Annotated in this window: 51 protein-coding genes (2 of these 51 running past the window's edge); 2 read left to right on the plus strand and 49 right to left on the minus strand. The window is 38.6% G+C overall.

What is annotated here, in order from left to right; all coding sequences use genetic code 11:
• The 23 genes from EO112_RS00835 to EO112_RS00945 all read right to left on the minus strand — a co-directional run.
• Window positions 1-672, minus strand: the start of a protein-coding gene (locus EO112_RS00835) for an efflux RND transporter permease subunit (RefSeq protein ID WP_126940251.1). It extends 2,493 nt beyond the left edge of the window; 672 of the gene's 3,165 nt are visible here — the first part of the coding sequence; its start codon is at window positions 670-672; its stop codon lies off the left edge, out of view.
• A 9-nt stretch (window positions 673-681) separates the two neighbouring features.
• Window positions 682-1,848, minus strand: a complete 1,167-nt coding sequence (locus tag EO112_RS00840; RefSeq protein ID WP_127162494.1) for an efflux RND transporter periplasmic adaptor subunit — start codon at window positions 1,846-1,848, stop codon at window positions 682-684.
• Window positions 1,829-2,080 carry a hypothetical protein gene (locus EO112_RS00845; protein WP_062402931.1) on the minus strand — a complete coding sequence of 84 codons (252 nt, stop codon included), beginning with the start codon at window positions 2,078-2,080 and terminating at the stop codon, window positions 1,829-1,831. Before EO112_RS00845 ends, EO112_RS00840 begins: the two co-directional genes overlap by 20 nt.
• Window positions 2,081-2,113: 33 nt before the next feature.
• Entirely contained in the window at window positions 2,114-2,416 is a 303-nt protein-coding gene (locus tag EO112_RS00850) for a TetR/AcrR family transcriptional regulator (RefSeq protein ID WP_126940250.1), read from the minus strand.
• 270 nt (window positions 2,417-2,686) lie between these two features.
• Window positions 2,687-3,673 (minus strand): deoxyguanosinetriphosphate triphosphohydrolase, encoded by a 987-nt coding sequence (locus tag EO112_RS00855; RefSeq protein WP_127010366.1) that lies wholly within the window; start codon window positions 3,671-3,673, stop codon window positions 2,687-2,689.
• Between the two features lie 15 nt (window positions 3,674-3,688).
• Window positions 3,689-4,507, minus strand: coding sequence for a pyruvate, water dikinase regulatory protein (locus tag EO112_RS00860; RefSeq protein WP_062402939.1), 819 nt, complete (start codon window positions 4,505-4,507; stop codon window positions 3,689-3,691).
• An 8-nt stretch (window positions 4,508-4,515) separates the two neighbouring features.
• Window positions 4,516-5,145, minus strand: coding sequence for a CBS domain-containing protein (locus EO112_RS00865; RefSeq protein ID WP_009354020.1), 630 nt, complete (start codon window positions 5,143-5,145; stop codon window positions 4,516-4,518).
• 51 nt (window positions 5,146-5,196) lie between these two features.
• Complete coding sequence (ppsA, locus tag EO112_RS00870) at window positions 5,197-7,569, minus strand: phosphoenolpyruvate synthase (protein WP_127010364.1); 2,373 nt, start codon at window positions 7,567-7,569, stop codon at window positions 5,197-5,199.
• Window positions 7,570-8,421: 852 nt separating this feature from the next.
• Entirely contained in the window at window positions 8,422-9,630 is a 1,209-nt protein-coding gene (gene tyrS, locus EO112_RS00875) for a tyrosine--tRNA ligase (protein ID WP_127162496.1), read from the minus strand.
• A 14-nt stretch (window positions 9,631-9,644) separates the two neighbouring features.
• On the minus strand, window positions 9,645-11,735 hold the full coding sequence (locus tag EO112_RS00880) for a penicillin-binding protein 1A (protein WP_126940247.1): 2,091 nt from the start codon (window positions 11,733-11,735) through the stop codon (window positions 9,645-9,647).
• A 97-nt stretch (window positions 11,736-11,832) separates the two neighbouring features.
• The gene (locus EO112_RS00885) at window positions 11,833-14,208 is read right to left on the minus strand and encodes an endonuclease MutS2 (protein ID WP_127162498.1); all 2,376 of its coding nucleotides are present in this window, start codon (window positions 14,206-14,208) and stop codon (window positions 11,833-11,835) included.
• Window positions 14,208-16,661, minus strand: coding sequence for a DUF3656 domain-containing protein (locus EO112_RS00890; RefSeq protein WP_127162500.1), 2,454 nt, complete (start codon window positions 16,659-16,661; stop codon window positions 14,208-14,210). The genes EO112_RS00885 and EO112_RS00890 overlap by 1 nt, the downstream gene beginning before the upstream one ends.
• A 73-nt stretch (window positions 16,662-16,734) precedes the next feature.
• On the minus strand, window positions 16,735-19,179 hold the full coding sequence (gene pheT / locus EO112_RS00895; protein ID WP_127162502.1) for a phenylalanine--tRNA ligase subunit beta: 2,445 nt from the start codon (window positions 19,177-19,179) through the stop codon (window positions 16,735-16,737).
• 9 nt (window positions 19,180-19,188) lie between these two features.
• The gene (gene pheS, locus EO112_RS00900; RefSeq protein ID WP_126940243.1) at window positions 19,189-20,211 is read right to left on the minus strand and encodes a phenylalanine--tRNA ligase subunit alpha; all 1,023 of its coding nucleotides are present in this window, start codon (window positions 20,209-20,211) and stop codon (window positions 19,189-19,191) included.
• Between the two features lie 17 nt (window positions 20,212-20,228).
• A complete protein-coding gene (locus EO112_RS00905; protein ID WP_127162504.1) occupies window positions 20,229-20,681 on the minus strand; it encodes a PaaI family thioesterase in 453 nt (150 codons plus the stop codon).
• A gap of 67 nt (window positions 20,682-20,748) precedes the next feature.
• Window positions 20,749-22,737, minus strand: a complete 1,989-nt coding sequence (ligA, locus tag EO112_RS00910) for an NAD-dependent DNA ligase LigA (RefSeq protein WP_127162506.1) — start codon at window positions 22,735-22,737, stop codon at window positions 20,749-20,751.
• Window positions 22,738-22,749: 12 nt separating this feature from the next.
• On the minus strand, window positions 22,750-24,933 hold the full coding sequence (gene pcrA / locus EO112_RS00915; protein WP_127162508.1) for a DNA helicase PcrA: 2,184 nt from the start codon (window positions 24,931-24,933) through the stop codon (window positions 22,750-22,752).
• Window positions 24,934-24,997: 64 nt separating this feature from the next.
• Window positions 24,998-26,284, minus strand: a complete 1,287-nt coding sequence (locus EO112_RS00920) for a manganese-dependent inorganic pyrophosphatase (protein ID WP_127162511.1) — start codon at window positions 26,282-26,284, stop codon at window positions 24,998-25,000.
• A gap of 130 nt (window positions 26,285-26,414) precedes the next feature.
• Window positions 26,415-26,594: a 50S ribosomal protein L32 gene (gene rpmF, locus EO112_RS00925; RefSeq protein ID WP_009354192.1), complete on the minus strand. Its 180-nt coding sequence runs from the start codon at window positions 26,592-26,594 to the stop codon at window positions 26,415-26,417.
• Window positions 26,595-26,626: 32 nt separating this feature from the next.
• Window positions 26,627-27,139, minus strand: a complete 513-nt coding sequence (locus EO112_RS00930) for a DUF177 domain-containing protein (protein ID WP_009354204.1) — start codon at window positions 27,137-27,139, stop codon at window positions 26,627-26,629.
• 177 nt (window positions 27,140-27,316) lie between these two features.
• Window positions 27,317-27,454 (minus strand): rubredoxin, encoded by a 138-nt coding sequence (locus EO112_RS00935; RefSeq protein ID WP_009354175.1) that lies wholly within the window; start codon window positions 27,452-27,454, stop codon window positions 27,317-27,319.
• A 190-nt stretch (window positions 27,455-27,644) separates the two neighbouring features.
• On the minus strand, window positions 27,645-28,415 hold the full coding sequence (locus EO112_RS00940; protein ID WP_127162513.1) for a YgcG family protein: 771 nt from the start codon (window positions 28,413-28,415) through the stop codon (window positions 27,645-27,647).
• A gap of 93 nt (window positions 28,416-28,508) precedes the next feature.
• Window positions 28,509-29,063 carry a LemA family protein gene (locus EO112_RS00945; RefSeq protein ID WP_009354181.1) on the minus strand — a complete coding sequence of 185 codons (555 nt, stop codon included), beginning with the start codon at window positions 29,061-29,063 and terminating at the stop codon, window positions 28,509-28,511.
• 330 nt (window positions 29,064-29,393) lie between these two features.
• On the opposite strand from EO112_RS00945, the gene EO112_RS00950 reads away from it, so the two are divergent.
• On the plus strand, window positions 29,394-30,332 hold the full coding sequence (locus EO112_RS00950; RefSeq protein ID WP_009354199.1) for a nitronate monooxygenase: 939 nt from the start codon (window positions 29,394-29,396) through the stop codon (window positions 30,330-30,332).
• 121 nt (window positions 30,333-30,453) lie between these two features.
• Window positions 30,454-31,002, plus strand: coding sequence for a gamma carbonic anhydrase family protein (locus tag EO112_RS00955; RefSeq protein ID WP_009354177.1), 549 nt, complete (start codon window positions 30,454-30,456; stop codon window positions 31,000-31,002).
• 267 nt (window positions 31,003-31,269) lie between these two features.
• On the opposite strand, the gene nrdG is transcribed toward EO112_RS00955, so the two are convergent.
• The 26 genes from nrdG to EO112_RS01085 all read right to left on the minus strand — a co-directional run.
• Window positions 31,270-31,767 (minus strand): anaerobic ribonucleoside-triphosphate reductase activating protein, encoded by a 498-nt coding sequence (nrdG, locus tag EO112_RS00960; RefSeq protein ID WP_127162731.1) that lies wholly within the window; start codon window positions 31,765-31,767, stop codon window positions 31,270-31,272.
• Window positions 31,768-31,792: 25 nt separating this feature from the next.
• Entirely contained in the window at window positions 31,793-33,943 is a 2,151-nt protein-coding gene (gene nrdD, locus EO112_RS00965; protein WP_126940234.1) for an anaerobic ribonucleoside-triphosphate reductase, read from the minus strand.
• A gap of 584 nt (window positions 33,944-34,527) precedes the next feature.
• Window positions 34,528-35,058: a biotin transporter BioY gene (locus EO112_RS00970; protein WP_127162515.1), complete on the minus strand. Its 531-nt coding sequence runs from the start codon at window positions 35,056-35,058 to the stop codon at window positions 34,528-34,530.
• A complete protein-coding gene (locus tag EO112_RS00975; RefSeq protein WP_127162517.1) occupies window positions 35,045-35,653 on the minus strand; it encodes a hypothetical protein in 609 nt (202 codons plus the stop codon). The genes EO112_RS00970 and EO112_RS00975 overlap by 14 nt, the downstream gene beginning before the upstream one ends.
• Before the next feature lie 257 nt (window positions 35,654-35,910).
• Entirely contained in the window at window positions 35,911-36,486 is a 576-nt protein-coding gene (locus EO112_RS00980) for an outer membrane beta-barrel protein (RefSeq protein ID WP_009354179.1), read from the minus strand.
• Between the two features lie 23 nt (window positions 36,487-36,509).
• Window positions 36,510-37,526 (minus strand): cell division protein FtsZ, encoded by a 1,017-nt coding sequence (ftsZ, locus tag EO112_RS00985; RefSeq protein ID WP_062402999.1) that lies wholly within the window; start codon window positions 37,524-37,526, stop codon window positions 36,510-36,512.
• Window positions 37,527-37,676: 150 nt separating this feature from the next.
• Window positions 37,677-38,024: a small basic family protein gene (locus tag EO112_RS00990; RefSeq protein WP_127162519.1), complete on the minus strand. Its 348-nt coding sequence runs from the start codon at window positions 38,022-38,024 to the stop codon at window positions 37,677-37,679.
• Window positions 38,024-38,704 (minus strand): DUF881 domain-containing protein, encoded by a 681-nt coding sequence (locus tag EO112_RS00995; RefSeq protein ID WP_127061919.1) that lies wholly within the window; start codon window positions 38,702-38,704, stop codon window positions 38,024-38,026. Before EO112_RS00995 ends, EO112_RS00990 begins: the two co-directional genes overlap by 1 nt.
• Before the next feature lie 12 nt (window positions 38,705-38,716).
• Window positions 38,717-39,592, minus strand: coding sequence for a cell division protein FtsQ/DivIB (locus tag EO112_RS01000; RefSeq protein ID WP_127162521.1), 876 nt, complete (start codon window positions 39,590-39,592; stop codon window positions 38,717-38,719).
• Window positions 39,593-39,600: 8 nt separating this feature from the next.
• Window positions 39,601-40,533 (minus strand): D-alanine--D-alanine ligase, encoded by a 933-nt coding sequence (locus EO112_RS01005; protein WP_126940229.1) that lies wholly within the window; start codon window positions 40,531-40,533, stop codon window positions 39,601-39,603.
• Between the two features lies 1 nt (window position 40,534).
• Complete coding sequence (murC, locus tag EO112_RS01010; RefSeq protein WP_127162523.1) at window positions 40,535-41,908, minus strand: UDP-N-acetylmuramate--L-alanine ligase; 1,374 nt, start codon at window positions 41,906-41,908, stop codon at window positions 40,535-40,537.
• A gap of 14 nt (window positions 41,909-41,922) precedes the next feature.
• On the minus strand, window positions 41,923-43,029 hold the full coding sequence (gene murG / locus EO112_RS01015) for an undecaprenyldiphospho-muramoylpentapeptide beta-N-acetylglucosaminyltransferase (RefSeq protein WP_127162525.1): 1,107 nt from the start codon (window positions 43,027-43,029) through the stop codon (window positions 41,923-41,925).
• Window positions 43,030-43,039: 10 nt separating this feature from the next.
• Window positions 43,040-44,392 carry a UDP-N-acetylmuramoyl-L-alanine--D-glutamate ligase gene (murD, locus tag EO112_RS01020; protein ID WP_127162527.1) on the minus strand — a complete coding sequence of 451 codons (1,353 nt, stop codon included), beginning with the start codon at window positions 44,390-44,392 and terminating at the stop codon, window positions 43,040-43,042.
• 61 nt (window positions 44,393-44,453) lie between these two features.
• Window positions 44,454-45,416, minus strand: a complete 963-nt coding sequence (gene mraY, locus EO112_RS01025) for a phospho-N-acetylmuramoyl-pentapeptide-transferase (RefSeq protein WP_126940225.1) — start codon at window positions 45,414-45,416, stop codon at window positions 44,454-44,456.
• Window positions 45,417-45,433: 17 nt separating this feature from the next.
• The gene (murF, locus tag EO112_RS01030) at window positions 45,434-46,798 is read right to left on the minus strand and encodes a UDP-N-acetylmuramoyl-tripeptide--D-alanyl-D-alanine ligase (RefSeq protein ID WP_126940224.1); all 1,365 of its coding nucleotides are present in this window, start codon (window positions 46,796-46,798) and stop codon (window positions 45,434-45,436) included.
• 1 nt (window position 46,799) lies between these two features.
• Window positions 46,800-48,284 (minus strand): UDP-N-acetylmuramoyl-L-alanyl-D-glutamate--2,6-diaminopimelate ligase, encoded by a 1,485-nt coding sequence (locus EO112_RS01035; protein ID WP_127162529.1) that lies wholly within the window; start codon window positions 48,282-48,284, stop codon window positions 46,800-46,802.
• 48 nt (window positions 48,285-48,332) lie between these two features.
• Entirely contained in the window at window positions 48,333-48,740 is a 408-nt protein-coding gene (locus tag EO112_RS01040) for a cell division protein FtsL (protein ID WP_009354187.1), read from the minus strand.
• Between the two features lie 15 nt (window positions 48,741-48,755).
• On the minus strand, window positions 48,756-49,688 hold the full coding sequence (gene rsmH, locus EO112_RS01045; protein ID WP_126940222.1) for a 16S rRNA (cytosine(1402)-N(4))-methyltransferase RsmH: 933 nt from the start codon (window positions 49,686-49,688) through the stop codon (window positions 48,756-48,758).
• 10 nt (window positions 49,689-49,698) lie between these two features.
• The gene (gene mraZ, locus EO112_RS01050; RefSeq protein ID WP_009353022.1) at window positions 49,699-50,136 is read right to left on the minus strand and encodes a division/cell wall cluster transcriptional repressor MraZ; all 438 of its coding nucleotides are present in this window, start codon (window positions 50,134-50,136) and stop codon (window positions 49,699-49,701) included.
• A gap of 411 nt (window positions 50,137-50,547) precedes the next feature.
• Entirely contained in the window at window positions 50,548-51,792 is a 1,245-nt protein-coding gene (locus EO112_RS01055) for an aminotransferase class I/II-fold pyridoxal phosphate-dependent enzyme (RefSeq protein WP_009353018.1), read from the minus strand.
• Window positions 51,793-52,069: 277 nt separating this feature from the next.
• On the minus strand, window positions 52,070-52,780 hold the full coding sequence (locus EO112_RS01060) for an ABC transporter ATP-binding protein (protein WP_127162532.1): 711 nt from the start codon (window positions 52,778-52,780) through the stop codon (window positions 52,070-52,072).
• 1 nt (window position 52,781) lies between these two features.
• Window positions 52,782-53,540 carry an ABC transporter ATP-binding protein gene (locus EO112_RS01065; RefSeq protein WP_009353016.1) on the minus strand — a complete coding sequence of 253 codons (759 nt, stop codon included), beginning with the start codon at window positions 53,538-53,540 and terminating at the stop codon, window positions 52,782-52,784.
• Window positions 53,541-53,549: 9 nt separating this feature from the next.
• On the minus strand, window positions 53,550-54,563 hold the full coding sequence (locus tag EO112_RS01070) for a branched-chain amino acid ABC transporter permease (protein ID WP_127162533.1): 1,014 nt from the start codon (window positions 54,561-54,563) through the stop codon (window positions 53,550-53,552).
• Window positions 54,560-55,441 (minus strand): branched-chain amino acid ABC transporter permease, encoded by an 882-nt coding sequence (locus EO112_RS01075; RefSeq protein ID WP_009353024.1) that lies wholly within the window; start codon window positions 55,439-55,441, stop codon window positions 54,560-54,562. The genes EO112_RS01070 and EO112_RS01075 overlap by 4 nt, the downstream gene beginning before the upstream one ends.
• 10 nt (window positions 55,442-55,451) lie before the next feature.
• The gene (locus tag EO112_RS01080) at window positions 55,452-56,600 is read right to left on the minus strand and encodes an ABC transporter substrate-binding protein (RefSeq protein WP_127162534.1); all 1,149 of its coding nucleotides are present in this window, start codon (window positions 56,598-56,600) and stop codon (window positions 55,452-55,454) included.
• Window positions 56,601-57,022: 422 nt separating this feature from the next.
• Window positions 57,023-57,671 carry the 3' portion of an adenosylhomocysteinase gene (locus tag EO112_RS01085; RefSeq protein WP_127162535.1) on the minus strand. Its footprint extends 596 nt past the window's final position, so only the last 649 of its 1,245 coding nucleotides appear in the window; its start codon lies off the right edge, out of view — the gene reads right to left on this strand; its stop codon occupies window positions 57,023-57,025.

Below are 57,671 nucleotides of genomic sequence, written 5' to 3' on the forward strand. Positions count from 1 at the left end.
AATTGGATCGGAACCTAACGCACCTGCTGCAGCCTGTTTGTTTTGACTGCGAATCGCATTGCTTACATCTGTTATGGTAACGCCATACTTAGACATTTTTGTAGGGTCTAGCCAAATGCGCATAGCATAGTCAGCACCGAACTCCTGCACTGTACCCACACCATTCACAGATTGGATGGCATCCATCATGTAGTTAGTGGCATAGTTTTTCAAGAAAGTTCTATCATAACTACCATTTGGCGATACCAAGGAGAATACCATGGCCATATCACCAGAAGATTTCGTAGTGGTCACGCCCACCGTTTGTACTTCGGATGGCAAGGATGCCAAGGCACGGGCTACACGGTTTTGTACGTTTACCGTATCCATATCGGCATCAGTTCCTTGCTCAAATTGAACTGTCAAGTTATAGGAACCATCCCCTGTACTCGTGGATTGCATATAATCCATATTTTGGACGCCAACGATTTGTTTTTCGATGACTGCCGCTACCGATTCGCTTACAACCTCAGCATTGGCCCCCATGTAGGCAGTACGTACCTGTACTTGCGGTGGAGAAATCTGTGGATATCTGTCGATCGGCAGTTTTGATAAGGAAATCAACCCTAGCAATGTAATGATAATAGAGATTACGATGGCAAAGATAGGGCGATTAATAAAGAATTTTGACACAATATCACCCTAATTACCTTTCTCAATATCTTCTTTGCTTAATAAAGTTGCTTTTACTTCTGCGCCATTTTTCGCTTTTGTTAAGCCATCTACAACGATTTCATCGCCTACTGTTAAACCTTTACCATCTTTGGAAGGACGAATGATGGTGTATTTACCACTGGTACCACTTGTTGTGACAGGCACTTGTTCTACTTTACCATCTCGGATGACCATCACAAATGTTTTATCCAATACTTGTAATAAAGCACGAGATGGCACTAAGATAGCGCCTTGAATAGTTTCACCGCTAGTAATAACGGATGCATACATATTTGGTAACAACATATAATTTGGATTTGGGAATGCTGCTTTTAAAATCAGCTGACCTGTACCGCTATCTAAGTTTTTGGCAGCTTCCACAATGCGACCTTTAATTGTGCTTACAATTTTGTGATTATCATCATAGGTACCATAGATTTCACCATTGGACAATTTCAATTCTACTTCGCCATCTACAGAACGATGTGCTTTTTTATATTCTAAGTACTCTGCTTCACTCATACTAAATTGTACATATACTGGATCGGTAGAGTTCAATGTGACAAGTGCTGTTTGTCCAGCTGTAACGAATGTACCTAAATCTACATCATCCATTTCCAATGTACCATCAAATGGCGCATATACAACCGTATCTTGTAAATTATTTTCCGCTAAGCGGATTTGTGCTTCCATAGCTTCTAAGGCTGCGCGATTTTGTGCAGCCACACTAGCTTGTGTATCCAGTGTTTGGCGGGCAATGGCATCTTCATTTGCTAATGTTTGATAGCGCTGTAAATCGACTTGAGAGTTTTGGTACGCTGCGCTAGATCGTGCTGCATTGGCTTGTGCACTAGCTAGGTTCGCTTCGTATTGACGTCCATCGAGACGATACAATGCTTGACCGGCTTTTACCGTGTCGCCCCCTTTTACATATTTTTCAACAACTCGACCGGATACATTCGCTCGAATCACAATAGAATTTTGTGCCAATACAGTACCATTGAAAGATTCTTGTACATTTGTATCAGTAGCTGTGATTTTATAGGAGTTAACCTCCGTTGGACCTTGCCCCGGAGCTTGTCCACCACAACCAGATACAAGTACAAGGGCTGCCAAGCTAGCTGCCACTAAACCATTATACGCTTGTTTTTTCATTCATTTCACCCTTATTTGTAATACCCTGTAATATAACTGAAATAACCTTTGGCATATATTTATAAATATCCTCATGATGATTGGAGCTTTCAAACACAATGCGTCGTACAGCACCTTGCAACATCATAATGATAATATCAACATCCACATAGCGAGCAATAGTTCCTTGCTCTTGTTGGTGTAGTAAATAGTGTTTAAGTAAGTCCCAATCTTTCTTGAACAAAGTTTTCAACGTTTCTTGTAGTTGCGGTATATATAAGAAGATTTATATGAAAGATTCTCCACTGAAAGCCGCATACAAATTTGATCGTACTTTAAAATACCTATCTAATACTTCTTCTACAGTAAGACTTTTATTGTTCACAATATTCTCATGCTGTCTGTAAAAATCTTCTGCCCCATGGACTAAAATGGTTTCTACAATTTCATGTTTAGAACGAAATTGTTCATACAACGTACGTTTACTGATAGTCAGTGCTTTTGCTAAATCATCCATGCGGAATGATATGCCTTGCTCTTCAATCATTATGGCCGCCGCTGCTAAAATTTTCTCTTTAACCGTAACCAATATAGCCCTCCTTTCATACTCTCTTTTATATCTATTAAAACTCAAAGTATACTACTCAGTACTACTCTTTAGTTTACTTAAAATAGGAACAAATGTCAAACTAAGAAACTCATCAATTCGATGATGTCTATATACCCCAAACTTTCATTTTTAGAAAGTTTAGGGTATGAATAACCCAAACTTTTATTTTTAAAGAGTTTAGGGTATGAATAACCTAAATTTGCAAGCAAAAAATGCCACGCCTTAGCGCAGCATTTCTTTGAAAGCAGATTAATTATCCCATACTTTAGGAATATAATACTCAGTAAATAGTTTTATCGCATAGTTATCTGTCAGACCCGCCACATAGTCCACAATATCTTGGTCTGTAATGGGATTGTCATGATGGATTTCATGGCGAATCGCCTCGGGATGTTCTTTATAGTACATAAATAAGTGTTTTACCACATAGTCACCTTTATTCCGATCTGGAATTAACGACGGTGCCCGATAGACACGTTCAAACATAAAACGACGGAAAATATTCATAGTTTCCACACCACGTTCTGACATAGAAATCACCGGTTGATCCATAGAGGATGTCACCATATCTGTGACCATGGCAGTAATCATTTTGGAATGGGTATCTCCGAAGACCTGTACCACTTCTTTCGGTAAATCATTCACCCTGAGCATATGTGCTCGCAACGCATCATCAAAATCATGACACAAATAGGCGATACGATCAGCAGTGCGTATAATCTGCCCTTCCAAGGTAAGAGGCATATGAGAGCCTGTATGCCCTAAAATACCATCACGAACAGCAGTTGTTAGGTTAAGACCTTGTCCATCCTTTTCTATACTTTCCACCATGCGCAAGCTTTGCTCATTATGATTGAAATGACCTACCATATCACGAAGGGCGTATTCCCCCACATGTCCAAATGGTGTATGTCCCACATCATGCCCCATAGCGATAGCCTCTGTCAAATCTTCATTCAACCGCAACGCCCGTGCAATGGTACGTCCAATCTGTCCCACTTCTAAGGTATGTGTCATACGAGTCCGATAATGGTCCCCTGGAGCAATATATACTTGTGTTTTATGTTTTAATCGACGGAAACATTTGCTATGTAAAATACGATCTCGATCTCGTTGAAAATCCGTCCGATATGGATCAGGCTCTTCCCTACGATCTCTTACAGATTCTCTACTTTTAGCCGCATAAGGACTTAACATAGTATATTCTCGTTCTTCTAGCATTTCACGAATACTCATATGACACCTCCTAGCTTAGCGTGTATCCATGACACGATTTTTTTGAATGATTTGCATCACCATACCAGCTGTTTCTTCGATAGATTTATTAGTTACATCAAGTACTGGACAATGCAACCGTCTCATCACAGTTTTTGCATAATTTAACTCTTCTTCAATACGGCTTACATTCGCATAATTAGCGTCCGCATGTAGTCCCATGGTACGAAGACGTTCTTCACGAATATTGTTCAATTTGAAAGGATCAATAATTAACCCCACAATCTTGCGCCCTGGAATTTGGAACAATTCTTCTGGTAACGGTACTTCTGGTACCAATGGTAAATTGGCTGCTTTTATTTTTTTATAGGCTAAGAACATAGATAATGGTGTCTTACTAGTACGAGAAATACCAATAATGACAATATCTGCTTTTTCAAAGCCTTTTGGATTTTTACCATCGTCGTATTTCACGGCAAATTCAATAGCCTCTACCTTTTTGAAATATTCTTGGTCTAGTTTATGAATCATACCAGGTGCTAATCTAGGCTCTGTATCTGTCATAGTTCCTACTGCATCCATAACAGGGCCCATAATATCTACGGCTTGCACACCCTGTGCTTTACAAGCTGTATCTAAATAAGACCGCAATGCTGGTGATACAATGGTATGACAGATCACATGTCCGCCGGTAGCAGCTTCTTTTACCACTTCATTTATTTGTAATTCATCATTAATATAGGGCACACGAACGATATCAATCGTTTCCTTATCATATTGACTTGCCGTAGCACGTGCCACTGATTCAGCTGTTTCTCCTAGGGAGTCAGAAATTGCATAAATAATTTTAGCCATAATTACTCCTATCGTTTTCCACAGTCCCAAAATAAACGGGTCACTGTGGTTTTAGAAATACGACCTACTACACGATATTCTTTACTTGTCTCTAATAATACCTTATCTACTACCGGTACGCAATCGATTTCAAAATCAATCATCCGTTCTACTGCTTCCACAACAGGCATATCGGGATATGCCACTACGACTTTACTAGTAGGTGTCATGATCATGGAAATAGGCATAGTATTTAAATCAGACCCACCAAGAGAGGCACGCAATAAATCTTTACGAGAAACCACGCCTTTTAATATACCATCATCACAGATTAAGATAGTTCCTACATCTTCTGTGAACATGGTAACAATTGTGTCATACACAGATGCTGTGGAACTGACTGCTACCACACTGGACATAACTTGTGCCACTGTGAAACTATTAATCTCAGCCGCTAAGGGATTATTTGCCACTTTACCAACATAGTAATACCCTACCTTTGGCCGTGCATCTAAAATACCCATCATTGTCAGTACCGTTAAATCTGATCGCAACGCTGACCTCGTTAAGTCCAATTTTGTAGCGATCGCTTTACCAGTGATAGGCCCTTCTTGTTGTACAATTTGTACAATCGATTCTTGTCGTTTTGAAAGATTCATATTATTACCTTTCTATGAAAAAGGAGGCTCCTTCCAGAGCCTCCTCATCTATTACCAATCTAAAGCTTCTGTATTTTGACGACCTTTGCCTGTCAAAGCATCTAACATAATGCGTTGTTCTAATTGTGCCACCATTTTTTTCGTAGACACCACAGCATCTGGATTTACAGAAATAGAATCAATACCATGTTTTACTAAGAACTCACAGAACTCTGGATACACACTTGGTGCTTGTCCACAGATGGATACTGTTTTGCCATCTTTGTGTGCTGTTTCAATTAAATGTTTAATAGCACGTTTTACAGCCAAGTTTCTTTCATCATAAATATGTTGTACAGTTTCATTATCACGATCACAGCCTAATACAAGCATCGTTAAGTCATTGGAACCGATAGAGTAACCATCTACATATTGATTGAATTGATCCGCCAAGATAATGTTCGCAGGGATTTCAGCCATCAACCATACTTTGAAGTCTGCATTACGTTGTAAGCCGTGTTCTGCCATAATACGAGTTACTTCTGCTGCTTCCTTCACAGTACGACAGAATGGAATCATAACTTGCAAGTTTTTAAAACCGAATTCATTGCGTACTTTTTTAATAGCTTCTAATTCTAACAAGAACGCTGGTGCATAGCGTTCATCATAGTAGCGAGAAGCGCCACGGAATCCAAGTAACGCGCTAGATTCTTCTGGCTCGTATTTATCACCACCATTTAAATCACGGTATTCGCTAGATTTGAAGTCACTCAAACGCAATACAACTTGTCGAGGGGCTAAGGCTGCACATACTTTACGCATACCTTCGGCTAATGTATCGATGGCAAAATCACGACGACCTGTTTCGATTAAATGCATTGGGTGTTCATGAATAAATGTAGTCCAAATGAATTCCTCACGCATCAAACCAATACCATCACAAGGTAATACACCATATTTTTCAGCCAAGTCTGGATCGCCTAAGTTCATGTAGATTTTAGTGGCTGTAATCGGTGTTGGCTCTACATAGCGAGCTTCTGCTGCCGGTTCTACTTTTTTGGTAGCCTCTTCTAAAATTCCATCATAGACAATACCATTGGTAGCATCTACAGTAATCATTTGACCATCAGAAATGGTTTTCGTTGCCTCTTCACTACGAGATTTGGTACCTACAATACATGGAATACCCAACTCACGGCTTACGATAGACGCATGACAAGTCATACCACCAGCATCTGTGACAATAGCTTTAGCTTTTTTCATCGCCGGTACCCAGTCAGGAGCAGTCATAGTAGTAACAAGGATTTCTCCTTCTTTAAAATCATCGATATCTTCTGGATTTTCGATGACATGGGCACGACCTGCTGCTTTACCAGGGCTCGCAGGAAGACCTTTTACAACAATCTTACGTTCTGTTGTAGTCGCTTCCACTACAGTTTCTTCTTTTTCTTTCTTTTGAGAGAATACAGTTTCTGGACGGGCTTGTAAAATCCATACTTTTCCATCGCGCTCATCGATGCCCCATTCCATATCCATATAGCAACCATAATGTTTTTCAATTGCTTTTGCATAAGTTGCTAATTCGATAACTTGTTCGTCTGTGATAACTTGTTGACGAGCTTGGTCTTCAGGAATTTGAATTTCAACGCAATCCCCTTCTGGTTTACGTACTAATGCAAGATTTTTATCGTTAATCATACGATCTGTAATTTGCATCGTCCCTTTATCTACAGTGAAATTATCTGGTGTTACTGTACCTTGCACTACATACTCACCAAGACCCCAAGATCCTTCGATAATAATGGATTTGTCATCACCATTCATAATATTCACAGAGAACATAACGCCTGCAGCTTTGGAGTATACCATCATTTGGATGGCTGCTGACAAGGCTACTGTCATATGATCGAAACCTTGTTTTACACGATAGTAGGTAGCACGGTCAGTAAAAGTAGATGCATAGCATTCTTTTACTTTAGCAATAATCATATCTGCGCCACGAACATTTAAGTACGTATCTTGTTGACCTGCAAAACTAGCATCTGGCAAGTCCTCTGCAGTGGCACTAGATCGTACCGCTACAAATGGATTTTCTTCCCCTACTTTACGTGCTAACTCTTCATAGCCTTCACGAATAGCCTCAGCTAATGGAGCTGGCATTTCCTCATCCATAATCATTTGACGCACTTCTGCAGTCACCTTACGTAACAAAGCAGAGTTTTCCACATCATGTAACTCTTCTAGTTTAGCTTTAATTCGATCTACTAAACCAGTTTCTTCCATGAAATAACGATAGCCATGGGCTGTTGTAGCATATCCATAAGGAACAGGTACATTCGTAGAAGAAGTCATTTCTCCTAAAGAAGAAGACTTACCACCAACAATATCCACATCCTCACGATGCAATTCATCAAACCAAAGAACATATGCAGTATCACGACTCATGATTATCCCTCCATCACAAATAGTATTCATAATTTAAGTATATAGTACAACACATATAATAAATAGTCAAGCATTATTAGGATTAGAATCAAAAGTAAGTTGTAAATTAAGCCCCATTTTAATAAAAGATACATCATAATAATGTAATTTTAAATAAAAAAGCACCCTTATAGGATGCTCTTCCATTTGCCCTATTCAGTTACAAACACCACAGGCTACATAGGGAAACAAGTGATATTTGTAATACACCTACTAACTGTGCTATAATTAAGATAACAAAAGAAGAGCCATCAACGTGTAGCTGGCGTTAGGCTCATCTTAAAACTTTCAAAATGGATAGCCTAACGTGTATAAGTATTAGCGGTACTTATCTTATACGTTAGGCTTTTCATTAATTATTTAAATAAATCAATGAGATGTACTATTAATTTTAAGATTAAAAATAATCTATACATATTTCTAAATTTTTTCATAGTACCACCTCCTCCCATAATAGGAAGAGATGATTCACACCCAAAATACAATAAGAACACCAGAGGAACGCAGTTAGACGTAGTAGCCTTGTGGCGGCCCTTTACTACCTAACTCACACAAACGCAAAAAGAGCACCACATGTTCCTGAACAAACATAACCACTGTATAGCTTACGAAGGAATGTGCCGTGCTCTAAAACCTCAGAGGAACGCAGTTAGATGTAGTAGCCTTGTGGCGTCTTTTACTACCTAAATCACTCAAACACAAGAAGACCGTAACATACCCCTGAACAAACATAACCACTGTATAGTTTGAGAAGGGGTGTGTTACGGTCTTCCCTTTATCTTATTTAGTTAAAAACGCCACAGCCTACATAGACTAACAAGAGACGATTTTAATGAATTTCCGTTTCCCAACTTGCAATACCATACCGTCTTTCAATAGAATATGTTCTTCGTTGCACTTTTCACCATCAATTTTAAAGGCTCCAGCTTTAATAGATCGTCTTGCTTCCCCATTACTTGCTGTTAAGCCTGCATCAGATAATAACTGTGGTACAAACACAGGTTCTTCTGTGATTGCCACTTTATATTCTGGAATATCTGTTGGCATCGCATGTTTTTGGAACACACGCACAAACTCATTTTGTCCAAAATTGGCAGCTTCTTCTCCATGATATAGACGAACGATAGTATGAGCCAATTTCATTTTTACATCTCTAGGATGGGCTGCACCAGACTCTAAATCCTTACTAAGTTGTTCTTGTTCTTCAATACTCATGTCTGTCACCAACATAAAATAACGCATCATCAACTCATCTGGGATAGACATCGCTTTACCATACATTTCAGATGGAGCTTCACTAATACCAATGTAGTTGCCAAGAGACTTACTCATTTTCTGAACCCCATCAAGGCCTTCTAAAATTGGCATTGTAATAATGGTTTGCTCGGACATCCCCTCTTCGCCTTGTAAATGGCGTCCCATTAACAGGTTGAATGTTTGGTCAGTACCACCAAATTCCACATCAGCTTTCAAAGCAATAGAATCGTAACCTTGCATCAATGGATACATGAACTCATGAATACTAATAGGACGACCTTCTGTATATCGTTTGTGGAAATCATCTCGCTCCAACATACGAGCTACTGTATATTTGGAGGCTAACTTCAATACATCCGCAAAATCCAATTTGCTTAACCATTCACTATTGAAACGAACTTCTGTTTTTTCAGGGTCTAAGACTTTAAAAATTTGCTCTTGGTATGTTTTCGCATTAGTAATCACTTGTTCTTCGGTCAACGGTGGACGAGTTACGCTTTTACCAGTTGGATCACCAATACGAGCTGTAAAGTCACCAATTAAAATGATAACTTTATGTCCAAAATCTTGGAATAATTTAAGCTTACGCAAAACAACAGTATGGCCCAAATGAATATCTGGAGCTGTTGGATCTAATCCTAATTTGACAATCAATGGCGTATTTGTTGCCACGGATTTTTCTAATTTCTTTTTAAATTCATCTTCTGGTAAAAGATCAGCTACCCCATGGGAAATGAGGCGAAACTGTTCTGCTGCACTAATCATGATTATCTCCTATGTTACTGTGAATTTTTAGATGATCTAGGAGCAACAACGGGCTCCTTCCCTTTATTACTTTTAGATTTAGATGGGCTTTCATCATTGGATGTTGTACTAGTATCCTCCTCTACATCTCCATCTTTTTTATCTTTTTTGTCTTTCTCATCTTTTTTCTTATCTGTAGCTGGGTTTGTATTGCCTGCATAAGCTTCAGGACCTACCCCCTCTGGCACTGTAAAGTTAGATGCTGGAGTATCTGCTAAAGCTGCTTGCATGTATTGTCTCCAGATGATAGCTGGTGTTTGACCACCTGTGGTACCATGTAAAGTTTCAGATCCACTATCATCACCCATCCAAACCACTGTCACTAAATCAGGCGTATAACCTGCAAACCAAGCATCTTTTTCTTCATCGGTAGTACCAGTTTTACCTGCTACTGGACGACCAAAATAAGCATTACCACCTGTACCAAATTTAATTACAGATTCAAGCATATTTGTCATCATATATGCATATTTTGGCTCTACAACACGAGTTTCCTCAACAGAACCTTCCTCTACAATATTACCATTACGATCTATAATTTTCGTAATAGCTACAGGCTTAACTTTCACACCATTATTGGCAAGCACCCCGTAGGCTACCGCCATATCCATAGGTGTCACACCTTTTGTCAAACCACCTAATGCAACAGCTAAGTTATCATCACCATGTTTATCTAATGTAGAAATCCCCATTTTCTCAGCTAGGTCCAACACATTTGACATACCCACCTTATCTGCTGCTAATACAGCTACTACGTTATTAGAGTGAGCTACTGCATTACGCATTGTCATAGCGCCTGAATGTCTACGAGAATAGTTTTGAGGCTTCCAGCCATTAAATTCAGATGGTTTATCTACATATACTGTACCTGGAGTATCTCCATTTTTCAAAGCTGCCAGATATACAAATGGCTTAAAGGCTGAGCCAGGTTGACGTACCGCCATAGTAGTACGATTAAAGGAATCTGTACCACGTCCACCCACCATAGCTACGATATGACCATTATGAGGATTAATAGAAATCAATGCCCCTTGTGGCTGCTGTAAGCCATTTTCATCCGTATAATAATTTGGTAAGTTTTCCATAGCCTGTTCAGCAGCCCTTTGTGCCTTCATATCAATGGTAGTATAAATTTTCATACCTTCTTTATAAATTGCATTATCACCATATCGTTCCGATACTTCATTAATAACATAATCTACAAAGTAACTCATTCTGCCATATCCATTAGAAGATTTTGGTTTATCTAGCAAGTGTAAGTCCGCATTTTTGGCTTCTTCTGCTTGATCAGCTGATAGATAATCATATTTCACCATCTGTCCCAATACAACAGCCTGACGCGCTTTAGCTGCTTTTAGATTATTAAATGGAGAATAATAATTTGGACTTTGCGGTAAGCCCGCTAAAATTGCCATCTGCGCTAATGACAGGTCCTGCACATCTTTATCAAAGTATACATGAGACGCTGTTTGTACACCATATGCACCTTGACCAAAATAAATTTGGTTCATGTACATTTCTAAAATTTCTTGTTTTGTATAGTGTTGTTCAATACGCAACGCCAATAAAGCTTCCATAATCTTACGTTTAAAGGTACGATCCTGTGTTAAGAAAGCATTTCGTGCTAACTGTTGCGTAATCGTAGATCCACCTTCTGCAACACCGTCATGAATAATATTTACCCATACAGCGCGTAAGATACCAATAGGATCGATACCATGATGGCTATAGAAACGATTATCTTCTGTAGCAATAAAAGCATTCTGAAGGTTTTTTGGAACTTCTGACAACTTCACAGGTAATCGATTTTCTTCTGAATGGACTGTAGTAATTAAATCACCATTCGCATCATATATTTGTGAAGATGCTGCTGGTTTTACATTAGCCACGTCCGGTAAAGAAGACATAGTGGCACCTAAAAATCCACAACCTGCACCTGCTACAATCAATATAAATAAGATAAAGAAAATCCAAAAAGAACGTTTCCAAGATGATTTTTTCTTTATCGGTTTCTTTTGCACTACCCGTCTCCTAGGAGGAATGGGTCTTGATGAACTAGGATTCATACGTCACCTCTCTAAAGCTCATTATTTCCTATAGAACTCCCTTAATTATACTCTATTGCAGATTTTTGCACAAATTAGAATTCCATAAAGGATTCATTTATAGGATTACAATCGTCGCTCCTGCACCACCTTCATCTAAACTAGCTAGGTCATAACTTTTAATACCTGGCAAGGTCCTTAAATAATCATGAACTCCAGACCGTAAAGCTCCCGTTCCTTTACCATGAACAATACGCACCGAATTTAATCCAGCTAGTATAGCTTGGTCAATGAATCTTCCTACTTCTACAATAGCTTCATCCACAGTTCTACCAATAATATTTAACTCAGTAGAAGCTTGTTGTTGACGAATGACCGCCATACCAGATCGTTTCCGCTGACGATTGGACATAGGTACAGGATTTTCTTTACGCAATAAGGCACTGGCTTCCTCACGAGTGGCTGCTAATAAATCCTTTTCTTTCACAGTCACTGTCAGTCCATTCATGTCAACTTGAATCCGTTTTCCTTGAATAGCCAATATAGTGCCTAAAGATTGTAAGTTATCTAGGAACACAACATCGCCTACTTTTACCTTAGTCACATCTAAAGGATCTCGTTTTTCAATAGTCCCTGTTGGAACAGCTACATTGGATACGCCTTTTCTAGCTTTAGATATAGCATCCTGACGTTTTTGCTTGTCCGTTTCATTAAAAGAACCTTTTAACTCTTTAATGATTTGTTCACTTTCAATACGAACAGATCGTTTCATATTTTGCGCTTCTTCTCGAGCTTTTTCTAAGATGACCTTTTTCTTATCTTGTAATGCTTTTTTATCACGCATCACTTGGGTACGCATACGGCGCACTTCTTCTTGTTCTTTTTTCAAAGCTCGTTCCCGTTCTTGCGTTTTTCTAAGCTCTTGATTTAAGTCACGAAGCATATCTTCCATAGCACTACGTCCATTCAGTTCCCATTGTTTGCGAGCTAAGTCCACCACATCTTGCGGTAATCCTAAGCGTGCTGCAATGCTAAGTGCATGTGAACTACCTGCTACACCAATATGTAATCTGTAGGTTGGTCGCAATGTACGTTCATCGAACTCCACATGAGCATTTTCAATACCTTCCGTTTGATACGCATAGGTTTTCAACTCATTATAATGCGTGCTCACCATCATGAGTGCTCCTTTTTTACGGAAGTATTCAATGATTGCAATCCCTAAGGCACTTCCTTCTTCTGGATCCGTACCAGAACCTAATTCATCTAGTAATACTAAATCATTTGGTCCTACCTTTTTCAGTATCCGAATTACCTGCGACATATGGGCAGAGAATGTACTCAAACTGGCTTCAATGCTTTGTTCATCTCCAATATCTGCATAGATATGGTGAAAGATTGGTAAAGCAGATCCGCTGTCAGCTGGAATACATAAGCCACTTTGATTCATTAACGCCAACAATCCCAATGTTTTTAGAGACACTGTTTTACCACCAGTATTGGAACCTGTAATCAACAAAATACGATACTTCGTCCCTAAAGTGATGGTAGTAGGAACTACCACATTCGGAGCTAGCATAGGATGACGCGCTTGTAGTAAGTTCACTTCTCGACCTTGACTAATGATGGCACGGACAGCTTTCATCCGTATGGCTAATTCTGCTTTTCCATAGACAAATTCTACATGGGATACACGTTTACATGCATCTAATAATGTGTCTGCATGAGTTCGTACCAACTCTGTTAATTCTTTGTAAATACGAAGTACTTCTTGTTCTTCTGCCAAGATAGCTTCTTGTAATTCATTATTTAAGTCTACCAACCGCATCGGCTCAATATATAAAGTGGCACCTGTAGCAGATCTATCATGAATAAGACCAGGAAATGCTCCTCGATATTCTTGTTTTACAGGAATGACGTAACGATTATTACGCATAGTAACGATAGCTTCTTGAAAGTATTTTTGATTATCCTTATCCTGTAATATTCGCTGTAAATCATTTTTAATAGCATTCTTTGTACGACTCATGGTCATTCGCAACTGTTGTAGTTTAGGTGTAGCGCCATCCAGTAACACACCATAGGCATCAAAAGTTCGTTCAAAGCGCTTGGTCAGCTTATCATGACTTGGCAAATCCTGTACCCACAAAGATAATAATGGGTAGAGCAGATACTTTTCTTTAAAAAAACGATGCATCCGATTATATGCCAAGATAGTAGTATGCAAGTCCCAAAGCTCTTCACGAGTCAAAATAATTTCTTTACGACTTTTCGTACAAGTTGTACGAATATCTTTCGTGCCACTGATGGGTTGCTCCACTTCTTGCTCTAAGGAGCGCATAGCTTCCACGGTTTCATCTAGGGCATCTTCAATTTTTTGACGGTTGTGCATAGGTTGCAAATTCAGTGCATATTCTTTAGCTATGGCAGAGGAACACACATCTGCCAGCTTTTGCCGTATATGTTGAAAGTCTAAGACTTGTTCACTATTCATTATGATTCCCCTAATATTCCTTTAAAAAAATGTCCCCGTGTGATATGAGTAGCTCCTTCTTTGCTCGGTGCTTCCACAGCCCCCTCTAGTAATTGACGATACATACTCACCTCTTTAGCAATCCATTTAGGACTTCGTTGTCTTCCGTCAAGGACTAGACGTTGTAACCTAGAACGTCGTAAGTCATCGATATAGCTTTTCATATCTAACTCACGGCTATTCATAATATGGGTACGACAGAATGGATCTGTATAAATTGGAAATAGTTCACCCTTTCTATCCTGCAAAGCATAGTCTTGTTTCGTACACACCACAGGACAACCTCGTTTATAACCTGTACCGGCAAAACTGCTGATAGGACAATACTCAGAAATCATCAATTCTACACGGCCTTGCACAATAGCTCCAATAGGCATAATATTTTTACTTGCCATCGTATTCATTTGATGTAAGGTAGCCTCTAAGGACACATTGACAGTACTAAATCCTAAGTCATTAAGTATGCCCAAGGTGTGAGAGTTAAAGATTTGCAATCCTGTATCACCTTCCACCACACCTGTATATCCCAGTTGATGTAATATTTCCAAAGCCCCCAAGAAATGTACTCGAATCCCATCTGGATTGGCTTGTACCATATGGGCTACCATATCCCTAAAGGCTATACTTTCATTATCCTTAATCACCCTTGGGGTACTAAATATAATTTCTTTGTTAGCCTCACGACACATTTGTACAGCTTCTTCATATACAGGATATGCTACTGGGATTCTGTGTAATGGATCGCCAAACACAATACGGTCTACTGGCGTCATGATTGCCTGCTGCAGACCTTCTAAGGAATCCACTAAGATTTCTAATTGTTTTGTATTAGATTCTAGGGTATGCGCCTGTGTAAATCCTAACACCTGTCCTACTGTTTTTGTCATGTCTCCTAATAATTCCATCCCTGTGGGCAAGTTCGCTTTACGTGCTTCCCATGATGCCACGTATTGTTCTATTAGCAATTCTTCCATAGCCTCCACAGCATTTCTACGAAGACTATTTAAGACACTGCTAGGCCACATGAAAGAACCTTCTGGAACTGTCACATGATCTAACTCAAATAGAGTATTCCCTAACCGACCTAATTGTTCCGTAATTTTCTCCACAGAAGTAGGTTTGTGATTAGCCATTTGTAATACATATTCATCAGTGACGGTTACCGTTTGACCAGAAGCTAACATCATCGTCAATGACACAGTCCTACCTTCTTCGCCATCTAAAAACATATAGGATTTGTATTTACGAGTAAAATCTTTTAAGCCTCGTTGTTTCGTATATCCCCCTTGACTGGCACGATAGACCTTGCCTGCACTAATACTTTCCGTAAGTGGAATCCGATACATATCACGATCGGAAGTCATATCCGCCGTCACCGTAATATAGTGCACATCTCCCGTATGGGCAATGACTTTCAGCAAGTCACCTTCCGCCACAGCCTCCTTAGTGCGCAAGGATAACGTACGGCCTTTAACCTGTCCTTCTCCCAAGTATTTCCCTAAATGGTTAGGCGCACTGATGGTCATCATAGACTTGGAACCATTATTTTCTAAATAAGCCGTAGAGAACCCACGATTAAATCCTTCTTCTAAGCGAGTAAAATCTGCCTCTGTGGCTTGTCCAGATCTATCGATGATAGTCCGATACGTACCGATGACTTCATGCACATAGGATACCTTTTTCATGCGTCCTTCTACTTTGAATGAAGCTACACCTGCTTCAATGAGCTCTTTCATATACGCACTATAGTTTAAGTCCTTAGGGCTCATGATATAGGTCTCTTTATCATGAGTAATTTGTTCACCATCTAAAGTAACCAATTGGTATGGCAAGCGACATGGTTGGGCACAAGACCCACGGTTGCCACTACGTCCACCAATGAAACTACTCATCAAACATTGTCCAGAGTAGGAAATACAAAGCGCTCCATGAATAAACACTTCAATTTCAGCCTTCGCATGTTTACAAATATGACGAATTTCATCTAAGCTCAATTCTCTAGATAAGACAACTCGAGTAAACCCCAATCGTTCTAAAAATTGTACAGTCTCCAAATTAGTAGCTGTCATTTGTGTACTACCATGAAGCTCTAAGGTAGGCGCTACTTGACGCGCTATTCTTGCAACACCAAGATCTTGCACAATAATGCCGTCTACACCAATGCATTCTAGCTCCCGTAGATGCTCTGCTAAGGCTTTACTTTCACGGTCACCTACCAAGATATTCACCGTTACATAGATACCCACCTGTAATATATGGGCTAATCGCAAAGCCTCACGCAATTCATCATAGTCAAAATTTCCTGCATGAGATCGCGCATTAAAGACCTTACCGCCTAAATAAATGGCATCAGCCCCTGCTTCAAGGGCGGCCATAAAGTTTTCCATTGTCCCTGCTGGGGCTAATAATTCCATCACAACTCCTTATAATAAATCGGTCATCCCATAAGAGAGATGACCGATTGTTACATCCCGTAGGATTTACGTATTATCGTAAAGTGCAACCTTTGTCTGCTAATGTTGCTAACATCGCTTGGATTCTATCTTCAATATCAGCATCTACTAATGTACCTTCATGAGAACGGAAAGACAAGGTATACGCCAAGCTACGATATCCTTCTTGGATATGTTCCCCTTCGTATACGTCAAAGATACGAACACTCTCAAGATATTCGCCGCCTTCTTGTTTCATCACTTCTAACACATCAATAGCTTGCACATCTTTTGGTGCTACAATCGCTAAGTCACGACTAGTACCAGGGAATTTAGAAATTGCTGTGAAAGAAATTCCTTTGCGGTTCACTTGTAACAATGCTTCTAAATCCATTTCAAATAAATATGCTTTACCACTAATGTCATAATGACTTGCTACTTGTGGATGTAATTCACCAAAGCGTACTATTTCAACACCCTCTACGGAGATACTAGCACTTACACCTGGATGTAAATAATACTCTTTACTTCTACTAATTGCATAATTTTCAACACCAAGATTAGCGAGTACAGATTCAATGATACCTTTTAGATCATAGAAGTCTACATTTCTAGCCGGTACATTCCATTCTTGGCGATCCCATTTGCCTAGGATAACCCCTGCTGCCATCATCCGTTCGTTTGGTAATTCTGTAAGCGGCAATGCCTTAGGTTCGTACACAGCAGCCACTTCAAAAACGGCTAAATCTAAATTCTTTTGAGCTACATTGCGTTTTGCTGTTTCTAAGACGCTAGGTACTAAAGTAGTACGCATCACCGGAAACTCTTCGGAAATTGGGTTTAGAATAGGAATCGCTTGATGTCTGCTATCTGTTTCAGGAATTAACAAATCTTGCAAACTATCTTTATGCATGAAACTAAAAGTAATAATTTCATCTAAACCAGCTTCAGCCAAAGCATGTTTTACATCATGTACTAAGGCATGCATAGGAGATACTGTTCCCGTTTGGATTCGTGCCAATGGCGTAGTAGGTGCAATATTATCATAGTTGTGAATGCGTGCTACTTCTTCTGCAATATCTGGCATGCCTGTTACATCATCACGCCAAGATGGAATAGTAGCCACTAATGCCTCACCATCAACTTTCACGTCGAAGGATAAAGTTGTTAGGATAGTAATCATCTCTTCTTCTGCAATATTAGTACCTAAATACGAATTCACAGCTTCACTCGTAAAAGACACTGTCCGCACTTCTTTTGGCGCTGCATATACATCAATCACACCTTTTGCTACTACAGCACCTGGTGTAATATCCAACAACAATTGTGCTGCCCGATCTAAAGCTAGTGGTGTCACTTCGCTATTCACACCACGTTCAAAACGACCAGATGCTTCAGAGCGCAAGCCTAATGCACGAGAGGTACGACGAATAGAAGCTCCATTAAATACAGCAGCTTCCAATACAACCGTTGTTGTTTCATTGGATACTTCACTATCAGCACCACCCATGATACCAGCCACCCCTACAGGACGGTCAGTATCAGCGATAACTAGCATAGTGTTTGCTAATGTATGATCATTGCTATCCAAGGTTTGAATCACTTCTCCCTCTGTAGCTTTACGAGCCACTAAACTATGTCCATGAAGATGATCATAGTCGTAAGCATGCATTGGTTGACCTAATTCTAACATCACATAATTTGTTACGTCCACCACATTATTGATAGGACGAATACCGCAATTACGCAAACGATTTTGTAACCATAATGGAGATTTTTGAACTGTTACATTTTCGATTAAACGTCCCATGAAACGAGAGCATAGCTCTGTATCCTCAATGGAGATACTCAAACGACCCTCAATGGATGGTCCCTCTTCTTGTACGGTTACAGCTGGGAATGTAGCCTCTGTTTTATCTAATACGGCAAACTCACGGCTTAAACCAACCATGGAGAAACAATCTGCACGGTTTGGTGTTAATTCAAATTCGTAGACTACGTCATTAAGACCTAGCACTTCTTTTACATCTTGGCCAATAGCTGTGCCTTCCGGGAAGATATAAATACCAGTAGCTTCTTCTGGCAATACAACATCTGTAGATAAGCCAAATTCTGCTACAGAACAGAACATGCCTTCTGATGTTTGCCCACGAAGTTTACCTTTTTTAATTTCTGTACCATCTGCTAAACGAGATTTATGGTATGCCACAGGAACGATTTGTCCCACTGCCACATTGGTTGCGGCTGTTACGATTTGTTTCGTCACAGGCTCCCCTTCTTCTGTTAGGCATTCCACCTGACATACTTGTAATTTATCTGCATCAGGATGTTTTGTAATTTCTACAATTTTCCCTGTGTATATCTTTTTAATACCTGTATCACAGTTGATGACTTCTTCTACTGGAATCCCTGCTTGTGTTAAAGCATCTGTAAACTCTTGAGGATTTTCGCCGATATTCACAGATACATAGTCTTTCATCCATTGTAAACTAGCTTTCACGATAACCTCCTAGAATTGCGTTAAGAAACGTTTATCATTTTCATAGAATAAACGTAAATCATTAATACCATATTTCAACATTGCAATACGTTCTACACCCATGCCGAAGGCAAAACCTTGCACTTCATTAGGATCGTAACCATTCAATTTCAATACGTTTGGATGTACCATACCACAACCAAGAATTTCTAACCAACCTGTATGAGAACATACACGGCATCCTTCACCGTGGCACATGCAACAAGAAATATCTACTTCTGCGCTTGGTTCTGTGAAAGGAAAGAAACTTGTACGGAAACGTACAGCTGTATCTTCACCAAACATTTTTTTCAAGAACAATTCCAATGTACCTTTCAAGTCAGAGAAAGTAATATTCTTATCAATAACAAGCCCTTCTACTTGATGGAACACTGGAGAATGTGTAGCATCATAGTCCCAACGATACACTTTTCCCGGTGCAATCATACGGATAGGTGCATTTTTTTCACTACGTTGTAAGGTTCTAGCTTGCACTGGAGATGTATGAGTTCGAAGTAATACGGAATCTGTAATATAGAAAGAATCCTGCATATCACGTGCTGGGTGATCTGCAGCTAAATTCAAGCATTCAAAGTTAAAATAGTCTGATTCAATTTCAGGACCTTCTTCTACAGCATAACCCATGGACACAAAGAATTGTTCAATTTCTTCATTGATTTGTGTCAGTGGATGTAAATGACCTTTATGAACAGGACGGCCTGGTAAGGTAATATCAATGGTTTCTTGTTCTATTTTAGCCGCCAGCACAGCAGATTCCATGCGTTGCTGTACTGCTTCTAATGCTTCTTCCAAAGCCACACGCACTGTATTTACCAAGGCCCCCATAGTAGGACGCTCTTCTGGAGATAATTTACCCAATCCTTTTAATAAGGATGTAACTTCTCCCTTTTTACCTAAATAGGTAACACGAATATCTTGTAATTTCTGCAAGTTCGCAGCCCCTTGAATTCGGGCGATTGCTTTCTCTTGCAATGCTTGCAATTGTTCTTTCATTGATTCCTATCCTCCAACTATTCTTCATCTAACAACGACCATGGCAATTCTGGTAATACCAAATCGTCAAGAACCATAAAAGTTCCACTTCCCATATAGACAAGTTCTCCCATATCATTATACAAACGACAAGATGTAACCATCGTACTCTGCCCTTTGTGCTCCACATTGGATACACCACGGATTCTTGCATTTTTCGGCAATGATTTCACAAAATTACCATTAATTTGCGCCGTTGTCACTTGCTTTCCTAGTGTAATACAAGCCAATCCCATTAGATAATCTGATAAACTCAAATGTACCCCACCATACACATCGCCTCGTGGATTACTGTGCAATTGATCTTCACTGTGAAAATCTAGTTCCACATGTCCTGGTGACACATTCTTAAGTGTGACATGATGTAGCACCTCAAAAGGATGTGAACTTGTATGCTCTTGAAAGTATTCTAATAATGTTCTATGTTCCATATAGCTAACCTTTCTAAGCTTATCTTTTTATTATAGAGGAAAGTCTACCTCATTATCAATAGATAGCTTAGAAATCCTTGATTAAATCTAATAATCCTTGTTCATCCATGACAGGGATACCCAATTGTTCTGCTTTCGTTAGTTTACTACCTGCATCATCACCGGCAATGACCAAAGTAGTTTTTTTACTGACAGAACCTGTTACCTTCGCTCCATGAGCTTCTAGGATTGCCCCTGCTTCAGAACGTCCCATGGAAGTAAGCTTACCAGTCAATACAATGATCTGTCCTTCCAGTTCATTGCCAACGGCTTCTTGCACTTCCTCTTCTAACCGTACTCCCGCATGACGTAACCCTTCAATCAATTGGCGATTTCGTTCATTTCCAAAATATTCTACCAAACTTTTCGCCATGGTAGGTCCTATTTCATCAATATTAGTCAACTCATCTATGGTGGCATTCATTAAGCTATCAATGGAAGTAAAGTATTTCGCAATGGTTTGCCCTGCTTTTGCACCAATTAAACGTATACCCAGTCCAAATAACACTCGACCTAAGCCGCGTTGTTTAGAATCGTCAATCGCTTTTAGTAAATTTTGGGCCGACTTTTTGCCCATTCGCTCTAAGGATGTAATATCCTCTTCCTTCAAATGATACAAGTCCACTACCGTTTCAATACGATGATTTGTCACTAGCGCTTCTACAATACTAGGACCTAATCCATCAATGTTCATGGCATCACGGGATGCAAAGTGAATGATACCTTCCTTCTCTACCGCTGGGCAATGTTCATTACTACAATAAATAGCCACTTCTCCTTCACGGCGCACCGTAGGAGATTCACACACCGGGCAAGCATTGGGCATTTCATAAGGCACAGAATTCGATTTTCGTTTATCTACTACCACAGAAATTACCTCTGGAATGATTTCTGCAGCTTTATGAATACGTACCGTATCACCAATACGAATATCTTTTTCTTTAATAAAGTCTTCATTGTGTAAAGTTGCCCGTGATACATTCGTTCCGGACACAAACACAGATTCTAATTCTGCAGTCGGCGTTAACACCCCTGTACGCCCTACATTGATTGTAATATCTTTGACTATGGTCTCCACTTCTTCTGGTGGATACTTGAAGGCCGTCGCCCATTTGGGATCCTTCGCTGTGGTCCCCAATGTCTCTTGGTCTTCAAAGTCATTTACTTTTATCACCATACCATCTGTATCATAAGGCAAATTGTGACGTTCTACATCCCAGTAATGAATATGTTCCACAACCTCTGCTATGGATTGACACACTTTATAGTGAGGATTGACATGAAATTTAAAAGCTTCGAGTTGCTCTAATAATTCCTGTTGTGTATGTATGTTAGATCCTTCTGATGAACCAATCGCATAGGCAAAAAAGTCTAAATTTCGGCTTGCCGTAATAGCTGGGTCTTGTTGGCGCAACGATCCTGCTGCGGCATTACGAGGATTTACAAACGTTTGCAAACCTGCTTCTTCTCGTTCTTCATTGATTCGTTTGAACTCCTTATGCGGCATATAGGCTTCTCCACGAATTTCAATGAAAGGAGGCGCATTGTCAATGATTAGTGGAATAGACTGAATGGTTTTTACATTCGCTGTTACATCTTCCCCTACACGACCATCACCACGTGTGACCGCACGTACAAAGAGACCATTTTCATAATGTAAGTTAACCGCTAAGCCATCAATCTTTAATTCCACTACATATTGCGGCGCGTGACCCAACTCTTTTTCACAACGCACCCCAAATTGTTCTACTTCAGCATCATTAAACACATTGCTCAAGCTAAGCATTCGTTGTCCATGTACTACTTTTTCAAAGCTTCCTTCCACCTTGGCTCCCACACGTTGTGTAGGAGAGGTCGGCACAATATACTCTGGATGTGCTGTTTCTAACTCTACTAATTTTCGATATAATACATCATAGTCATAGTCAGAAATAATGGGAGCATCTTTCACATAATATAAATACGCATGATGGGCTAATTCTTTTTGTAATTGTTGAATGTCTTCTTGAATACTCATTGTATGATTTCCTTATTTTTTTCGTATAGGAGCGAACTTAGCCATAATTTGTCGCAATCCCTGTGTAGGGAACTCAATTTTTAATTTTACATTGGCCCCTTCACCAACTACATCCACTACAGTTCCTTCACCCCATTTAGCATGGATAGCAGTATCTCCCACAGTCCAATCTACTACTTGTGGATTTCGAATCATAGGTTTTGTAACAGGTCGATTCGCTACAGATTGATGAAATGGTACATTTCGTTGTAATTCTTCCTTCACAGTTCGTTTTGTCCGTACTTCTTCCATGAGTTCGCTAGGAATTTCTTTCAAAAAACGAGATGGTAAATACCCTGTAGTTTTACCAAATACAGTCCGTGTAGTGGCATTGGATACATATAGCTCTTCTTCGGCTCTCGTAATCCCTACGTAGGCAATACGGCGTTCTTCTTCTACTTCCTCAGGATTCATCAAGGTACGACTATGCGGAAATAATCCTTCTTCTAAACCAGCTAAGAATACCACGGGGAACTCTAGTCCCTTTGCAGCATGCAAAGTCATTAACGTCACTTTGGATTCTTCTTGTTCAAAGGAATCTACATCATTCACCAATGCTACTTGCTCAAGAAAGTCTTGTAAAGTACCTTCTGGATTTGTATCCATAAACTCTTTGGCTACCGACACCAACTCACCAATATTTTCCAGCCGAGCTTGGTCTTGTGGGTCTGTACTATTCTCTAGTTCCACTACATATCCAGTCCGATCTAGTACGGCCTCAATAATACCTTGTACGGAAAGCTCTGTAGCCTCGTTGACTAAGGTAAAAATTAAACCCATAAAATCTTCTAACTTTTCTTTCGTTTTACCTTTTATAGTAGGAATTTGGTCCAATTGACTCAATGTCATAAATAGTGAATTATTCGTTTCTCTTGCAAAATCCTGTAATTTACCGACTGTAGTTAATCCAATACTACGTTTTGGCACATTAATAATGCGTTGCAAGCAGATATCATCAAAGGGATTGATTAAAATACGCAAGTACGCCAAAATATCTTTGATTTCTTTACGATCGTAGAACTTAGTACCCCCCACCATAGTGTAAGGAATACCGCGTTTGATCATAGATTCCTCAAGTACACGCGATTGGGCATTCGTGCGATATAAAATAGCCATCTCTCCATAACTACGATTATGAATTTCCTTTTGTTTTTTGATGGTATCTCCTATGAAAGCTCCTTCTTCTTGTTCAGATTGAGCTTCAAAATGACGAATTTTGGCACCTTCACCTTTATCTGTCCACAGTACTTTTTCAGGGCGCCCCTCATTGTAATCAATGACCGCATTAGCCGCCTCTAAAATTGTTTTCGTAGACCGGTAGTTTTGCTCTAATTTAATAAGCTTTGCCTTAGGATAATCTTTTTCAAAGTCCAAGATATTTTGAATATCAGCACCACGCCAAGCATAGATACTTTGATCCACATCACCTACAACGCATAAATTATTCCATTTAGAAGCTAATAAAGATGCTAATGTATACTGTGCATGGTTTGTATCTTGATACTCATCGATCATAATATAACGGAAACGATGACTATACTTTTCTAGTACGGCTGGATTTTCTTGTAATAATTTAACCGCTACTATCAATAAATCATCAAAATCTAAAGCATTATTTTTTCGCAATTCGGCTTCATAATAATCGTACACCTTAGACACTTGTTGTGAATAAAAGTCACGAGCTTCACTGCGGAAATCCTTAGCTAATTTCATTCTATTTTTTGCATCGCTAATCTGTGATTGCATAGCCCCTACAGGGTAATATTTATCATCTAAATTTAGTGCTTTAATTGCTTGTTTAATAACTGCTTGAGAATCACTAGAATCGTAGATGGAAAAGTTTTTACTATATCCCATGAAGGAATCTAGTTCAAAGCGTAAAAATTTAGCACAAAAAGAATGGAATGTACTAAGCCAAATACGGTGTGCTGTATCCCCTACTAAGGTTTCCACACGTTCTTTCATTTCTTTTGCTGCTTTATTGGTAAATGTGATGGCTAAAATTTCATAGGGGCTTACCCCTTGTGTCAACAAATAGGCGATACGATATGTTAACACTCGTGTTTTACCTGATCCAGCACCAGCCAATATAAGAAGAGGCCCTTCAGTTGCGTATACTGCCTCTTGTTGCTCTTTATTTAAACCGTCAAATATCATAATACCTCTCTTGCATATAACAAGGGTGCGCTGTGTTTCACTACAACGCACCCCCTATTATAGATTAGCCTTTCATAGCACCCACAATTGGTGGTACTACTTGTTTTTTACGGGATAATGTATGTTCTAAATATACTTCATTGTCCACAGGTTGTGCATTAAATGCGGCTGCTACCACATCATTCGCATCTCCAACAAAGATTAAGTTTGTTGCTTCTGTTAAGATATTTGTAATCATCAGGTAAGAAGCGCTGTAATTATTGGCACTACGCAATGTTTCCATAGCTTTTAACAAGCATGCTTTACGACCCAAAATATCTGTAGTATCCATTACTTGAATTTGGCCAATACTGATGATTTTGCCATTTGCTTCAAATTCTTTTAAATCTGTACGCACGATTTTTTCATCGGAATAATCAGATACATCAGAACCGGCTTTCAATAATTCCATACCATATTCTTCTAAGTTAACACCAGCAATAGTTGCTAATTTTTTAGCCGTTTCTTTATCTTTTTCAGTGCAAGTAGGAGAACGGAATAATACTGTGTCAGAAATAATGGCAGATAGCATTAAGCCAGCAATATTTTTAGGAATCTCTTGGCCATATTGCCAGTATAAATTAGCAAGAATTGTACAAGTACATCCTACAGTTTCATAATGAATAAAAATAGGATTGTCTGTTACCAACCCACCAATACGATGATGATCGATATTTTCGATTAATTCTGCTTCTTCGATATCGTCAATAATTTGTACTTTTTCATTGTGGTCCACAAGAACAACTTTTGTTTTTTGCTTTGGAGCTTCTACATTAGAACGAATGATACCTAAGTATGTACCATTGTCTACTACAGGATATCCACCGATGTGGGAATTAGCTTTGAAGTCACGTAATTTCGTTTCTTTGCTAATCACTTGGCAAGAAGTTTTTGTGCAAATCTCACCAGCTGTTACATTCACATTGCCACCCATAGCACCTTCTAAAGCATCAATTAAGCGTTGTGCCGTAATCGTACCCACATAAGTAGTACCATTTTCTACCACTGGAATGCGGTTCATTTCATATTGTTTACGCCATGCTAACACATCTTGTAACGTTGCTTTTGCATCGACTGCTGGAATTGTTTCTAGTACATCTTCTACTGTTACAGCAAAAGAAGTTACAATTTCTGGATGTTCAAAGCCAAAATACTTTAACGCAAAAGATGTTTCTTTATTAGCTTGACCCGCACAAATTGGTTGTGCTGGAAAGCCCATTTGATTTTTTAAATTTGCATAGGAAATAGCAGAACAAATAGAATCTGTATCTGGACTCTTATGTCCTGTTACTAAAATTGTATCTCTTAACATAATGTCACCTCTTATAATCACCACTTGAGTTATTTATTAATGTTTCTTTATTATACCATAATTAGGTATAAAATGCATACAAAAAAGACCTCGTAAACAACAGTTTACAAGGCCTTCTCATTCGTTTCTATTACGCATTTTTAGAAACTACTTGTTCTCCTTTGTAAGAACCACATGTTGGGCAAACGCGATGCGGCATCATTGGTTCGTGACATTGTGGACAAGCTACATAACCAGGTACTTCTAATTTCCAGTTAGCACGACGACGATCTCGACGGCATTTGGAAAGTCTACGCTTTGGTACTGCCATTATCTGCACCTCCTTAACATAATCACTAGGTATTAATCATCATTTTCTTCCTTCAGCAATGTTCTTAGCACTGCTAATCGAGGATCTACCACAAAGGATTCACAAGAGCATGGTGAAACATTTTGATTAGCTCCACACTGAACACACAATCCTTTGCAATCATCCTGACATAACACTTGAGAGGGCTCATTGATGATTAATGTTTCCCGAATGGTCTCCGTTAGATCGATTTCTTCCCCATCGAAAGAAATCACATCACCGTCTCCACTGTTGGAATGTGTAACACCAAAAGTCTCTTCAAATGGAACAGTATGGGTATAATTAGTATCGGTTAAGCATCTTGAGCACTCATATTGTCCATTTGTTGTTATGGTACCATTCACCACATAATGTTGACCATCATAACGAAGCTCACCACTAATGGTTATATCATGACGGCTCCAAGGAAAAGCAGATACGTCACCAAGATCATCACCTGATGTCGTACATAGAAAAGGGACTACCCGTCCAATCTGTTCTTTTGCTTGCTCTACTTGCAGTTTCATAATTTTACCTCGACTATACTATTATAGCTACCTATACTATCTTTGTCAAATACTAGCCCTATATGTTGTTGAGTATTCAGAAAACTCATACAAGACTTAGCAATTAACTCTCATGTGAAAAAGAGCTCTCCTATAGGAGAGCCCTTATGTATGTGGATTAATTTATCGAAAAATTAATTACATTTCTTCGAATTGGTCTTTACCAACCCCACAAACTGGGCAAAGGTAATCAGCTGGTTGATCTTCGAATTTAACGCCTTCAACAGCTTCGTCATAAACCCAACCGCATACTACGCAAACGTATTTTTTATCCATTGTGTGCACCACCTTTCGTACTATAAGATTTGTCTCAGATACTTTATCTATAATCAGTATACCACTACAATCGAAAACTTTCAATATATTCTCAATCATTTTCTATGTTATTTTTAGATACCTATTTGCAAACTATGCATAATAGGGACATATTATATCATGATATCTACATTTAGCAAATCTACATCTATTACCATCGACGGCTCGCACCGCCACCACCGGAAGATCCACCGCCGAATCCACCGAAACCTCCACCGCCTGAACGGCCAGAGCCACCACCTCGACTAGAAGCCAATACCCATAATAAAGATTGTGTAATAGCGCCACCAAATACAGTGAAGTCCAAAATGAGTAATAAGAGAATACCTCCACCTATAAGCAACATTTGAAAAGGCGTTAATTCCTCTACATTTTGTGTTTCATAGGTACGACTTCCATCAATGGTGATACCGTACTCTTTAGCCGCTTCACCTACTAAGATAGCATAGGTATTTACTACTCCTTTACTTATTTGACCTTGTTTAAAATACGGTATGGCATAGTCATCTAAAATTTGGCCCGCTTTGGCATCATTGATTGCACCTTCTAAACCATAGCCAACTTCAATACGCATTTGTTTATCTTTAAGGGCTATCAAGAAAAGAATACCATTATTTTTATCCTTTTCACCGATGCCCCAAGAACGAAACACCTTGTTTGCATACTCTGTTACATCCTCACCATCTAAAGTAGGGATGATCAGAACCGCGATTTGAGCCTTTGTCTTTTGCTGTAACTCAACCCCCATACGATTCATCTTCTGAACATCTTCTTTAGTCAAGGTCCGTGTTTGATCCAAAATATACCCATTTTTTTGTGGACTCGGTACATCTAAGGCAAAAGCAGATAGGTTACCCAAAAATAAGACTATTGTTACAAATAAAGCACTGAGAATAGTAGTCCATGTATATTTTTTTCTCATCCTACCTCCTCATGAAAATACCCTTTTATATCGCACTATAACTTAATTCCTTGCAACGATACATAGTCATTGTAAGAACATATGTTAAAAGGATTAAAATTGCACTTTCGGTGCACTTTGCGCCCCTTGGTCTGCTTCAAAATATGGTTTCACCTGAAAGCCCATAGGACTAGCGATGATGGATGTAGGTAAGGTACGAATCTTCATATTATAGGCTTGTACACTGCCATTATAATCCTTACGTGCTACTGCAATACGATTTTCTGTACCTGCTAATTCATCTTGTAAAGCTCTGAAATTAGCATCTGCTTTTAAGTTCGGATAGTTTTCTACTACCACTAACAAACGACTTAGGGCGCTACTTAATTCTTGGTTCGCTTTCGCCGTTTCTTCTACTGTTTTGGCACCACCTAATTTTGCCCGTGCATCTGCTACTGCTTGAATTGTTTCTTTCTCATGGGTCGCATAACCTTTTACAGTATTCACTAAATTCGGAATTAAATCAGATCGACGTTGCAACTGCGTTTGCACTTGTGCCCATTGCCCATTGACTTGTTCTTCCGTTTGTACTAATCCATTGTAGGAACTAAATATCCAAATCAGAAGTACACCTACAATACCTAAACCAATTAACCATGACTTTTTCATAAGTCCTCCTTTACACTATAATTCTTATATACCTAATTTGCCATAATATACATGAGCTTTATAGATAACTTTTTTAAGCCTAATAAACTCATATACAAGCATATCACTATTTTACATTCATTAAAATACACATATGTATTGGGATCATTTTAATATCATATATGCACCATGTGCCACATATCTCTTAGTGATAAGCTTAGTTATATTATACATTGTTTTTATCATCTTTTACAGCAACTATATTTTTTCATTCTATTAAGCTATAATGAAAGCATGTTGAAAGCTCCAGTGATTTAAATAAATGAATCACTATTCTATATAGGAGGAATTATGAAAACTAGTTTAACAGAATTATTAGGCATTCAATATCCTATTATTCAAGGTGCTATGGCTTGGACATCTGAGCACACCCTTGCGGCCGCAGTAGCCAATGCTGGTGCTACTGGTGTTATCGCTACAGGCGGTCGTGACACAGAATGGGTTCGCCAAGAAATCCGTCAATGCAAATCCTTAACTGACAAACCATTCGGTGTAAACTTAATGTTAATGGCACCTAACTTAGATGATATCTTAGCCGTTATCGTAGAAGAGAAACCTGCTTTTGTTACCTTAGGCGCGGGCAATCCTGTTCCTTTCATCGAACCATTACACGCAGCAGATATCAAAGTAATTCCTGTGGTTCCGAATGTAAAATTGGCTAAACGTGTAGCAGCTGCAGGGGCCGATGCCATCATCATTGAAGGTCAAGAAGCAGGCGGTCATATTGGTACACAAACAACGATGGCCTTGCTAGAAAATGTTGTGCCAGAAGTTGATATCCCTGTGATTATCGCTGGCGGTATTGTAGATGGTCGTGGACTCGCTGCTGGTCTTACTATGGGTGCAGCTGGCGTTCAAATGGGCTCTCGTTTCATCTTAGCGGAAGAATGTAAAATGCATCAAAACTGTAAAGAAGCTATTATCAACGCTACAGATACTGACTCCACTGTGACAGGTCTTACTTTCAATCACGGAGTACGTGGTCTTAAAAGTGAATTTACAGCTCGTTATTTAGAAGCTGAATACAGTTGTGCCCCTAAAAGTGAATTGACAGCTATGGCAATCGGTACAAATAAAAAAGCTGCCGTTGATGGAGATACTGTAAACGGCGTTGTTCAAGTTGGTCAAGGTCTGAACCGCTTAACACAAGTAGAGCCTGCGAAAACCATCGTAGAATCCGTTGTAGCAGAAGCCAAAGAAGCGATTAAAAAAGCACAACAGTTTATCTAAACCATACATATATCTTCTACTAGTATCATTTATACCATTTACATCCCCTTGGCTTAGTACCTTAACCCAAGGGGATTCATTAAATAACACTATCGTATACAAAATAATATAGGAGGTTTCTATGTTACCATTTAAAGGAAAATACCCAAAATTAGATCCAAAAAGTCACGCTATGCCAGGTGCTGAGCTTGCTGGCGATGTAGAACTAAAAGAATATGCCTCTGTATGGCAAAATGTATCTGCTCGCGGAGATGTCAATAAAATTATAGTAGGCCGCTACTCCAATGTACAAGACAATTCTGTACTTCACGTAGACGATGACCACGCTTGTATCCTTGGTGACTTTGTAACCATTGGTCATAGTGCTATCATCCACGCCTCTACCCTAGAGGACCACGTATTAGTGGGTATGGGGGCTATCGTTCTTAGCCGTTGTCACATCGGCCGTGGCTCCATCATCGGTGCGGGCGCTCTCGTGCTAGAAGGCACAGAAATTCCACCCTACTCCCTAGTTGTAGGTAGCCCTGCTAAGGTCATTCGTACAGACGAAACAATGATTACAAAAATCCACAACCAAGCTGTGAAATACAAAACACTGTGGACTAAAGAATATGGATTTTTACCAGATGCTGATGGTGAAGTGTGGGATCCTAGCCAAACTATTGTATAAAATAATTCAATGAATTTTTATAAAAAGAGCTGTATAGTATTCCCTATACAGCTCTTTTAGTTCACTCTTTATCTCGTAATCGTGCATACCTATTGTCTTATAGTAGAAAATAAGTTGCTCGACGTATCCTTATCTTTTCTAAAAAATCTATTATAATTATTTGACTCTCATACATATTTAATGTGAATATCAATCAATGTAAAGCGGATATTTGACATTACAGTTCAAATATCCGCTATTTTATAATATTAATTTAGCTAGCTCATGTTATTCCAAATACAACACTACTTCTCCACTTTGCAGAGACTTTTGTATATCAATAATCCGTTGATTACTACTACCTCTAAATGCTAATCCTGGGTCTCGTAAATCATCCACAAATTTCCCATCCACTAGGATATGGCACCGCTCTAGCAATTGTCGTTTATTAGGGCAAGCCAATATTTCTTCATAGGTATATCCCGAATAGACCCAAATTAACTTTTGAGGCACTACTGCCAATACTCTATCAACAAGAGGTAGTAATCCATCTACATTTTGAAAGGGCTCTCCACCTAGTAAGGTTAATCCACTACAAGCAGGCGCACTGACATAGGAAATTAATCTCTCTGTATCTGATTCTGTCCACTCTTGGCCAGCAGAAAAGTCTTGATACTCTTCGTTAAAGCAATTATAACAACCATGAGTGCAGCCAGTAACGAATAAGGATGTACGAATACCTTCACCATTAGCAATATCATATTGTCTAAGCTGTCCATAGCGCATTGTACATCCTTCTTTCATCATCTTATTAAATATGCATTACTCGATCTTTAATTTCCTTCGTACGGCCTTCATTCCAAAAATTTTCCCCTAAATAACCGCAAGTTCTACGAATTACAGTCAAAGTATCACGATTCGTATTGTGACAACGAGGACATTCCCATTGCACTTGATCATTAACGATAATCTCACCATCAAAGCCACATTCATGGCAATAGTCTGATTTTGTATTAAATTCCGCATAGGAAATAGTGTCGTAAATATACTGCATCATTGTCAACAAAGCTGGGATATTATTATTCATATTAGGAATTTCTGCATAGGAAATGCATCCCCCAGTGGATAACCGTTGAAACTCCGACTCAAAGGCAAATTTATCAAACACATTGATTTCTTCACGTACATTCACATGATAACTATTGGTGTAGTATCCTTTATCTGTAATATCCGGAATCTCACCAAACCGAGCTCTATCAATGGAGGAGAATCGGTTGGTTAAACTTTCAGCTGGTGTGCCATAGAGGGCAAACCCAATGTTGTGTTTACTGCGCCATGTTTCTGTAGCATTGTGCAAACGTTCCATCACTTTTCTAGCAAACTCATGGCCCTTTTCCGATGTATTGGAATCTCCTACAATTAGCTTGGTCGCCTCATATAAACCGATATATCCCAAAGAAATCGTCGCATATCCACCTTCTAATAATGGTCGAATCGGAGCCCCTTTAGGAAGGCGTGCAATGGCTCCATATTGCCAGTGAATAGGAGATACATCACTGGTCACATCTTTCAATAGTTCATAGCGGAACAACAATGCTTTTTCAGCTAATTCTAAGCGTTTTTCCAAAATCTCAAAAAAAGCATCTTCCTTACCTTGTGCTAAAATACCAATTTGAGGTAAGTTAAGACTTACCACACCTATATTAAAACGACCATTAAATACATACTCACCTTGCTCATTTTTCCAAGGAGATAAGAAGGAACGACATCCCATAGGAGCAAATACATTACCTTCATAGATTTCTTTCATCTTTTTCGCAGAAATATAGTCAGGATACATGCGTTTCGCCGTGCATTGAGCAGCCAGTTCCGTCAAATAATAATATTCACTATTAGGATGTACATTATGTTCATCCAATACATAAATCAACTTAGGGAAGGCTGGTGTAATATATACATCTGCCTCATTTTTGATGCCTTGTATACGTTGTTTTAGAATTTCTTCATCAATTAAAGCAGCTTCTTTTGCTAGTTCACTATTCGGATCGAAGTGCATAAACAATGTTACAAAAGGCGCCTGTCCATTCGTAGTCATTAAGGTATTAATTTGATATTGGATAGTTTGAATCCCATCTTTTACCTCTTTTTTCGTCCGTTGCCAAGCAATTTCCTCTGCCTTTGCTACATCTGGAGCCATACCATACACTTCGACCTGCTCTTGTAATGTTAACTCTAAATATTTATCATAGGATTTTCTTACATAAGGCGCCAAAATACGATCAATCCCATTAATGCTTTGACCTCCATATTGGCCAGATGCAACCTGTGCAATAATTTGTGTAGTTACCGTACATGCTACCTGAAAGGATTTAGGCGTATCAATGCGTTTTCCATTGATAACTGTGCCATTCGTCAACATATCTTCTAAATTTACTAAACAGCAATTAAACATAGGTTGAATGATATAGTCCATATCATGGAAATGGATGGCACCACTGTCATGAGCTTGTACAATATCCGTGGGAATCAATTTTCTACGAGCAATGTCTTTACTCACTTCTCCAGCAATTAAATCACGCTGCGTGGATACAATAGAAGCATCTTTATTGGAGTTTTCATCAAGAACTGCTACATTTGATTTATTCAATAAACCAAATACATCTTTATCTGTGGTATTCTCTACACGCTTGAAAGCTTGTACTGCTTTATAATTTTCATAGGCTCGAGCCGTTGCAGGATTATTATTTTCCAGGAGTTTATAATACACTTGATCTTCAATAGCATAGATTGTAATATTGCGTCCCATTTTTTCTGCATAAGACTCAATTTCATTAGCAATTTGCAAAGCCAATCCAGGCGTATATACACCTGTACTACTATGCATAGCTTTTTCTATAGCAATAATAATTTTTTCTTTATCAAAATCAGCTATAGTACCATCTCTTTTTATTACATGTATCATAATACAGCCTCCTATATACTAATTACACCGCACATAACAAACTATACGGAGTATTAGATTTAGTATGAATCATACAAACAATGCATAAGCAAAAAATTAACATATGCGGTGCACATTTAAATCAAAATATGGACATATAAAAAGAGCAATTTCTGCTCTATCCATACTGTATCTACACATGTAGAAAATTCGTACTGCTTTTTTAGTGTATAGTCATTTCATAAGCACTGAAACAATTAATCGTTTTATCAAATGCTTAGTAACCTGTCTAACAATCAAATATATAACTTTGTAGATTACCACTATTTTGTACCCTTTATGGATATCACTAGATTCAGTTTACAACATATTGTAGTTTATTTCAACAAAAACCACTATATCATGTATACCAATTAGATATAGTAAACTTGTAAAAATAGGAGAATCCTCTACTTTTACACATTTATATTCATATTTTCTTACCTGAATTGCCTAGGTAAAAGACTTTTAAATAATGAGTAATTGATATGGGAGGTCAGTTGACATCCTTATACAACAAAAGCGACCAAATCCAAAAGGATTTGATCGCTATTCTACTTAGATAACTAGAATTTAATTTTCGTAGCAATCCAGGCAGATAGAATTGCTTTTACAATATCACCAATGATAAATGGATAGAACAAAATTCCTAAGGCTTTTTGTAATCCATCAGCAGTGAATGGTATATTTGCAACAGACATGAAGTACGGCACTGCCGCTACATAAGTAATCACAATACTCACTACTGTAGCTACTACAGCATATCTAAGAAAATTTTTTTCTGTTCCCTTTAAGCAACTAACTGCAGTATAGGCAATAGGCCAAATCAAAATAAACCCACCTGTAGGACCTAGTATTTTTCCCATACCACCAGTAAATCCAGTAAATACAGGTAATCCAACTGCTCCTAATAATACATAGACTAATAAAGTCAAAAATGCCTGCTTTGGTGGCAATATCAAACCAATCAAACATAATGCAATGGTAATTAAGGAAATCATTCCCACACCCATGGGGTTCGGAACCGATAATTGTGCCATTACACAGGCTAATGCCACTAACAAAGCCATTTTTGTCAAATCTCTAGTCTGTAACATTCATTAACTCCTCTTCATAAATCCATTTGCAGTGTGCACGCCCACCATGAGTTCCAACTAGTTCGCACTCACCAATTTGCGTATGCTTCTCTGAATGGATTATAAGCTTTTCTACAGAAATAACATCTCCACCATAAAATGGTGCAGAAAACGTAATATCTAATTGAAGTAACATTGCTTCATCTAACACATGATGTGCCATATGTGATAAAACCATTAATTCAGGTACTACTGGTACCTCTTCCCGATAGATGGAATTATCATCTTGAATAGCCTCAACAAACTCAAGTATAGATTCAGGTGTAAACACGAATTTTGTTCTTGTTCTATCTTTTAATTCACCTGGCCAAACCTTTGGCATTTCCCCCAATGAAACTTCATCATGGTGCCTCCTTTCGGAGTCAAACCGTTCTAACATCGTGGACACTAAAGTGCCTTTTGAATTACAAACAGTCACTATATGTTCTTGCTTTCTTGGGGTATAGTTAATTTGTAACTGTGGTGATCTTGTAGTTCGTTTATATTGTACATTACGTACAATCACGGTATTAGGAATTTCCCTTACACTTGTCAAGCCCTTACATAGTGTATGCATAGTGCCTCCTCCCCATGATATGGGTATACTGGATCTTACAAGCTTACATGATTCTTACATTCTGTTACACCTTTATTATAATTAATCAAGTTCAATATAGTCAACCTATTTTTCAAATTATTTGTTAACATATACTGATTAACTGTTCACATTTATCACATAAATAAATTAAAAGGACTGCAATACAAAGTAAACTACTATGTATTACAGTCCTAATATATTATCTACTATTTTTCAACAGATATCACTCTTTTCAATTAGAAAGAATAACCTACACCTGCATGCAAGCCTTTTACATCTGTTTTGTTTTGATTCATACTGTATTTATCATATTGATAATATACATTTAAATCAACATCTGGACGCAATCCATAAGAAGCGCCTAATTGATAGGTTCCTTTGATATCATTTCCGAAACCGATTTTAGCAAAACCTTCAATTTTATCAGCTAATTGAGTATGTCCAATTACACCTGCTTGGTATCCAAAACCACTTTGTTTAGGTCCCATATCTACGTATGTACCAGCACCATAGACGTTCACATTAGGATGTACTGCATAAGCACCTGCCAATTGATGATCTTTGATATCTGCGCCTGTACGACGAACTTTATTAAAAGAATATTGTGCAGCTAATGTATCAGATAGCCCTTGTTGTGCTGACACACCAAAACCATCTTTACGTTTTGTATCTTGTGCTGTTTTTTTAGACAAAGAATACTCTGCGGCTACTTTTGTTTCGCCTACATTAATATTAGTTACAGGCACAGCAGCTGCAAATGCAGAGGCACTAAATGCGGCTAATACCGCTGTGGCTACTAAAACTTTTTTCATAATATCCTCCTTATATGAGAATTTTATCGTTTCATGAAAGCTGGTACTTCTGGAGAGTTACCTGTAGCTCCAAATGGGCTTTTACGAGCAAATCCATTAGTAGAACCTTGGTCACCAAAACCTGTAGCAACAACAGTGATAAACACTTTGTCCCCTACGTTTTCATCAATAACAGAACCGAAGATAATATTTGCTTCTGGGTCCGCTGCTTCAGAAATAATTTCTGCTGCTTCATTGATTTCAAATAAGCTTAACTCTTCACTACCAGTAATATTTAACAAGATTCCTTTTGCACCGTCAATGGAAGTTTCCAATAATGGGCTATTGATTGCTTGTTTAGCAGCATCTACAGCACGGTTTTCACCTTCACCTACACCGATACCCATCAATGCTTCACCTTGGTTTGTCATGATAGTTTTTACGTCAGCAAAGTCAAGGTTGATTAAACCTGGCTTTGTAATTAAGTCAGAAATACCTTTGATACCTTGACGCAATACTTCATCAGCTGTTAAGAAAGCATCTTTTAAGGAAGTTTTACGGTCAATAATACCCAATAAACGGTCATTTGGAATTGTAATAATTGTATCAACTTTACCAGTTAATGCTTCAATACCACGTTCAGCTTGTTCTTTACGTTTTTTACCTTCAAAGCCAAATGGTTTTGTTACAACACCTACTGTCAATGCGCCAGCTTCACGTGCACATTCTGCTACTACTGGAGCTGCACCAGTACCAGTGCCACCACCCATACCAGCAGTTACGAATACCATATCAGCACCTTGCAATGCTTTTAAAATATCTTCACGACTTTCTTCTGCAGCTTCACGGCCTACTTCTGGGTTAGCGCCCGCACCAAGACCTTTAGTAGCTTTTTCACCAATTTGAATGCGAACAGGTACATTTGTACCATCTAAGGCTTGTGTTTCAGTATTAGCTACTAAGAAATCAACATTTTCCAAGTCGCTACCGATCATGCGAGATACGGCATTTCCACCGCCGCCACCAACACCAATTACTTTAATTTTTGCGAACTCTGACATCGAATGATCCTCCTCTTTACTAGAGATATATTTCATATATTGTTACTATGACATTATATTACTAGTCTATCTTATCATTATAATTTGCTTTTATTTTACAATATATTTTATATTTTTTCAATGAAAGTCAAGAAATGACTTTATTTTTTTCTATGTATGTAGTCGTTTTGTTAATAATAATCTACGTATAGCTGCCGTATTTTGAAACAGTCGCAACCCAAATGAAATCAATGCTACGTAGTATAAGTCTATACCCACTGCATTTCCTAAGAATACTAAGACCGCAGCTAGTAAGGAATTAGAAAAGAACCCCGTAATAAAAATAGATAATTGAAAAGTTCTTTCAATAGCTGCTCTAGTGCCGCCAAAAACAGAGTCTAATGCTGCTAATAGGGCGACAGAAGTATATTTTGCATACGATACAGGCACATCAAAAGGGCTTATGATTCCGATAGCAACCCCTACGATTAAGCCCCCTAGAATCCATACATATACCATTATTGTCCTCCCTTCACTTTGATGTAATTTTGTTTCATTGTTCCATCATAAGCGGGGACTGTTATATGAGCTTCATCTTGAATTTTTACTTCAATCCCCCAATATTTGAGAGACTCCACCACCCCACCGCGCATGGTCAAAGAGGAGTGTAATGTTTTAGTATCACCAATAGCTTTTATAATAAAAGGAGGAGCAAAAATCTTTCCATTCACGGTAATCGTAGGACCAGAACAACGTATTTCTGATGTTCCTATTAGCCGTTGATCATTAATAGAGATTGCCTCTGCACCAGCTGCTCTTAGTTCATTTACAATACGCAACATATCTTCATCATGAATTAAATATAAATTTGGGTTTTCTCCATCTTTTACGGGAGTCTTACTATCCGTTATTGTTAAGACAACTCCGGGTCCTTCTACATCGACTAAGGAAGCCCTAAGAGATAATACTCTATTTTCTTCTTTAATTCCCTCTAAACTTCCTTCTTCTTTCATAGTAGCAATTTGCTTTCTTAGACCTGCTCGTTCTTCTTGAAGAGAATTAATCTTTAAGGCTAATTCTCCACTTCTTTGCAAGTTTACATTGCCTTCCGCAATGGTTTGTGTCATTTTGTACTGCGTAACAAGCATAACTCCTACAATCATACTCACTGCAGCTATGGCTATTCGCCCTTGTTTCAACTTTATGCTCCTTTATTGTGTTTTAATAAAAGGGGTTTTAATATTAACATCAATATATTCAGCATTGACATGGCGCTGTGCAATATCTACTAGCATATCTGTCGTTATTTTTGCTTTTTCTTCTAAATTGTTTTGATCACCAATATGAATTGGCAACCCATCAACTGTATAGGCAATGATTTTTTCAGCATCACCTACATTAATTTCACCAATTTGTTTGCGCTTATCCTCAGTGAATGCTTCCATATATGCAATAGCTACTCGAATACCCGCTGCTTCTATAGTATCACCTAATAATGCATTTCCTAAACGAACGCCTGAAATAATAGGAACTGTGGTATCTGGAATAGTAGGGCTACTAGCAATAACCATCCCCTGTCTATCCAACGCTACAAATCCAAATTGTGATGGCACTACAACTACAGCTTTACGAGCTTTTATATCGACTTGCAATGTCAACGGTAAGGCATAGGACACATGCGCAGTATCTACCCGCATATCTTTTTGCAATCGTTCTTCTAACGCACCTGTTCGTACGCGCAAAATATTGACTGGATATCCTAAATCACCAATAGCTACCACATCTTCCGAAGTTAATTGTTCTGTTCCATTAACCTGAATTTGCCCAATAGGTAATGGTAATGTAAAAACACCAATTAAAATGAATGCTCCTACTACAATTTTCCAAATTGCTGGTTTGGATCTTCGTGTCGGTTTTTGTTTTCGTCTACGTCGTACACGTTTAGGCCCTTCAGGTGTATCTATAGTGACAACTTCCCAAGGATTATCTTCCTCTTCTATAGGATGGATTGGTCTTTCACTAGTTGGATGTTCCCTATATGGAGGCATTCTTTGTCCCCTCTGTTCTTGAAATCCATTTACATTCATAGCTACTCCTAAAATTTATGCAATCCAGCTGAATGAAGAATTTGTTCGCACAATTCAGGAAATTCAATTCCTATAGCTTTTGCTGCTTTAGGTACTAAAGATGTAGCCGTCATACCCGGTACTGTATTATATTCCAGTACAAACATGTCATCTGTGCTGTTCATCATAATGTCCACACGAATGACACCGGCGCATTGCATTTGTTGATATACAGCTTCGCCAATGCGTTGCATAGTAGCAGCTTGTTCTTTTGTAATTGGTGCTGGCACTAAATAATCAGTAGCACCAGTTGTGTATTTAGAAGCATAATCATATTCACCCGAATGTGGTCGAATTTCAATCACTGGTAAAGCTTTGCCATCTAATACAGATACAGTAAATTCTCTACCATCTACAAATTCTTCTACTACGATGACATGGTCTATGTCTAATACTTGTTTTACTTCTGCATCAACAGTGGCTTCATCTTTAATAATCGCTACACCAATACTAGAACCTTGACTAGCTGCTTTGACCACAAATGGCACTTTAAAGTTAGCGTGAATATCTTCTAGGATTGCATCCACAGATTCTAATTGATTATCATAGGATTTTGAATTTGCTGTGGGAATCTGAGCCCCCAAAAATACATGCTTGCTCATCTTTTTATTCATACCTACAGCATGAGCCATAACACCGGAGCCTGTATAAGGAATACCTGCCATTTCGAGGGCTCCTTGTAAGGCTCCATCTTCACCATATTTGCCATGAATCGCATTAAATACAACATCACAATTTAAATTTTGTAAATCTTGTACTACTGTACTAGGATTGCATTCTAATGTTGTAGCTGCATACCCTTTGCTTTGTAATGCTTCTGCAATAGCCGTAGCCGTCCTTCTAGATACATCAGCTTCTTTTGATGGTCCTCCCATGAGGACAATAATACGTTTATCCTTCACTTTATTTTTCCTCCAATAAAGCTAATAATTTAGGTCCAAATTGATTAATATTACCTGCCCCCATAGTGATGACTAAATCATTGGGTTGAACATACTCTAACACAGTTTGTGGCAAGTCATTTACATCTGCCACATAATGAATCTCTTTACCTGTCAATTCTTTAATCATCAATGGAATAGACATACCATCAATCCCCGCCTCAGGTTTTTCACCAGCACTATAAATATCGGTAATGAAAACTAAGTCAGCTTCTTTAAAGGCGGTCCCAAATTCACGCAGCAACAGCTTTGTACGACTATACCGATGCGGTTGGAATAAAATCACAACACGATGATCTTCCAAAGATTTTGCCGCTTTAATTGTGGCTGCAATTTCTGTAGGATGATGTGCATAATCATCTACAACCCAAACATCTTTTACATGCCCTTTTGTCTCAAAGCGACGCTTAGCTCCAATAAATTTACGCAAGGCTTGAGCAGCTACTTCAAAGGAGATTCCTTCTCCCAAAGCTACTACAAGTGCTCCTAGTGCATTCAACGCATTATGTTGACCTGGTACTGCTAATCGTAACGTGCCTAACACGGCATCTTTATGGACTACTTCAAAGGTAGTAATCCCTTGTTCAATACGTAAGTTTTCAATGCGATAATCATTGCCTGCTCCTAAACCATAAGTAATACATTGACGTTTAATATCTGGCATAATCCGTCGAATCGAAGGATTATCACCACATACCACAGCAATACCATCTTCTGGTAGCTTCATAGAAAACTCTGTGAAAGCTCGTAATAAGTTTTCTACCGTTCGATAATGGTCCATATGGTCATTTTCAATGTTCGTGATCACAATGCGTTTAGGATTTAAATGCAAGAAAGACCCATCACTTTCATCAGCTTCAGCGATACTATATTTACCTGTACCTACATGGCTACTACCATTTAAATAATCAACTTCTCCACCAATGATGATGGTTGGATCTTGGTTTGCTTCCATAAAAATTTGCCCAATCATAGACGTAGTTGTAGTCTTACCATGTGCACCAGCAACAGCAATGCCATAGGTTTCATCTAACACTGCTTTCACCACATCAGAACGGTGTAAAATTGGAATATTTCGTTCTCTAGCCCCTAGAATTTCAGGATTATCATCATTGATAGCAGTAGAGCGGATGACCACATCTACTCCTTCTACATGTGCAGCATCATGCCCCATAAAAATAGTAGCCCCTGCTTGTCTAAATTTTTCTGTAATCGCAGATTCTTGAATATCGGAACCAGATACAATAAATCCTTTTTCAATCAATACATGCGCAATGGCACGCATGCCAGAACCGGCGATGCCGATTAAATGTATACGTTGATAGGTATCTAACATAGAGATACTCCCTCCTATGATTTCTTAATAGATAGAGCCAATGTAGCAATTTCTATAGCTGCCTGAGGCTTTCCTAACTGTAATGTAGCTTGGGCCATGCGTTGGCAACATTCTTGATCCTCTAGCATAGCATCTACCGATTGTAATAATTTTGTACCATCTAATTCTTTATCTACTATCATCGTAGAAGCACCTGCCTCTACAAATGCTTTTGCATTGAAAGTTTGATGGTCAGCAGCTGCATAAGGGTAAGGAATTAAAATAGATGGTATACCACGTACAGCCAATTCTGCCAAGCCAATTGCTCCTGATCGGAAAATAGCCATATCTGATGCAGCCATGGCCATATCCATATTATCTAAGTAAGGGACAATATATGATGTTGGGCTGTAAACCCCTCCCTCTTGTATACCTAAGCTTTCACAAACATGACTGTATTCATCAGTTCCTGTAGCATGAATAATTTTAATATCCTCTCTACCTTTATAATGTTCATGGACAGCTAGCATAGCCTTATTAATACTCCGTGCACCACGGGATCCACCAGCTACTAAAATAGCTGTTTGTGTTTCTTGTAAGCCAAAATACGCCCTAGCTTCTTCTCGATTCGCAGTCACCACATTGGGGCGCACAGGGTTCCCTGTATACACTACTTGCTTTGCATTCGGAAAATGTGGAGTCGCTTCTTCATATCCTACCGCTACCACATCTACAAAGCGACTTAAAATTTTATTTGTTATACCTGGCACTACATTTTGTTCTTGAATTAATGTAGGAATTCCACGCAAAGCAGCTGCTAATAATAGAGGACCACATACATAGCCACCAGTACCAATCACAATATCTGGTTGAAACTTAGAAATTAAGCGATTCGCTTTCCATAAAGACGATATCGTTTTTCCTGCAGTAACCAATGTATCTAAAGATAATGTACGCTGTAAACCTTGCACCGGCAATGTAGTAAATGGAATTCCTTCTTTAGGAACAATACGGGACTCAAGGCCTCTTTCAGTTCCTACATAGAGAAAGTTAGCATCTACCATTGTTTCTAATGTTTTATAAATCGTGAGGGCTGGATAAATGTGTCCTCCAGTACCGCCACCTGAAATCATGATATTCATGTATATCCCCTTACAATCGTTCTACCAATCTTCGGAAGTGATCTCCTCTATCTTCAAATCGTGCATACCAATCGAAACTTGCACAAGCTGGAGATAATAATACTACATCCCCATCTGCCGCTATACGAGCACTTAAGGATACTGCCTCTTCCATGGATTCACAACGATGAATGTGTGGCACTCCCACTTTTACAGCAGCTTCTGCAAAACGTTGTGCAGCTTCACCAATAAGAATTAGCTCTTTTACATTGGTTTTCACTAACTCCATCATTTCTTCCAGATCTGTCATTTTATCTTTACCACCTGCAATCAACACAAGAGGTGAGTTAAAGGATTCTAAGGCTTTAATAGTGGAGTCCGTATTAGTTGCTTTAGAATCGTTATAATAGGTAACTCCATGTAAGGTGCGAATGCGTTCCAAACGATGGGCTACACCATGAAACTTTGCAATAGCCTGATGGATATCTTCTACATCTACACCCAATGCATACGTTAAGGCAATGACACTCAGAATGTTTTCAATATTATGAGATCCTGGAATATGAATATCTTTTGTAGTGATAATTGGAACTGCTTTCCCTTGCATCACTGCATAACATGTATTATTTTCAAAATATGCTCCATCTGTGACAGATCTTTCTTGGCTAATTCCTAACACATGTCCTTTTACTCGTTTTGCCATATCTGCCACAATCGGAGAATCAAAGTTTAATACTGTCCAGTCCCCTAATTCTTGGTTGCGGAAAATATTTTCTTTTGCCTCTTGGTATCGTTCCATGGTTTTATGGCGCAACAAATGGTCTGGTGTCACATTTAGTAAGATAGCCCCTTTAGTGCGAAACTTATCTATACTCTCTAATTGGTAAGATGAAAGTTCTGCCACTAATACACCCGTTTCAGGTACTGCCAAGGCTTGTTCACTCAGAGAGTAACCAATATTACCGCCTACATACACATCCCATTTTGCTTCTTTCAATACTTCTGCCAACAAAGACGTCGTTGTAGTTTTACCATTCGTACCTGTGACGCCTAAAATTGGAGCTTTTGATACTTCATAAGCAATTTCTACTTCCCCTACCACGGGAATATTTCTTTTTTTCGCCTCTTGAATAATAGGTATCTCCAAAGAAATACCAGGTGATACAACCACTCTTGTAGCTGTATCAAGCAACACAAAATCTTGTTGCCCTGTAATCACTTCTATATGACTCTTTGCCAAACGTTGACTTTCAGTCTGATCAAAATCAATTTTTTTATAATCATTAAGCGTTACAGTAGCGCCTAATTTAGCCAATGTATGGGCTACACCAATACCACTAAGTCCCGCACCTAACACCAATACATGAGAACCTGAATAATCCATTCTAACCACCTAACCCTATATGCAAGAATAACGGCCCTTATTAGTAGAGCCGTAATCTATATTATTTCATGCTTAACAGTACTATACCTAAGAAAGCCATTACCAAAGAAACAGCCCAGAATACATATACTACTTTTCGCTCACTCCAACCACCTAATTCAAAGTGATGGTGAATCGGACTCATACGGAAAATACGAACTCCTCTAGTTTTAAAAGACGCTACCTGTAAAATAACAGATAATGCTTCTACTACAAATACAAAGCCTATCACAATTAATAGAAGTTCTGTTTTTGTAGCAATAGCCATCCCTGCAAAAGCACCACCTAATGCTAAGGAGCCTGTATCACCCATAAACACTTTAGCTGGATTCGCATTGAAATATAAGAATCCTAAGCAAACTGCACTTACGACAATACCAAAGAAGGTAACACTTAAAGAACCTACTAATAATCCTACCACTGCAAAGGCAGCCCCTGCAATAGCAGAAATACCAGTTGCTAATCCATCTAAGCCATCTGTTAAATTAACAGCATTCGTGGTCCCCAATATAATAATAAAAGCTAACGCATAATAGGCATACCCAAGATCTACAGTGATATCCACTAAAGGAATCCACAAAGTAGTTGGCAAGGCTGCATAGGCGATTGAGATATAACAAAATATGACAGCCAATACCGCTTGACCTAGTAATTTTTGTTTTGCCGTTAATCCTAAGTTACGACGTTTGACAGCTTTGATAAAATCATCGCTAAATCCTAATGCACCATGGCCTAAGGTTAAAAATAATAGCATCCACAATGTTACAGAATAGGGTGGTACTATGCAAACTGTAATGACTAAAGCTAGTATCATAAATAATCCGCCCATTGTTGGTGTCCCAGCTTTAGCTAAATGTGCCTGAGGTCCATCTTCACGAATCGACTGTTGTGCTTTCAATCGCTGCAATAGAGGAATCCCTATTTTACCGAATACTAATGTACTTACTAGGGCTAAGCCAAAGGCTAATGCATAGTCCATATTCATGTCACATGTCTCCTTACTTATTCATGTCGTTCTTTAAAATCTTCTATAATACGTTCCATTTTAAGACCACGAGATCCTTTCACTAGAATCACATCGCCATCTCGTTTTACATCATAATAGGCATTGGCAATATCAAGATGACTTTTCCCGACATACACATAAGGAACACCCACTTGTTTAGCTATAGAAGCAGTGGTTTTCATCATATCACCAAAAGTAAATACCATATCATAGTGCTCTTCTCCAAGAAGTTTACCAATCTCTTCATGAGCTAGTTTAGAATGGTCTCCCAATTCTAACATATCTCCTAGCATAGCTATTTTACGAGCTCCTTGTAATTGACTCATGGCACGAATGGATTCTGCCATACTATTTGGGTTCGCATTATACGCATCATTCAGAACTGTAAAGGTTGGAAATGCTACAATTTCTTGACGCATTGGAATTCCTGGAAATTCTTTAAAAGCTTCCACAATTTCAGCTTTTGGTACACCCAAAATCGTGCCAACTGCAATAGCGGATAAAGCATCATATACATTGTGAATACCAATCATTGGCAAAAATACTTTCCATTCACCAGAAGTATCACGAACAGTAAAATTAATGCCTTTTGATGTATATTCTAATTGAGTCCCTTGTACGTGAGAACCCTCTTGCATACCATAGGTCATAACCTTTGCATCCGTTACCTGTTCCATAGGCAATACAAAAGAATCATCATGATTCAACACAGCTGCCCCCGTACTCGGTAATGCTTCTATCAATTCTTGCTTAGCTTTTCCAATATTTTCTTGAGACCCTAATAGTTCAATATGGCTAGTACCTACATTAGTAATAACTCCTATTGTAGGTTCTGCAATCTCCGCTAATTCAGCAATTTGACCAAGCCCACGCATCCCCATTTCAAGAACGCATACATCATGATCTTCCGTCAATTGCAATAACATCTTTGGAACACCAATTTCATTATTATAATTTTTCTCTGTTTTTAATACTGTAAAAGCTTTCTCCAATACAGCACTAATCATTTCTTTTGTTGTTGTTTTCCCAGAGGAACCAGTGATTCCAATAATAGGGATAGGAAAGCGTCTACGATGATAGGTTGCTAACTGCTGATACGCCTGTAGTGTATCTTCTACTTCAATACAGACTAAGCCCTCTATCGTTTTTCCTCGTTTTACTACAGCACCTGTAGCACCACGTTCTTTGGCAACTGTTAAGAAGTCATGACCATCAAATGTCATTCCTTCCAAAGCAATAAATAATCCATTTTTTCCAATTGTACGGGTATCAGTTGATACATCAGCAAAGGAACAAGTACTTGTTCCTGCATAGAACCCTTGTGTTGCCTCTAGAACTTCTTGCACTGTAAATTGTGCCATATTATTTCTCCTTCAAGGCTTCTCTTGCCACTTCACGATCATCAAAATGAATCGTTTCATCTTTTAAAATTTGATAATCTTCGTGACCTTTACCAGCAATAATAACTACATCTCCAGTAGTCGCCTCTCCGATTGCTTTATGAATAGCTTCACGGCGGTCTACAATCACTTCATAAGTCACAGCATCTTGTAATCCTTCTTTCACCCCTACTTCTACATCTTTTACAATTTGTATAGGATCTTCTGTACGTGGGTTATCGGAAGTCACAAACACTCGATCTCCAAACTGTGCTGCAATACGCCCCATGATTGGACGTTTGGTAGCATCTCGATCACCACCGCAGCCAAAAACAACTAAAATACGGTTATCAACAATTTTCTTCGCTGTTTGTAAAATGTTCTCTAGTCCATCTGGTGTATGTGCATAATCAACAACCACTGCAAAATCTTGTCCCTCTTCAATGAGCTCAAAACGTCCTGGCACGGCTGTAAAAGTAGTTAAAGCATTTACAATCTCCTCCATCGTCAATCCTTCATATAAAGCCGCTCCTACCGCAGCCAAGGTATTATACACATTGAACATACCCGCAATTTTCGTGGAAATTGAATAGTTTTTTCCATCATAGGATAAAGTGAATTGGGAAGATTTAGCAGTAATCACCAAATCAGAAGCATTCATTGTACCTTTGCCTTCTGTACTGTAAGTAATCATAGGTGCTGTAGTCACATCTACAATCTCTTGACCATAGGCATCATCTACATTAATAACAGCGCCCTTACCTTCTTTCACCTGATAGGATGCACTTACTTGTTTAAATAGCTTAGATTTTGCTGCTAAATAATTATCGAATGTCTTATGAAAATCCAAATGATCTTGAGTTAAATTAGTAAATACAGCTGTATCGTACTCTACCCCCGCCGTACGACCTAATGCTAGCGCATGAGAAGATACTTCCATAATACAATGTGTCACACCAGCATCCACCATTTGCTGTAAAATTTGCTGTAAATCCGCTACATCTGGAGTTGTATTATGAATTGGATAGGATTGATCATCAATCAAAATATGAACTGTACCAATAATCCCCACTGTATAACCTTGGGATCGTAGCATATGTCCAATAATATGTGTAGTTGTAGTTTTACCATTTGTTCCGGTTACACCAATCATCCGCATTTTAGAAGCTGGATAATCATAGAAGAATGGAACAGCATCTTGCAAAGCTTGACGCGTATCGTCTACGTATAGAACGGTTACATTATCTGGTACTATGACTGGTTTTGATGCAATAATCGCCACAGCCCCATCCTCTATAGCCTTATTCACAAAGCTATGACCATCGACAGTAGCACCTACTAAACATATAAATAAACTTCCTTCTTGCACTGTTCTGGAATCCGCAGTAATATGACTTACTACAGATGTTACAGGACCTTCTACCTTCTTAGGAGATACAATTTTTACTATTTCTTCCACTCGTTTCATCTGCATTCCTCCAATCAAAGTGAAAGCAGCCCAAAAGGACTGCCTTCATTATTCTCTAATATCCTTTTTCATCGTAACATTACGTTCTTCCACTGTATTCTTGCTAGTGTAAACGAAATTATCTGGTAATACCATGCCAAGTTTTTGTTGTGCAATCTTTTGAATGCGTGTAGGAGATTTTAACTCTGCTAATACTAGATTATACTCATAATTAGTGCGATTTTCTAAAACTATTTGATCTTGTAGATTGACAGTTTCTTTTCTTGTATTTTCTGTGACACCAGTTAATAGCAAACAAATCATACCGAATACAATTCCCATAAGAACTGTAGCCAAACAGTGTCGCATATCTGGCGTAAGATCCATAATAAAGTCAGGGGCATTGGATTTCTTTCTTCTGACTGGTTCAACATAGGGCGCTGATTGTTCCCAATACGCGGCCTTTCGCACTAACATAAATATTCCTCCTAACTATAATTTTACGGCTACCCTTAACTTGGCACTACGGGACCGTGGATTTACTCCTACTTCTTCTTTGCTTGGCTCTACAGCCTTATTCTTAGCTTTCACTGTTGGCACATGATGACATACACAGACTGGTAAATTAGGTGGACATGTGCAACCTTGAGATAATTCTTTAAAAGTTTGTTTGGTGATTCTATCCTCTAGGGAGTGGAATGTAATCACAGCTATTCTTCCATCAGGCTTTAGCATGGATGTAGCATCTACAAAAGCATCATGCAAAATTTGAAGTTCCTGATTCACTTCGATACGAAGTGCTTGAAAGGTTCGTTTTGCTGGATGCGGACCATCTTGTCTAGCCTTTACAGGTATGGCACGTTTGATGATATCCACCAGCTGAAATGTAGTCACTATAGGCGATTCTTCTCTAGCTTCCACAATAAATTGAACAATTCGTTTCGCCCAACGCTCTTCCCCATAGTCCCAGATAATGCGATACAAGTCATCACTCGAATAGGTATTCACTATTCTTTCTGCCGTTAAGGATCCACTTTGATTCATACGCATATCCAAAGGTCCATCTTGCATATAAGAAAACCCTCGATCTGCCGTATCTAATTGATGGCTAGAAACCCCTAAATCAAATACAAATCCATCTACTTCATAAATGCCTGACTCTTGTAAAGCTTGTTTTAAGTTAGAAAAGTTTGTTTGAATCACTTTCACCTGACAAGACAAATCAGATAATCTCTGAGAGGCTGCCTCTAATGCCGCTACGTCTTGATCTAAACCAACAATCATACCTTTTGAGGATAACCGTTCTCCAATGGCATGGGAATGTCCCCCACCACCTAATGTACAATCCACATAGGTTCCATCTGGTTTAATTGCCAATCCGTCTAGCGTTTCACTGAGTAATACACTCACATGATGAAAGTCCATAATGCCTCACTTAAAATCCAATATCATCCAAATCAAGTTCTTCTGCCATCGCCTCAATATTACCGTAAATTTCGTTGTTATAAGCTTCCCAACGAGTTTTACTCCAAATCTCGATGCGTTCACCATTACCAACTACAACTACATCTTTTTTTAACTCCCCATGAGCACGAAGATTGCTAGGTATTAATACACGACCTTGTTTATCAAACTCAAGGTCAGCAGCACCACCTACAAAAAAACGCACTAATCCACGTTGGTTGGCTTTATTAGAGCTTTGAGAACTTAATTTTTTTGCAATTTCATCAAACTTTTCTTGTGTGTAAATAGCTAAGGTGTTATCAAAATATCTAGTAACAACACAGGTATCACCTAGTTGTTCACGCATTTTGGCAGGAACTATCATACGTCCTTTACTATCAATTGTATGTGAAAATTCACCTTTAAACATAGCAAGGACACCTCCTTTTCCTACACCTTCTCGCCCTTATTACCACTATATGGTAAATTTTACCACAATTCCCCACTTTTAACAACAAACAAATACTAATTTAATAGATATTTATACAAATTATTTTCTTATACTCATTACTACCGAACATTATTGCTAATATTTATTAATATGTTCGTATAATTCACTTTAATATCGAACATTCTATTATTTAAAAAAGGTGGTAAAAAGTGGGAGTAATTTTACATATTTTGCCAATATTTATATAAAATGATATCCAATTAAACAGTGCATCCCTAATCCTTATACTTACTAATTTTAAAACAAAAAAAGATAGCCAAATCATTGATTCAACTATCTTTTTATCACTTCTATAGTAACTATTCTATTGTCTCTATTTTTTCTCTTAGTTTATAATTGCCCCACTCGTTTCATAGCATCATAAATTCGTTGTGCCAATCCAGTAATTTGTCTTTTAGGAATCGAGCATACAGCAATGCGAACACCACCTGATACAGGAATTAAAAATACATTTTCTTTTTTCAATTCATCTGCCAAGGCCTTTGGATTATCGCTTGGAATTGTTGCAAAGAAACCACCCATGTATGGCAACATTGGTAAGCCAATCGCTTTTCCTTCACATTCCAAGATACCTGCCCGTTCTTCTACGAGACGAGAGTAGCAATTACGTTCCTCTTCATAACGTTTTAATTTTTCAGGATCAAGCACGATATTAGCAACCGTACGCATAGCAGGTCTATTAATATTAGACCAAGTACCACGAGATGTCATTTGGTTAATATCAAAAAACTCCTGTGCCACTTCTTTATCAGAAGTAATACCTAACATACAACCAACACGTTGACCATACATGGTGAATCCTTTTGAAATACTATAGCATACAACTGTTAAAATATCTTTTGACAAATGCTCAAACTTTTTAAAGAATCGACGTACATCTTCTTTAGGTCCGGAGAAATCAATATACGCAGCATCTACACCAATAATAACTTTATTTTTACCTGTATTCACTATACCTTTCACTAAGTCTAATACATTATCCCAATCGCTGTCGCACAAGGAAAACCCTGTTGGATTATTGCCAGGTGTGTTAAAAATAACTACCACATTTTCTTGTTTCTCAGCAATATCTAGCACTAAAGATTGCAAAGCTTCAAAATTGAACTTATAGTTCTCATCAAATAATGGGTATGTAACTAATTCTCGTCCATTATCTTGGCATATTTGCTTGTATGCCCCCCAGTACCAATCAGCGGTAATTACCTTATCACCTAGTTCTGTATAATTGTGAACCAAGTGATGAATACCACCTGTACCACCCGCTGTGGCTATCCCTTCAATATAGGCATCTGGCCGAGATTGTCCAAAACATTCTTGTTTACATGCTTCCACAAACTCTTTTAACCCTTCAATCGGTGCATATGCAACATATTCATTACGTGGCAAATTACGAAACTCATCTTCTACCACCTTCAAGAAAACAATATCGCCATTTTCATCTAGGATAGATCCGACAGTTCCAATTAATACATTTTCTTTGCCATATTGTTTCGCTGCCTCTTGAGCTTGTGAATTTGTCGCAAAGATAACATCATTTGCTTTTTTCCCACGCGCTTGTTTTGCTGCCATACTCATAGTAAACACCTTCCTATATTAGTTATATATTTTATATTTATAATACTAGTTTACAAGAAAAATCATTCTCCTACAAGACATGTAGCTCATGTATACACAATAGTTTTTATCACCATTCAATTTTCTTTATATTGTAAAGAATAGATTCTGCACACTCTTATGATAGTATACATATAGTCACTTTCTATCGGCAGCAACTACAAATCGAAAACACTTAAACTAAAAAGCAGATACACAACCACAACGGATTGTATATCTGCTATCTTTTTATAGTGTATTATTCCACTTTACCACCTAAGTATGCTTCCATAACTCTAGGGTCGTGGCGAATTTCTTCTGCTGGTCCTGAAAGAACGATTTTGCCTGTTTCTAATACATATGCATAGTCAGCGATTTTCAAAGCTTGACGTACGTTTTGCTCTACTAACAATACTGTGGTCCCTTCGGCACTAATCTCTTTGATAACTTCAAAGATTTCATTCACTACCAACGGCGCCAACCCCATGGATGGTTCATCTAGTAACAACAGTTTAGGACGAGCCATTAAAGCACGACCAATGGCAAGCATTTGTTGTTGTCCACCAGACAAAGTACCGCCTAATTGGTAACTACGTTCGTCAAGAATAGGGAATCGTTTGAACACTTTTTTAATATCATCGTTGATTTCAGCATCCTTACGAATATAGGCTCCCATTTCTAGATTTTCGTAAACACTCATATCTTGTAATATTTGGCGACCTTCTGGAACAAGGGAAATACCAGATTTCACAATATCATGGGTTTTCATAGATGTAATATCTCTACCTTCAAAGGTAATGCGACCTTCTGTAGGTTTTACTAAACCCATGATAGAACGCATAGTTGTCGATTTACCAGCACCATTGGCACCAATCAAAGATACAATAGAACCTTGAGGAACTTCTAAGTTAATAGATTTTAAGGCTGTTATATGACCATAACCAGCTACTACATTTTCAATTTTTAACATATTATTCCTCCTTTCCTAAGTACGCTTCGATTACATCTGGATTGTTTTGAATTTCTTGCGGAGTTCCTTCTGCAATCTTTTTGCCGAAGTTCAACACTGCTAAGCGGTCACAAATATTCATCATCAACGCCATATCATGCTCGATGACCACCACGGTAATACCTAAATCACGAATTTTTCCGATCAATTGGCGCAACACCTCTGTCTCACTATCGTTCATACCTGCTGCAGGCTCATCCAATAAAATCAATTGTGGATGCGTTGCTAAGGCACGAGCAATTTCCAAACGACGTTGCTTACCATATGGTAAGGATGTAGCCACTTCTTCAGCATCTTCCTCTAACCCAACCAATTTTAAAAACTCATAGGCAATACCACGGCAACGCTCTTCTTCAATGCGTTGGCGTTTTGTATGGAAGAAACTAGACAACACTCCAGAACCTGTGCGACAATGCATGCCTGTCAATACAGTCTCCAACGCCGTCATATTACCAAAGAGACGAATATTTTGGAACGTTCTAGCAATCCCCATTTCCACTGTACGATGTGGTTTTATGCCAACTACATTCATACCATCAAAGACAATATTACCAGTACTTACAGGGAATACTCCAGTAATTAAGTTGAATAACGTAGTTTTACCAGCACCATTAGGTCCAATAACACCAAAGACTTCCCCTTGATTCACTTGGAAGGTAACCCCTGTCAAGGCAGCCACGCCGCCAAAGCTTTTACTTACATCATCTAATTGTAATAGCATGGTTACCTCCTATTCTTGACCAGACTTGCTCTGTGTTTTATAAGCTTCAAAGCGTTCTGTTAATACTTGTGATTCTGGAATGTATGGTTTCTTGTTTACACCTAGTTTACGATAGATTTTGTCCATTAATTCTTCTGTCAAAATACCATCTGGACGAACAGCCATCAAGATCACTAACAAGGCACCATAAATAATATCACGATAGTCTGCTAAGAAACGTAATACTTCTGGTAGCAATGTCAAAATGAAAGAGCCTAGTACAGATCCCCATACTACATTAGAGCCACCAAAGACTGGGAACAATAAAATTTGTACTACTTTGTGATAGCTAAAATCTGTAGGGTTAATAAAGTTTGTAATATGCGCATACAAACCACCGCCAACACCGGCAATAAAAGCACCGATGACAAAGGCTAACATTTTGTAATACACTACATTGATTCCCATTAATTCTGCTGCATGGTCATCTGCTTTAATCGCTTGGAATGCACGACCTACACGACTATTGTGGATGCGTAAGCAGAACAGAATAATCAATGCTAAAATAACTAGCAAAATGATGATGGTCAACAAGTTACCCCATGTTAATGCATCGATATCTAACAAACCGTCCATATCAAATTCATACACATAATTTGTCAATTCTTGCGCAATAGCTGGAATCCCCGAAAGTCCTAGTGCACCATGTGTCACTTCTAAGTTCAAGAAAATAACACGCACTACTTCACCAAAGCCTAACGTTGCAATCGCCAAGTATAAGCCTTTCAAACGCGTCGTAGGCAAACCAATTACAATAGCTACTAAGGCCGCTACGATACCACCAATGAAGATAGCAATCGGAATAGGTAGCTCAACTTTTAGAGTAAGCAAAGCACCTACGTAGGCACCCACACTCATGAAACCAGCCGCTCCCAATGTCAACTGCCCTGTAGAAAGGGTGAAGAAAATGGAAATACCCATAATGGCATTAATAATGAAGAACATTACAATTTGTAGATAATATGGATTTAAAATTTCACTCATGGTCGTCCCCCCTTATCTTTGGATCCGAATAACCCTTGTGGTCTCCAGAACAATAAGAGAATGATTAACCCAAAGGCTACAGCATCACGGTAAGAAGATGCTCCATAGGCAACAGAGAATACTTCAGATACACCTAAGATGAATCCGCCTACCATGGCACCGGTAATATTACCAAGACCACCTAAGATTAATACAGCTAAGCCTTTAAATCCGATGACAACACCCATCATAGGCTCTACGGCATCGAAAGATAAGCCAACTAATACACCAGCTGCAGAACCTAACGCAGAAGCGAGCATCACTGTTACAGAAATAACCAAAGTAGGGTTAATACCCAATAGAGATGCCGTTTCTGTGCTCAAGGATACAGCACGAATGGCTTTACCGATTTTAGTTTTTTTAATAAGTACATTTAAAATCAACATTAACACAATGGATACGCCAAGGCCAATGATTTGAACCATGGAGATTTTGAACATACCAAAATCAATAAGTCCTCCAATAAAATCTGGTGGGAAAGAACGTGTTTGTGGGCCCCACACAAGTAATGCTATACTTTCAATAAAAATAGATACGCCAATTGTGGAAATCAATGGCGCCAAATGGGATACATTTTTCTTACGAAGTGGACGAAGTGCCACAAACTCTAACAAATATCCAAGAATTGCCCCTACCAGCATAGCCACAAGGATGGCTACGAAGATATTAGCTTCAAAGACTGTCACCATAAATAAACCCACGAAGGCACCTATCATAAAGATGCCTCCGTGAGCCATGTTGATGATGTTCAACACACCAAAAACCAGTGTCAATCCGATCGCTAATACTGCATAGAGACTGCCTAAAGTAAGGCCATTCACTAATTGCTGTAAAAACATCGTGTAACTCCTATTTTTGTAATGCGTCGAACTGACCGTTTTTAATTTGTAAAACTTGAACTTCCATAGATGGGTCACGTTTTTCGTTAAATTGGAATTTACCAGTTACCCCTACGAAGTCTGTAATACCTTTTAAGGCGTTACGGAATTTTTCACGATCTGTTGTAGAACCTGCTGCTTTCAACGCTGCTTCGTACAAGAACACAGCATCATATGCTTGTGCTGCGAATTGATCTGGTTCATGACCATATTTTTCTACATAGGCTTTGCGGAAGTCGCGAACTTTTTGGTCATCTTTGTTAGGGAACCAAGGTGTACCAACGATAGCACCATCAGCAGCAGCGCCTGCATTTTTAATAAATGCTGGGCTGTTGAAACCATTAGAACCTATTACTGGTTGGTTCATACCAAGTTCACGCATTTTTTTCATAATCAATGCCCCTTCTTGGTACAAGGAGGCAACGATGATAATGTCAGATTTTGCTTGTTGAATTTTAGTCAACTGTGCAGAGAAATCTGTATCTTTATCAGCAAATGTTTCCGTCGCTACAATTTGAACCCCTTCAGATTCCAATGCTTTTTTCGCTGTATTGTTTACAGAAACCATTTGGTCATTGTTGTTGGAATACATAATCGCTGCTGTTTTGAAACCTAATACTTTATGAGATTGACGAATCGCTGCGTCTACTGCCAAAGATTCTGGTACAGCATTACGGAAAATATAATCTCCGATATCAGTGATGCCTTCTGCAGTTGTAGAAGTACCCAATGCTACGACTTTATTTTTGTTAGCAATCGGTCCTGCCGCCATCATTTCACCAGATAACATAGGTCCGATGACAGCTACGACTTTATCTTTAGCAATCACTTTGTTCATCGCATTGATGGCTTCGTTTTTGTCACCTTTTGTATCTTCCACTAACAAATTAATTTTTACATTGTTAGCATCTGCGTTAATTTGTGCTACCGCTAACTCTGCACCATTCTTAATAGATTCACCATAGGCAGCTGCCGCGCCAGACGTAGTTGTCAGTAAAGCTACTTTTGCTTCATTTGCATTGTTTGTTGATGAACTATTGCCACCGCAACCAGCGATCGCTGCGGCTAAAATAGCTGTAGCACCCAATGCTAGTGCACGTTTGAACATGGATTTTTTCATGTTACACCCTTCCTTCTTAAAATTCCTCTTTTGGATTTTCTAACTGTGAAAGTCATCTTTACCTTTTTCACTTTATCAGCTTAAAGAACAAGTGATAACTCTATAGAAAATCTATGCTTTCCTATTATGAATGTAACATGAGTAGTTTGTCAAATATAAATATAAGAATTTAGTTATGAGTTTATCTAGTAAACCCATAGCGTATATTTTTCTCATTTTTGTATTTATCTAGTAGACAAATATCTTTTTTGAATAGTAAATATAGGAATAGATAGGTTCTGATAGCAATTATATCCTTTTAGAAATATGATCCAATCTACTACTTAGGCATATTAAAACTGGCGACGAAAGTTAGCACCCTCATCGCCAGTTTCACACAGTTGAACTTTTATTTACTTTGTATCAATAAAATTTCACCACTATTAATTCACAGTATATAAATAATCGTACTGTTCTTGTGTCAATGTATCTAAGTCATAGCCCATGGATTGTAATTTCAGTTTCGCAATTTCTGCGTCTACTTCATATGGTAATACATGTACATCATCTGACATGTCTGCCCCATGATGTAAGATGTACTCCGCTGCTAATGCCTGCATAGCAAAGGACAAGTCCATAATTTCTGCTGGATGTCCATCCCCTGCTGCTAAGTTCACAAGTCGACCTTCTGCTAGCACATACAATTGACGACCATCTTGCATATGGTAAGCCTCGATATTTTGACGCACTCGTTCATGAGATACAGCCATTGCTTCTAAGTCTTTTACATTTACTTCACAATCGAAATGGCCTGCATTACAAAGTACAGCGCGATCTTTCATCACAGCATAGTGCTCTTCTGTAATAACGTCTTTACAGCCTGTGACCGTACAGAAAATATCGCCAATTTTAGCAGCTTCCACCATTGGTAATACTTTGAAACCATCAAATACAGCCTCGATTGCTTTAATTGGATCTACTTCTGTTACATACACGTGAGCACCTAGGCCTTTGGCACGAAGTGCCACGCCTTTACCGCACCAGCCGTAACCAGCAACCACCACATTTTTACCTGTTACTGTTAAGTTCGTA

The sequence above is a fragment of the Veillonella sp. VA141 genome (assembly GCF_003992175.1).
In the GTDB taxonomy this organism is placed as follows: domain Bacteria; phylum Bacillota; class Negativicutes; order Veillonellales; family Veillonellaceae; genus F0422.

Excerpts from the sequence above, each read along its gene's own strand:
- EO112_RS00840 (WP_127162494.1), bottom strand. The coding sequence starts at position 1,848 with ATGAAAAAACAAGCGTATAATGGTTTAGTGGCAGCTAGCTTGGCAGCC.
- EO112_RS00855 (WP_127010366.1), bottom strand. The coding sequence starts at position 3,673 with ATGAGTATTCGTGAAATGCTAGAAGAACGAGAATATACTATGTTAAGT.
- EO112_RS00860 (WP_062402939.1), bottom strand. The coding sequence starts at position 4,507 with ATGGCTAAAATTATTTATGCAATTTCTGACTCCCTAGGAGAAACAGCT.
- EO112_RS00865 (WP_009354020.1), bottom strand. The coding sequence starts at position 5,145 with ATGAATCTTTCAAAACGACAAGAATCGATTGTACAAATTGTACAACAA.
- ppsA (WP_127010364.1), bottom strand. The coding sequence starts at position 7,569 with ATGAGTCGTGATACTGCATATGTTCTTTGGTTTGATGAATTGCATCGT.
- tyrS (WP_127162496.1), bottom strand. The coding sequence starts at position 9,630 with ATGATTAGTGCAGCAGAACAGTTTCGCCTCATTTCCCATGGGGTAGCT.
- EO112_RS00880 (WP_126940247.1), bottom strand. The coding sequence starts at position 11,735 with ATGAATCCTAGTTCATCAAGACCCATTCCTCCTAGGAGACGGGTAGTG.
- EO112_RS00885 (WP_127162498.1), bottom strand. The coding sequence starts at position 14,208 with ATGAATAGTGAACAAGTCTTAGACTTTCAACATATACGGCAAAAGCTG.
- EO112_RS00890 (WP_127162500.1), bottom strand. The coding sequence starts at position 16,661 with ATGGAATTATTAGCCCCAGCAGGGACAATGGAAAACTTTATGGCCGCC.
- pheS (WP_126940243.1), bottom strand. The coding sequence starts at position 20,211 with ATGAAAGAACAATTGCAAGCATTGCAAGAGAAAGCAATCGCCCGAATT.
- EO112_RS00905 (WP_127162504.1), bottom strand. The coding sequence starts at position 20,681 with ATGGAACATAGAACATTATTAGAATACTTTCAAGAGCATACAAGTTCA.
- ligA (WP_127162506.1), bottom strand. The coding sequence starts at position 22,737 with ATGAGTATTCAAGAAGACATTCAACAATTACAAAAAGAATTAGCCCAT.
- pcrA (WP_127162508.1), bottom strand. The coding sequence starts at position 24,933 with ATGATATTTGACGGTTTAAATAAAGAGCAACAAGAGGCAGTATACGCA.
- EO112_RS00920 (WP_127162511.1), bottom strand. The coding sequence starts at position 26,284 with ATGTTAAGAGATACAATTTTAGTAACAGGACATAAGAGTCCAGATACA.
- rpmF (WP_009354192.1), bottom strand. The coding sequence starts at position 26,594 with ATGGCAGTACCAAAGCGTAGACTTTCCAAATGCCGTCGAGATCGTCGT.
- EO112_RS00930 (WP_009354204.1), bottom strand. The coding sequence starts at position 27,139 with ATGAAACTGCAAGTAGAGCAAGCAAAAGAACAGATTGGACGGGTAGTC.
- EO112_RS00935 (WP_009354175.1), bottom strand. The coding sequence starts at position 27,454 with ATGGATAAAAAATACGTTTGCGTAGTATGCGGTTGGGTTTATGACGAA.
- EO112_RS00940 (WP_127162513.1), bottom strand. The coding sequence starts at position 28,415 with ATGAGAAAAAAATATACATGGACTACTATTCTCAGTGCTTTATTTGTA.
- EO112_RS00945 (WP_009354181.1), bottom strand. The coding sequence starts at position 29,063 with ATGAAAAAGTCATGGTTAATTGGTTTAGGTATTGTAGGTGTACTTCTG.
- EO112_RS00950 (WP_009354199.1), top strand. The coding sequence starts at position 29,394 with ATGAAAACTAGTTTAACAGAATTATTAGGCATTCAATATCCTATTATT.
- EO112_RS00955 (WP_009354177.1), top strand. The coding sequence starts at position 30,454 with ATGTTACCATTTAAAGGAAAATACCCAAAATTAGATCCAAAAAGTCAC.
- nrdG (WP_127162731.1), bottom strand. The coding sequence starts at position 31,767 with ATGCGCTATGGACAGCTTAGACAATATGATATTGCTAATGGTGAAGGT.
- nrdD (WP_126940234.1), bottom strand. The coding sequence starts at position 33,943 with ATGATACATGTAATAAAAAGAGATGGTACTATAGCTGATTTTGATAAA.
- EO112_RS00970 (WP_127162515.1), bottom strand. The coding sequence starts at position 35,058 with ATGTTACAGACTAGAGATTTGACAAAAATGGCTTTGTTAGTGGCATTA.
- EO112_RS00975 (WP_127162517.1), bottom strand. The coding sequence starts at position 35,653 with ATGCATACACTATGTAAGGGCTTGACAAGTGTAAGGGAAATTCCTAAT.
- EO112_RS00980 (WP_009354179.1), bottom strand. The coding sequence starts at position 36,486 with ATGAAAAAAGTTTTAGTAGCCACAGCGGTATTAGCCGCATTTAGTGCC.
- ftsZ (WP_062402999.1), bottom strand. The coding sequence starts at position 37,526 with ATGTCAGAGTTCGCAAAAATTAAAGTAATTGGTGTTGGTGGCGGCGGT.
- EO112_RS00990 (WP_127162519.1), bottom strand. The coding sequence starts at position 38,024 with ATGGTATATGTATGGATTCTAGGGGGCTTAATCGTAGGGGTTGCTATC.
- EO112_RS01000 (WP_127162521.1), bottom strand. The coding sequence starts at position 39,592 with ATGAATGTAAATGGATTTCAAGAACAGAGGGGACAAAGAATGCCTCCA.
- murC (WP_127162523.1), bottom strand. The coding sequence starts at position 41,908 with ATGTTAGATACCTATCAACGTATACATTTAATCGGCATCGCCGGTTCT.
- murG (WP_127162525.1), bottom strand. The coding sequence starts at position 43,029 with ATGAATATCATGATTTCAGGTGGCGGTACTGGAGGACACATTTATCCA.
- murD (WP_127162527.1), bottom strand. The coding sequence starts at position 44,392 with ATGGATTATTCAGGTTCTCATGTATTGGTGTTAGGTGCGGGACTTAGT.
- mraY (WP_126940225.1), bottom strand. The coding sequence starts at position 45,416 with ATGAATATGGACTATGCATTAGCCTTTGGCTTAGCCCTAGTAAGTACA.
- murF (WP_126940224.1), bottom strand. The coding sequence starts at position 46,798 with ATGGCACAATTTACAGTGCAAGAAGTTCTAGAGGCAACACAAGGGTTC.
- EO112_RS01035 (WP_127162529.1), bottom strand. The coding sequence starts at position 48,284 with ATGAAACGAGTGGAAGAAATAGTAAAAATTGTATCTCCTAAGAAGGTA.
- EO112_RS01040 (WP_009354187.1), bottom strand. The coding sequence starts at position 48,740 with ATGTTAGTGCGAAAGGCCGCGTATTGGGAACAATCAGCGCCCTATGTT.
- rsmH (WP_126940222.1), bottom strand. The coding sequence starts at position 49,688 with ATGGACTTTCATCATGTGAGTGTATTACTCAGTGAAACGCTAGACGGA.
- mraZ (WP_009353022.1), bottom strand. The coding sequence starts at position 50,136 with ATGTTTAAAGGTGAATTTTCACATACAATTGATAGTAAAGGACGTATG.
- EO112_RS01055 (WP_009353018.1), bottom strand. The coding sequence starts at position 51,792 with ATGAGTATGGCAGCAAAACAAGCGCGTGGGAAAAAAGCAAATGATGTT.
- EO112_RS01060 (WP_127162532.1), bottom strand. The coding sequence starts at position 52,780 with ATGTTAAAAATTGAAAATGTAGTAGCTGGTTATGGTCATATAACAGCC.
- EO112_RS01065 (WP_009353016.1), bottom strand. The coding sequence starts at position 53,540 with ATGCTATTACAATTAGATGATGTAAGTAAAAGCTTTGGCGGCGTGGCT.
- EO112_RS01070 (WP_127162533.1), bottom strand. The coding sequence starts at position 54,563 with ATGAGTGAAATTTTAAATCCATATTATCTACAAATTGTAATGTTCTTC.
- EO112_RS01075 (WP_009353024.1), bottom strand. The coding sequence starts at position 55,441 with ATGTTTTTACAGCAATTAGTGAATGGCCTTACTTTAGGCAGTCTCTAT.
- EO112_RS01080 (WP_127162534.1), bottom strand. The coding sequence starts at position 56,600 with ATGAAAAAATCCATGTTCAAACGTGCACTAGCATTGGGTGCTACAGCT.